Below are 43,286 nucleotides of genomic sequence, written 5' to 3' on the forward strand. Positions count from 1 at the left end.
GAGACCCGCATCGCGCAAATGCCGGGCGCGTGCAGCCGTGCCCGGCGCGAAATTGCGAAAGTAGTTGAACGGCTGATGGTGGTACTGGAAGTCCGGCACAGAACCCGTGTCCCGATGATCGAGCGCGTATTGCCACGCGCCGCTGTACCACGCCCAGTTGACGCCCTTGGCCGAAAGGCGGTCGCCGATGGTCGCGTAAGTCTGCGGCGGCAGCACGAGCGGATTCGAAGGATCGGCGGTGAAGCTATCGCCGCCGGGCGCGGGACGCACGTTGCTCGGCTGGTACGGCGGGAACATCGTGTTGACCGCGTAGCCGTCCGCGGTGAGGGCGCCATCGCGAACGAATTTGGGCGGCCCTTCGAGCGCGGATTTCGGCGAATCCGGCGCCAGTTTCAGGCGCGGCGTGGTCGGATCGTCGCCATCCACGACGGCGAGCAATCGCGCCGCCGGAGTGTTGTGCACATCGGGATAAAAGGGCGCTTGCGCCGAGATCAGGAAGATATGGTTCAGCCACGAGCCGCCGAATGCCGACATGAAGAAGTTGTCGCATAGCGTGTATTGCTGCGCGAGGCCCCAGAGCCTGAGCGTATCGGGCGAATTCTGGTAATGGCCCATGACGAGGCCACCCGAGTCGCCCCACGCGGCGAACTGGTTATTGCGGCCCGCGTTGATCTGCATCTGGTTCTGATAGAAACGATGCACGAGGTCGCGTGTAATGACCGAATTGGGAAGCGGCGCGCCGTTCGCGTCCATGATCCGGAAAGGCGAGTTCTTGAGGCCGGAAATCTGCTGCTCGGTGATGGCGTAGCGCGTGCCATCCACTTCCTGCGCCTGCGGCACGAGCCCGCCCCAGATTTTCGGCAGTGTGGGCATGGGCGTGACGCCATCGCGGTCGAGCTGCGTGAAGCGCGACGCCGACACCGCCGACAGCGGATACTGCACGCCCGGAAAATTCCCGTACAGATTCGTGAAACTGCGGTTTTCCGCGTAGATCACGACGATCTGCCGCACGTTCGCCGTGAGCGTGCGGTCGAGCGCGACATCAGCCGCTGTTTTTGGTGTGGCAGGCTTCTGTTCGAAAAGATTGCAGCCGCCCAGCGATAAACCGGCGAGTCCGACGCCGGCCGCGAGCAAGCGGCGCCGCGCCGGATCGACAGGCGCGTCATTCGCCGATGCTTCAGGAAGGGAAGACAACTCGTGATGCGGATGGTCGTTCTCGTTCATCGCCTGACTCCTCGTGGTCTTGTCGCACGCACCGCGCGCCGTGCATCGACGCCTTTTCACGCCGCACGCACCAAGGGCGCGCACGCTTTTCCGCTCTCCGCTGAAGAATGCGGTGACGCGGGCCCAACTGAGAGCGCATGATGCCGTATCGGCGCGCTTGGCGAAACCCGGCCAAACGGCATAAGGCGGATTGCGAACGGCTGCGTATCCGCCTATGTCACTTGGCCGACTGGAAACCGCCGGGCCGCGTGACTAACATCAACTGAACACGAGTTTGGCTCCGACCAGAATCAGCGTCGCGGCAAGCAGGTAACGCAGCACGGTTTCGGGCGCTTTCGAGGAAAGCATGCTGCCAATGGCAATGCCGGGAATCGAGCCGACCAGGAGCGAGAGCAGAAGCGCCCAGTCCACCGAGCCGAGCATCCAGTGCCCGGCGCCGGCAATGAGCGTGAGCGGCACCGCATGCGCCACATCGGAACCGACGATGCATACCGTCGCGAGACGCGGATAAAGCAGCAGCAGAAACGTCACGCCGATCGCGCCCGCGCCGACCGACGTGATCGAAACGAGCACGCCGAGGATGGCGCCCGTCAGCACGGTCAGAGCGGTTGTGCGGGCAGGGCGTTCCGCTCGTCCCTGGCCTTTGCGGTAGGCCAGTCGCGCGAGCTGCGGCCGAAACACGAGCGACACGGCCGTGATGAGCAGCGCGACGCCGAGAATCAACTGGATCAGGCGGCCCGTGTCGGGTGAAGTCATGCCGTGCCGGTGCAGGAAATACAGCGTGATGGCGGCGGCCGGCACGCTGCCTGCGGCGAGGCGACCAGTGATGCGCCAGTCCACCGAGCCCTTGAGGCCGTGTACGAGCGTGCCGGCGGTCTTGGTCGCGGCGGCGTACAGCAGGTCGGTGCCGACTGCCGTTGCCGGATGAATCCCGAAGAGCAGCACGAGCAGCGGCGTCATCAGTGAACCGCCGCCCACGCCCGTGAGGCCGACCAGAAAGCCGACGCCGAGGCCCGAAGCAGAATAAAGTAAGTCGATATGCGGAAATGCCATGGATGCGGAGAACCCGTCAGGCCCGGTCCGGTCGAAAAACCGTCGATGATATCCGGTGAGCGGCCCGATTGCTGCGCATGAGCGGCGGGCACCCTGCAAAAACATCGGTCTGGTCGAGCTGGCCGGCCGTCGTGATTACACACTACTTTCAGTTCAGGAAGGCGCAATGGACACAAAGGATCAGACGCAGGACCAGACGCAACAGCAGCAGCAACAGGCGCAAGCGACTATGCCCGGCGCGGACGATGCCTTCATTCCGACCGAGAACGTCAACATTCCGAGCGAGCGCCAGTTCGTCCTGAAATCGGGCAACACGTTCGCCGTCTACGACGCCAACGGCGATATCCGCGGCGGCGACGACGGCCTGTTCGTCAACGATACCCGTGTGCTCTCGCAATTGGTGCTCACGTTCGGTGGACGCGCGCCGTCGCTGCTTTCAGGCAGCGTATCGAGCGATAACGCTGTCTTCACCGCGCACTTGACCAACCGGCCGCTGCCGCCCATCGGCGGAGCCCAGACGCCGGAGGGCGTGATCCACGTCGAGCGCAAACGTGTGCTTTCCGGGCACGTTTTGCACGAAAGCATCGTGCTGACGAACTACGGCACCGAGCCATCCACGGTGCCGATCTCCATTTCGTTCGCCGCGGACTTTCTCGATATGTTCGAGGTGCGTGGCTCGAAGCGCCAGAAGCGCGGCACTTTGCGGCCGCCCATTGTCGAGAATGGCGAGGTGGTGTTGCGCTATATCGGCCTGGACGAAGTGGAACGCACCGCGCGCATCCAGTTCACGCCCGCGCCGGACGTGCTCTCGCCGACGCGCGCCGATTACGCGCTGCGTATCGAATCGGAGACGGCGATTTCGGTCTATCTCTCCGTCACGGCCGTGACACACGCGCTCAGCGACGCCAGCGAAGAGAGCAAGCGCAACGCCGCCGAAGCCGCCGAGTGTGCGCCCGAATCGGGCCGTCCGGCTATCCGCGAAGCGCTCGTCGAGGCGCATCGGCGTATGCGAGACCGGCGTCGCGCCAGTGCGCGCGTGCGTTCGAGCAATCCGCTCTTCAGCGAATGGATCGACCGGTCGCTGGCCGACCTCGGGCTTCTCACCACCGATCTCGAAACCGGCCCGTATCCGTATGCGGGCATCCCGTGGTTCTCCACCGCGTTCGGGCGTGACGCGATCATCACGTCGTTGCAAATGCTGTGGCTGCATCCCACGCTCGCGCGCGGCGTGCTGCGCTTTCTCGCGGCTCATCAGGCGCGCGAGGACTCGGCGTTCCGCGACGCGGAAATCGGCAAGATTATGCACGAGACGCGCAAGAGCGAGATGGCCGCGACCGGCGAGGTGCCATTCGCGCTTTATTACGGTGGCGTCGACAGCACGCCGCTTTTCATCGTGCTCGCGGGCGCATATGCGGAACGCACCGGCGATCAGGCGCTCATCGACGAAATCTGGCCCGCGTTGCAACTCGCGGCGGACTGGGTCGCGCGTCATTGCGACAAGAATCCGCACGGCTTGCTCGACTATCAGCGCGCGTCCGAGCATGGACTCGCCAACCAGGGCTGGAAAGATAGTCAGGACTCCGTGTTCCATGCGGACGGTAAATTTCCCATCGGACCGATTGCGCTGGTGGAAGTGCAGGCATACGCATCGACGGCATTCTCGACGATGGCGCGGCTTGGTCGCGAACGCGGCGAACACGAACGTGCGGACGAGTTCGAGCGGCGCGCGCGCCATATCCGCGAGCGCGTGGAAGCAATGTACTGGATGCCGGAGATGGACTTCTACGGCATAGCGCTCGACGGGCGTGGCGACTTGTGCAGGGTGTTGTCATCGAATGCGGGGCATCTGCTCGCGTTCGATCTGGTCGAGCGCGAGCGCGGCGAGAAGGTCGCGCGTCAGCTCGAATCCACCTTGTTCCACACCGGCTGGGGCGTGCGTACGCTCGCCGCCGGGCAGCCGCGTTTCAATCCGATGTCGTACCACAACGGCTCGGTCTGGCCGCACGATACGGCGTTATGCGCGCGTGGCCTTGCGCGTTACGGCGAGCGCGGCGCGGCGGTCGGTCTGCTGCAGGCTTTGTTCGAGGCGGCCGTCACGTTCGACATGCGTTTGCCCGAGTTGTTTTGCGGCTTCACGCGTCAGCGCGGCGAACGGCCGATCGCTTATCCGGTGGCGTGTCTGCCGCAGGCGTGGGCAGCGGGCGCGCCGTTCATGGTCCTCGAAGCGTGTCTCGGCGTGACGATGGACGCGGTCAACGACGAGATACGCATCGACCGGCCGCAGTTGCCGGAGGGCATCGACTGGCTGGAGATCGGCGATCTGCGTCTCGGCGACAAGAACGTGACGATCACGTTCCGGCGCGTGGGCGGCCAAGTGGTGCCATCCGTGGAAGGGGATGCGCGGGTCGTCGCGGTGCTTTGAGTGAAGGAACGCGCAACGCGTGGGAAGCGTTGCGCGCGTGAGCCGAGTTGCCGCGTGCTTGCAAGGTTTCGGGAAATGACCTCGCAAGCTGCGCCGTCCATCCGCTCGAACTTAACGCGCGGAAATCAAACCGCCACGCTGCCCACGTAGTTTTCGGCAAGCGCCGTCGCCGCCGCATGCGAAGTCGTCACATGCTCCAGTTCCGCGACCTGCAGGCGTTGCTCGAAGGGCGACGTATCGTCGAGCTTGTGCAGCATGCGCGTCATCCACCACGAGAAATGCTCCGCGCGCCACACGCGCTTGAGCGCGGTCTCGGTATATTGCGCGAGCTTGTCGCTTTTGCCTTCCTTATAGAAATCGACGAGGGCGGCATTGAGCACCCGCACGTCCGACACCGCGAGATTCAAGCCCTTCGCGCCCGTCGGCGGCACGATATGCGCCGCGTCGCCGGCGAGGAAGAGCTTGCCTGACTGCATCGGCGTGGATACGAAGCTGCGCATGCCGACAATGTTCTTCTGAAAAATCTTCCCTTCCGTGATCTGCCAGCCATCGTGGGTATCGACGCGTGCGTGCAGTTCGGCCCAGATGCGGTCGTCGGACCAGGCATCGACGGACTCTTTCGGATCGCACTGGAAATACATGCGCTGCACGCCGGGCGAGCGCGTGCTGATGAGCGCGAAGCCGCGGTCGTGGCGCGCGTAGATGAGTTCGTCGGACGAAGGCGGCGCTTCGACCAGAATGCCGAACCAGCCGAACGGATACACCCGCTGATAGTCCTGCCGCACCGCTTCCGGAATGCACGGGCGCGAGACGCCCTGCGAGCCATCGCAGCCGATGATGAAATCGCACTCCAGCGTTTCGGCGCGCCCTTCATGCGTGTACTCGATGCGCGGCTTGCCGTCGCTGTTCTTCGCGAAATCGTGCAAGCTCACGTTCGACACGTTGAACTTGAGCGCGCCGTTCGCCGCAAGGCGCGCCGCGACCAAATCCTTGATGACTTCATGCTGCGCGTAGACCGTGATCGAATGGCCCGTCAGTTCTGTCAAGGCGATACGGCGCCGTTGTCCCTCGAACGCCAGTTCGAAACCGTGATGCAACGCGCCTTCGGCCTGCATGCGCGCGCCGACTCCCGCCTGATTGAGCAAATCCATCGTGCCTTGTTCGAGGACGCCCGCACGAATGGTCGATTCGATGTCCTGCTGACCGCGCGCTTCGAGTACGACCGACTCGATGCCGCGCAAATGCAGAAGATGGGAAAGCAGAAGCCCGGCCGGGCCCGCACCGACGATGCCGACTTGAGTACGCATGATGTCTCCGTGATTGCGTCGAAATGTTGTGCGTACAGTCTCGTTGCAGCGTCGGTATGTCGCAACGCGATACGGAGCATAGCGCCTATCCCATTTCGAGATAAAGGCCCGAAAATGCCGCGATCACGGGTCCATCCCTTGCTGACTCAGGGTAAATCCCGAGCACGCAATCGAATGGAGAGAACAGATGAGCGCGAAGAATTACCCCAAGCCGCCGTTTCCTGAACAGCAGCAAGAACGCCGTCCCGGATTAACCAAGCCGCTCGATCCGCAGCCCGACCACGGCGAGGAGAGTTACAAAGGTAGCGGCAAACTTGCCGGCAAGACTGCGCTCATCACAGGCGGCGATAGCGGCATCGGGCGGGCGGTGGCGATTGCATTCGCGCGCGAAGGCGCAGACGTGGCGATCTCTTATCTCGACGAACACGACGACGCCAAGGAGACGGCCCGCTGGGTGGAAGAAGCGGGACAAAAGGCGCTGCTATTGCCCGGCGACATCACCGACCGCGCGCATTGCCGCGAACTCGTCGCGAAGACGGTGGAGGCGTTCGGCCATCTCGAAGTGCTGGTGAACAACGCCGCTTACCAGATGACCTACGACGGCCTCGAAGACATCAGCGACGACGAGTGGGACAAGACCTACTCGACCAACATCGGCGCAATGTTTCGCATTACCAAGGCGGCGCTACCGCATCTGAAGGAGGGCGCGGCGATCATCAACACGACGTCGGTGAATGCGGACGCGCCGAATCCCGGTTTGATTGCGTATGCGAGTACGAAGGGGGCGATCCAGAACTTCACGGGCGGCCTCGCGCAATTGCTGGCCGAGCGCGGTATTCGCGCAAATTGCGTGGCGCCGGGACCGATCTGGACGCCATTGATTCCTTCGACGATGCCCGTCGAGAAGGTCAAGAATTTCGGCTCGCAAGTGCCCTTGAAACGCGCCGGCCAGCCTGCCGAACTGGCCGCCGCTTACGTGCTGCTCGCCTCGGACGAGGCGAGCTACATTTCGGGCGCCACCGTCGCGGTGACGGGCGGCAAGCCGATCATTTGAAGCCGCGCGTCACTCGCTCAACTGCTTGCGACGATACTCGCCCTGCCGCGTCAGCATCCAGCCGGGATATTCGGCGGGAAGCTGGCTCACTTCGTCGAGCGCGGCGAGCTCGTCGGCGTTGAGCGTTACCTTGGTCGCCGCGATGTTGTCATCGAGTTGCTCGATACGTTTCGCCCCGACGATCACGCTCGTCACCACCTTCTGGTGCAACAACCATGCAAGCGCGATCTGCGCCACCGAAACGCCCTTGGCTTCGGCGACACGACGCATAACGTCGATACAGTCATACGCGCGGTCCACGTTCACGGGCGGAAAATCGAACTTCGTGCGGCGGCCGCCTTCTTCCTTGCCGCCTTCGCGCGTGTATTTGCCCGACAAGAGGCCACCCGCGAGCGGACTCCACACCATCAAGCCGACGTTTTCGCTTTGCAGCAACGGGACGAGTTCGCGCTCCAGGTCGCGCCCGGCGATCGTGTAATACGCCTGCAACGACTCGAAACGCGCCAGGCCCAAACGCTCCGAAATGCCAAGCGCCTTGGCAATCTGCCACGCGGCCCAGTTCGACACGCCGATGTAGCGCACGTGGCCGTGCTGCACCAGATTGTCGAGCGCGCGCAGTGTTTCCTCGATTGGCGTGGCGGGATCGAATCCGTGAATCTGATACAGATCGACGTGATCGAGTTGCAGGCGCTTGAGACTCGCCTTCACGCCATCGATGATATGAAAGCGCGACGCGCCGCGCGAATTCACGCTCTTGGTTCCCGCCTCGCCCAGAATCTTGGTCGCGACGACCACGTTCTCGCGCGGCACCTTGAGGTTCTTCAACGCCTGGCCCGTGATGATCTCGGACTGGCCGTCGGCATAGACATCGGCGGTATCGATGAAATTGATGCCCGCGTCGAGCGAGCGGCCGACGAGCTTGTCGGCGTCCGCCTGCTGAAGCTGACCGATGTTGTCCCAGATGCCGCCGCCGCCTCCGCCGAAGGTCATGGTGCCGAGGCACAGTTCGGAGACGAATAGGCCGGTATTGCCGAATTTCCTGTAGCGCATGGAAGGCTCCAGAGTAACGATGCGGTGATCGGAAGGCGCGAAGTGTCGATGTTTCGACCGGTCGACGCGTCGCGCCGGCAATGCAGTATCTTCCCGCGCCTCTTGCGTGTCATAGCCTGATCCTGTCGAATCCTTGCCAATTCCTGCAAAGCGGGCGCGCGACCCTAAGCACAACCGCGCCCGCGCGAGTAAGCTAACGAGACTCCTTCGAACGCTAAATTCCTCGGAAAATCATGGCGCTGAACGACACACCCGGCCTCGCCGACAAAGATCCGCATGAGCATCCCAGAGAGATGCGCAATAACAATCAGATGCTCGATCCCGCGCTGGATCAGGCGCGTCTCGAACTCGTCTCGCTACTCGACCGCTTGACGGCGGGCTGCGAGGGTTCCATCGAAACCTGCGTGCCAGGCGTCTTCGTGCACCGCATCATGAATCCGGGCGGGCCGAAGCCGGGTATTCAAACGCCCGCGCTCGCGCTGATCGCGCAAGGCACGAAGCGCATCATGGTTGGCGACGACGTCTACGTCTACGACCCCATGCATTACCTCGTCTCGTCGGTGGATCTGCCGGTGATCGGGCAAGTGACGGTGGCAAGCGAAACGGAGCCCTATCTCGGCATGCGGCTCGATCTCGATGTCGAAGAGATCACGTCGCTGATTCAGGACCAGCATCTGCCGCCCGTCACACAGTCGGACGCCACGCGCGGCGTGTATGTGAATCGACTCGGCAATTCCATGCTCGACGCGGTGCTGCGCCTCTTGCGCCTCATCGACACGCCGGACGACGTGCCGATTCTCGCGCCGCTGGTGAAGCGCGAGATTCTGTATCGGCTGCTGATGAACGGTTCCGGCGCGCGGCTGCGCCAGATCGCCTTGCAGGACAGCCAGACGCAGCGCATCGCGAAGGCCATTCTTCTGCTGCGTCAGAACTTCGATCAACCTTTGCGCGTCGAAGATATCGCGCGGGACGTGCATATGAGCGTGTCTTCGCTGCATCATCATTTCAAGGCCGTGACGGCGATGAGTCCGCTGCAGTATCAGAAGCAGTTGCGCCTGCAGGAAGCGCGGCGTCTGATGCTGCTCGATATCGCCGATGCCGCGACGGCCGCGCATCGCGTCGGTTACGAAAGCGCGTCGCAGTTCAGCCGCGAGTACAGCCGCCTTTTCGGCGCGCCGCCGCTGCGCGACACGCGGCGCTGGCGCGATGCCGCCGCAACCGGCGCCTGAACGAAGCCAAGCGCGCCGCACGGTCGAACAAAGCTTGCCGCATGGCGATGCGACGGCGCTGCCGCATCGGTTTATTTCATCGTCCGCGGAATAGCGCAGCGCTGCCGAACGTTCTACGGATACTTCTCCAATAAGGAAGATGAAATGAAGAAGCGCATCCTCACGATCGTCACGGCCGCGGTTGCGGCGGCGTGTCTGGCATCGCCCGCGTTCGCCGCGGCGCCGAAAGAATCGAACGGCATGTTCGTCGATGACAACGGCATGACGCTCTACACCTTCGACAAAGACACCAAGGGCGGCGCGAGCGCCTGCTCCGGCGGCTGCGCGCAGGCGTGGCCCGCCGCGATGGCGGGCGCCTCGGATCAGCCGAGCGGCAAGTGGACCACCGAAACCGCCGACGGCGGCAAGCAATGGGCGTACGACGGCAAGCGCGTATACCGCTTTGCCAAGGACACCAAGCCCGGCGATAAAAACGGCGACAACTTCAAGGATGTCTGGCACGTCGTAAAGCCGTAAGCTTTTCTGCGAGCGGGCTCGCGGGAATAAACCGGCGAGCCCGCGAGTCTTCTTTCTGACGGGACACGAACATGAAACGACTGTCCGGAGCAGCGTTGCTCCTGGCTGCGCTCGTCTGCGCGCTGGCGTCGAGCGGCTGCGCGAGCGGCACGGCGGGTGCTTCGGGTAATGCGGGAGCCGGCGCCGCCGATCCGGTCATGAAGGGCAGCTACTGATGCCGAATCGTCCGGATCTACGGCCGTGAGTTTCGAGAGCGATCTCCTCGCGCATCTTCCGCAATTGCGCCGCTATGCGCGCGCGTTGACGGGCGACCGCGCCTGGGCCGACGATCTCGTGCAAGACGCGACCGAGCGTGCGTTGAATCGCATGCGGTCGTTTCGCGCGGGGACCAATCTGCGCGCGTGGCTGTTCACGATCATGCGCAACCTGTATATCGACCAGTTGCGCGGACGGCGCGACATTGCCGTCGACGATGAAACCGCGCCGTGGCGGCAGATGGCCGCGCCGCGTGGCGAAGTGGACGGACTCGTGCTGCGCGACGTGCAACGCGCGCTTTACTGCCTGCCGGTCGAACAGCGCGAAGTCATGTTGCTCGTGTGTGTCGAGGAAATGAGTTACCAGGAGGCCTCCGTGGTCTTGAACGTGCCAGCCGGAACCGTGATGTCGCGCCTCTCGCGGGCGCGAGAACACATGCGCGTTCTGCTTGGCGAGGAACCGGGGCGCCGTGCGTCGTCGCTGAAAGTGGTGAGCCGGACATGACCCACGACGAACGACCGCCGGATCGCGACCTTCAGGCGCTCTCTGCCTGGCTCGACGACGAGCTTCACGGCGATGAGCGCAAGGCCGTCGAAGCGCGCCTGGCCGATGACCCCGCGCTGCAGGCGACTGCGACCGACTATCGCGCGCAGGACAATGCGTTGCGCGCGCTCTTCGCGGCGGAGCAGGCCGAGCCGCAGATCGTCGTCATGCGTGCGCGAAAGCGCGAGCGCTTTCTCCTGGCCGCGTGCTTTCTCGTGGTGGGCGTCGCGTGTGGATTCTTGATGCACATGCTGCTGCCTTCGTTCGGCGAGCCGCGTGCGCGCTTCGCGGAACGCGCGGACATTGCCTATGCGGTGTATGCGCCGGAGCAACGTCACGCGGTGGAAGTGGCGGCGTCGCAGCAGGACCATCTCGTCAATTGGCTGTCGAAGCGGTTGAATCGAACGTTGACGATTCCATCGCTCGTCGAGTATGGCTTTCAGCTCGTGGGGGGCAGGCTCTTGCCCGGTGAAGACGGGCCGGCCGCGCAGTTCATGTATCAGAACGCAGCGGGCGAACGTCTCACGCTTTACATGGCGACGGTACGACGCAACGACGCTCAAATCCGGATGCTGCGCGACGGCCCGCGCAGGACGTATTACTGGGCCGCGGACAGCGTGGGTTATGCGCTCTCGGGGCAGATCGGGGAGGCCAAGCTGCAAGCGATTGCCTACGACACCTGCAAGGAACTGGGCGGCAACCCCAAGGACTGGTGAGGCTCAGGCTCGCCAGGCAAAAAAAGCCGCAGCGCTTCGAGTCGCTGCGGCTTTTTCTTTAAAGCCGATCAATAACGATGCGGCTCTTCGTGATGCGGACGATGGTGACGTTCCCACTCGTTACGCGCCCAGTAGCGATGACCGTCCCAGTAGCGCTCGCCATGCCAGCCGACCTTCACCACATGATGCGGACGATGATCGTCCGCCGATGCAACGTTCATCATGCCCATGCCAAGCGACGCTGCAAGGGACGCGATCAAGAGGCTCTTCTTAGTCTTGTTCAACATGATTTGCTCCTTCGGTATTCGTGGTCTTCCGTTGGCTCGCTTCGTAACTACGAGCGCGGTGGTAGTAGTTATGGATTTTTGTCATGCCGGTGTTCTAGCGGTAGTAATCGTGATGATGGTGGTAACCGCCACCGTCCGGCAGGATGATGCAGCCCGAGAGTGAGCCCGCGAGCGCCACGCCCAGTGCTACAAGTATCGCCAGCTTCTTCATGGATTTCTCCTTGGTGAGTCCATGAGAACAATTTAGCGGTTCGTAAAATGACAAGCCGTGTTCGTTTGTAAGCAAAGGTGAAGCTTGAAATATTTGGAAGCACGCTTATTAATTTGAGATTGCCGCTGTCGGCCTGCGAGCGTGGCACTATCCTGAACTACGATCACGCTTATCGGAGTGACACATGGCGCATATCAGCACGGGCGTGGAGTACGCGCTGCACTGCATGCTCTATCTCGCGGAGCCGCCGCACGGTGTGAGCGGCGCTAGCGTGCGCGATCTGGCGGAACTGCAAGGCGTGCCGGCGGAGTTCGTGGCGAAGCTGTTCACGAAGCTGCACAAGGCGGGGCTCGTCACCGCGACCGAAGGCGCGCGCGGTGGTTTCTCGCTGGCGCGGCCATCGCGAGAGATCAGCGTACTGGATGTCGTGCATGCCATCGATGGCGACAAGCCGCTCTTCGAATGTCGCGAGATTCGCGCGCGTTGCGCGGTGTTTGGCGAAGAAGCGCCGCCGTGGTCGACGAGCGGCGTGTGCGCCGTTCACGCCGTCATGAAGAACGCGGAGAAGCGCATGCGCGAAGCGCTGGCCGCGGACAAGCTGTCCGATCTCGCAGGCCGGGTGAATGCAAAGGCGCCGCGCAGTTTCGGGCCGCAGGTCGTCAAATGGCTGGGCGGAAAGAACGTGGGCAAACGCGCCGCGCGAGGCTAGTCTGCACCGTCGCCAATCAACGCACGATGGTCGGCTTTATGTTCGGCGTAAGCGATACGCCCACGACGTGCCCGTCGCGCACGCCGCATCGGCTGTCCACGCGCGTCCATTTCGTCTTGCCGCGCGCCTTGGCGAACGCGCGCATCACGATGACCTGATCGACTGGAATCGGATTGCCCACGCTAAACACGGGCGTTTCGCTGTCGATTCTGGCGGACAACACGCGGCGGTCGGGCACGATGAGCGCGTCGTACTTCGGCGCGTCCGCAACCCAGCGGTCGAAGGCCGCGACGCATTGCGCGACGCTCTCCGGCACATGCAGCCGCGACAGATACGAATAGTCTTCCGTCACGTTATCGGGCGCCTCTTGGGCCTGCGCGATCTGAACCATCGACGCGGACAAGAGCAATGCGAACAAGGCGGGAACGAAGGCAGTTTTCATGCGATGAGTCATGAGCGGCGAGAGCGAAGAGGCGGACAAAGACGAGCCTGCGCGATGAACGGCAATACGCTGGCGCCTGTCACGTGGGCTCGGGCGACATCGCCAACGTCGGCACGGATCGGGCGCGTCTTTTTGAGATTTCGCGAAGTATACTGTGTGATGTTTCGGCGCGTCGAGCGTGCGGCGCGTGTCGAAGGTGGATCGATGGCGTTTGGGCTGCGTTGTATGCTGCGCTTTCGAACTCACAACGAGGCGCGCGATGAAAACAGTGAGATGGTCGCAAGCGGACGGCACAGGACTGGAACATCTCGTACTGGACGATGAAGCGTCGCCGATCGTGATCGAGAGCGTGGTCGCTGGCGAAAGCGAGGCGGGCGCGTTCGGCCTCGTCTATCGCATAGAGTGCGATGCGCGCTGGCAGGTCACGCGGCTTGCCGCGAAGCTCCCGGGCGGTGCGACGCTCGATCTGCATCGGTCAGATGGAGACGACGGAGACGAACACGCATGGATCGACGCCGACGGCTCCGCACGCGATGAACTCCGCGGTTGTATCGACGTCGACCTGAGCGCGACGCCTTTCACGAACACGCTGCCCATTCGCCGGTTGAAGCTGCAACGCGGTGAGCGGCGCGTGATTCGCGTCGCTTATGTGAATGTGCCGGCGTTGACTGTCAGCGCGGTCGAGCAGGCTTATACGTGCCTGGAAGATGGGCGCCGCTATCGCTACGAAGGGCTCGATACGGGCTTTACGGCCGAGATCGATGTCGATGAGAACGGGCTCGTTACAGCGTATCCGGGGCTATTCAAACGTACTGCCTGAGCGCGCGTTTGTTCCCGAGCGGCGATAATGCCGCATCGATCGCACTTACCGGATGAACCCAAGATGACCGCCCATTCCAGCGCATCACCCCGCCTGACCAGCCTCTCCCACGGCGGCGGCTGCGGCTGCAAAATCGCACCCGGCGTGCTCGCCGACCTGCTCAAGCGCAGCACGCCACTGCCCGCGTTCCCCAATCTCCTCGTCGGCAACGACACCGCCGACGATGCCGCCGTCTACAAGCTCAACGACGAACAGGCTATCGTTGCGACGACCGACTTCTTCATGCCGATCGTCGACGATCCGTTCGACTTCGGCCGCATCGCCGCGACCAATGCGCTCTCGGATGTCTATGCCATGGGCGGCAAGCCAATTCTTGCGCTCGCACTCGTCGGCATGCCGATCAACGTGTTGCCGCATGACGTGATCGCGCAAGTGCTGAAGGGCGGCGAGTCGGTGTGCGCCGAGGCGGGCATTCCCGTCGCGGGCGGGCATTCAATCGATTCCGTCGAGCCTATCTACGGGCTCGCCGCGCTCGGTATCGTGCATCCGTCGCGCGTCAAGCGCAACGCGGCAGCGCGCGCGGGCGACGTGCTCGTGCTCGGCAAGCCGCTCGGCGTCGGCATACTGTCGGCCGCATTGAAGAAAGATCAACTCGATGCCACGGGCTACGCCGCGATGATCGCCGCGACGACCAAGCTCAATCGCCCCGGCGCGGAACTCGCTCTGCTCGATGGCGTGCATGCACTCACCGACGTGACGGGCTTCGGCCTGCTCGGCCACGCGCTCGAACTCGCACGCGGCGCGCAACTTACCGCACGTATCGACTATGCAAGGCTGCCGTGGTTGCCACAGGTGCGCGAGTTCGTGCGCGCGGGCATTTACACCGGCGCGTCGGGACGCAACTGGAACGCGTATGGCGCCGATGTATCGCTTGCCGCATCCCTCGACGCGCCTCAGGACGAGGCTCGCAACTTGCTTACCGATCCGCAGACTTCGGGCGGTCTGCTCGTTTCGTGCGCGCCTGAAGCCGTGAACGACGTGCTCGCGATCTTCCGCGCGGATGGCTTCTCCGACGCCGCCGTGATCGGCGAGATGGTGGACGGCGCGGGCCGTATCGAAGTGGCCTGAGACGCATCCGCGTAACCCAGCTCTTACCATCCACCGGGACATCACTCGCACATGAAGGAAGAATCTCCGAAAGCGATTCTCTATGCGCTCGCCGCCAACTTCGGCATCGCCGTATGCAAGTTCGGCGCGGCTGCTTTCACTGGCTCAGGCTCCATGTTCGCCGAAGCCATCCACTCCACGGCCGATTGCGGCAATCAGCTGCTGCTGCTCCTCGGGCTCAAGCGCGCGCAGGCGCCAGCCAACGCGCTGCATCCGCTCGGCTCGGGGCGCGAGATTTACTTCTATGCGCTGATCGTGGCGCTGTTGCTGTTCTTCGTCGGCGGCGCGTTTTCGGTGTATGAAGGCACGCATCGTTTGATGCATCATGAGCCGCTAACGAACCCGATCGTCGCGCTTGTCATTCTCGGCATCTCGGTCGTGCTCGAAGCGTTTTCACTGGCGGGCGCGGTGCGCGAGATTCGCAAGACGGCGGGCAACAAGACCATGTGGCGCTGGTTCCGCGAGACGCGCGAGTCGGAGTTGCTGGTTGTCGCAGGCGAGGATGTGGCCGCGCTCGCGGGTCTCGCCATCGCGTTCGCTGCCGTGCTCATGACGATGATCACCGGCAACCCCGCATGGGACGCGGCGGGCTCGGTCGGCGTGGGCGTGTTGCTGATGCTGATTGCGTTTCTCGTTGCGCGCGAAGTGAAGTCGATGATCGTCGGTGAATCGGCCAGTCCCGAAGTGCGCAAAGCCATCGAAGCGCATTTGCGCGCGCGGCCCGAGATTACGCGCATCATCAGTTTGATCACACTGCAGTGGGGCAAGGATGTCGTTGTCGCCGTGCAAGCCGAGATGATCGACTATGCCAGCGGCCGCGCGATGATCGATGCAATCAACATCGTCGAGGAAGATTTGCAGCAAGCCTTTCCGCAGGTGCGCTGGGTGTTCTTCGAACCGGACGTGCCGCGCGAAGCCAGCAAGCCCGCCGCCGCGGCTTGAAACCTGTCGTCCGTCGTCCGGCTCACGGCAAGTGAGCCGGCGGTCGCGCGTTGTGCGGCCTCGGTGTGACAGGCGTGTCCGGAACTTGCGTATTGCCGCGCGCGGGCACTTGCGTCACGCCCATTTCCGGCAAGGACGATGCATCGTCCGGCATTTCCGCTGAAGCCGCCGACGCCGCTCGTCCACCCCGCATGAGCGGACTTTGCGCTGCAAACGGCAGGGCAGGCGCGGCAAGTGCTACCCAGAGCACGGTCAATTTCATTGCAGGACGCGTGAGCCAGTTGGAGCGACGGTCCGGATTATCGTCGCGGCGAGCTTGCGGGAGCCTGTCTCCAGAATCATTGAGTCTCGCGTTCATTTCAATTCGCGTCGTTTCAATGTCTGCATATCAGCAGACTTCATTCCGGCCCCGCGTCGAGACCCGGCCATGCCGTTACTGCGTTGGACCGGGGCATCGCGTTAGGATAGGGCGTGCGCGTCGTCCGCATCGAGTCCCAGCAATTTCGTGATTTTCATTCGACCCATGCGCAAACTCATACTCTTAGTCTGTCTGCTCGCCTTCACGAGTCTCGGCTCGCTTCTTTCGGCGTCCGCCATTGCCGCCGGTTCGGCGCAAGGCGCGTCGCAACCCGCGGTCGCGCTCACGCCGCAACAGGCCCGCGATGCCCTTGCGGTGCTCAACGATCCGCAACGCCGCGCACAGGTCGCCGATACCTTGCGCGCAGTGGCGGCGGCCGGCGCGCTTGCCGCACCGACGGCCGCGAGCGCCACGGCGGCGAGCGGCGCGGAAACGGCTGCGCCTGCTTCGGGCGCGTCGGGCGTGCTTGCGAAATCGCTGACGGCGAACGGGCTTGCCTCGCAGCTATCGCATCAGGCGGGCAACTGGGTCGTTCAGTTCGCAACCGAGATGCGGCATACGCTGGCCGAGTTGCTGAACATTCGTTCCGTGGTGCATTGGTGGAGCCAACGCATGGCGACGCCGGAATCGCGCGCGCAGTTCGGTCACGTGCTCTGGATCGTGCTCGTGTGTCTCGTGCCCGCGTTTTTGCTTGAAATCGTCGGCGGCCGTCTGCTGCGTAAATCGCGTGCGAAGATCGCCGCGCGCGGTGTCGCCGATGCCGAGGTCACCGATCCCGAACTCGTGCAGAACGAACATGCGGCGGAACGCGCCGAGCACTTCGCCGAGCGCACCGGCGACGAAGCCGCGCAGCATGCAGCCGAGCGCAAGGTGGAAACGGCGCGCGGCCAGCGGCACGCGGCACGTCACTGGACCCTGTTGCAGCGTCTGCCCAATGCGCTTTTGTATCTGCTCTTCAAGTTCATTCCGCTTGGCGTGTTCATCGGCGTGGCGACGCTTCTGGTGTCCATCTTTATCGACGACAACTCGATCGAATCGCATGTCGCGAGCGAGTTTATCGATGCCTACCTCGTCTGCCGCATCATCATGCTCGTGAGCGGCTTTCTGCTGGCGCCGCATGCCACCGGCTTGCGGCTTTTGCAGATGCGCGATCAGTACGCGCTCTACACGTATCGCAAGCTGCGCAGCATGGTGATCATCGCGGGTATCGGCATCGCGCTGGCCAACGGCGCGGAGCCGCTCGGACTGTCGGAAGCGGCGCGCATCGCCATTCTGAAGATCGTCACGCTCGACATCCATCTGATGCTCGCCTACACCATTTTCGACTGTCGCAAGCCCGTGGCGGAGCGTATCCGCGAACGCATGCGCAGTCATAAATCGACCGCGCTGTTCGGTGGCTGGATCGCCGATATCTGGGCCGCCGTCGCCATCTTCTTCGTGCTCGCGCTGTGGTTCGTCTGGGCGCTGGACGTGCAGAACGGCTATCGCACGCTGTTCCATCTCGGCGGCGTGTCCATTCTCGTGCTGGTCGGCGCGCGCGTCGCGGCAATCGTCGCGTTCGGTGCGCTCGGCCGCGTGTTCCACGAAAACGATGACGACGACTTCGCGGCGAAGTCCATCGCGCATCGTCATGCTTATCGCTATTACCCGCTCTTGCGCCGCGCCGTGCAGACGATCATCGCCGTGGTGACGGTCGTGGCGCTGCTCGAAGTGTGGGGCGTGCATATCGTGCAGTTCTTCACATCGGGCGGCATTGGCAACCGGCTGGCATCCGCGCTCGTGACCATCGCGGTCGCGGCGGTGTTCGCGGTCATCGTGTGGGAGACGGCCAACGTAATGGTCGAGCAGCGTCTCGATCAATGGAACGCGAGTGGCGACCGCGTGCGCGCCGCACGCCTGCGCACGCTTTTACCGATGATGCGCTCCGCGCTTTTCATCGTCATCGCCATGGTCGTCGTGCTCACCGGTCTCTCGGAAATCGGCGTCAACACCGCGCCGCTTCTGGCGAGCGCGAGCATTTTCGGCGTGGCGCTCGGCTTCGGCTCGCAAAAGCTCGTGCAGGATTTCATCACCGGCATCTTCCTTTTGATGGAAAACGCCATGCAAGTGGGCGACTGGGTGACGGTCGCGGGCGTCTCGGGCACGGTCGAATATCTGTCTATTCGCACGGTGCGTTTGCGAGGCGGCGACGGCTCGCTGTTCACGGTGCCGTTCAGTTCGGTATCCACGGTCAACAATACGAATCGCGGCATTGGCAACGCGGCGGTGCGCGTGTCGGTCGCGCTCGGTCAGGACGTGGATCTGGCCATTTCGACGCTCAAGGAAATCGGCACCGCGCTACGTGAAGACGACGCCTTCAAAGACGGCATTCTCTCCGACTTCAGCTTCTGGGGCGTCGATGCCGTCGATGGTTCCACCGTCACGCTCGCCGGTCAGATTCAGTGCCGCGACAGCACGCGCTGGCCGGTGCAACGCGAGTTCAACCGGCGCATTCTCAACGAGTTCACGGCGCGTGGGATCGAGATCGCCAATCCGCAGCGTAACTTCGTGATCGTCAACGGCACGCAGGACGCGGCGCACGATCTGGCGCTTCCAGCCGACGTCGATGGTGACGCCCCCGCCGATCAGCGCGGCGAACCGTCGAAGGCGGCGCAGCATCCGACGGGCGAGGCGGCTGCCGGACAGGGCACGGCGTCCAGTGCGCCGCCGCCGCGGACATCGCAGGCTTGAGCGTTTTAAGGGTTGGCGCGGGGCTTGTTTTGTTATTGACGCTTCTATAATCGGTCGGGCCGGCCGCGCCCCTCAAAACGAATGGCAACAGGGCGCGGCTTTCTTCGAAGTTCGAACCTTATCGAGGAGCACGCCCCCCCATGAACATTGCCGCCCGGTCACGTTCAAAATCCGCTTCACGCTTCCCCTCACGTTCTTCTTCACGCGCGTTAAGCAAGACTGTCCGCAAGGGCCTGTTTGCGTTAGGACTCGCAAGCCTCACGGCCGCAACGGGATGCGCCTTCGCCCAACAATTCGACGATCACGACAGCGATGACCGCTACGGCGGCGGTGGCGGCGGTGGCCGTCAGGTCAAGGTGATGATCGTCAGCATGTTCGGTCCGGAAGGCCAGGTGTGGCTCGACAAGCTCGGGCCATGGCAGGCCATCAAAGTGCCGGGGCTCTCGCCGGACTATCCCGAAGTCCATTGCAACCGCGACGATGTCTGTGTGATGACAACCGGCATGGGACACACGAACGCGGCCGCATCGATGATGGCGCTCGCGTTCTCGGAGCGCTTCGATTTGCGCCGCACGTACTTTCTGGTCGCGGGCATTGCCGGGATCGATCCGGCGCGCGGCACGCTCGGCTCGACCGCGTGGGCGAAATATCTGGTCGATTTCGGCATTCAATGGGAACTCGACGCGCGCGAGAAACCCGCCGACTGGCCGAGCGGTTTTCTCGGTATCAACACGAAGGGGCCCACCGAAAAGCCGCCGCTCGATTACCGCACCGAAGTGTTTGCCCTCAATGCATCGCTGACGGATGCCGCCTATGCCATCTCGCGCAACGTCACGCTCTCCGACAGCGACGACGCCAAGGTCGCGCGCGCCAAGTTCAACTACGCGCCGGCCAACCGTCCGCCGCACGTGATCCAGTGCGACACGCTCGCGGGCGATACTTGGTGGTCGGGTAAATACATCGGCGAAAGGGCACGCTACTGGACGCGCCTGCTGACCGATGGCAAAGGCATCTACTGCACGACGCAGCAGGAAGACAACGCGACATACGAGGCGCTCAAGCGCGCGGCCAGCATCAAGCGGGTCGATCTGTCACGCATTGCGGTTTTGCGCGCCGGTTCGGACTTCGACCGGCCGTACGAAGGACAAACCGCCTCCGACAACCTGTTGAACTATTCCGCGCAAGGCGGTTTCGTACCTGCAATTCAGAATCTGTATCTGACCGGTAACCCATTCGTGCAAGAAGTCGTTACACATTGGGGCGCTTGGCGTAAAGGCGTGCCGCAACACTAGTCGCGAGCGCTGCTCAAACGGCGTCGCAAACCTGTAACTGCATAAAAGTAAATATTGCCACTTATGCCGCAATTCGGTAAAAACCGGGTTCGCGGCATTTTTACTGATTTTTACCGCTTTCTCATCGTCTCAAAAATACTCGTGACCAGTGTCAACCGAACCGCCGGAAGCCCCGTTCTTGCGGGCATCGGCGATAATCCTACAAAAAATCAGCCGTCCGTATTAAGCGCTCAATCCAAAAGAATGACAAAAACAGCGCGGTCAATATTGCCGCTTTTTTAGCCGCGAAAAAGTTACCGATGCAAAGTGTTGTTTGCAACAAAATATTATTGAGATGCTCTTGCGTTCGCTTCAGAGTCTTCTTAGAATCCGTTTCACAGTGTCTGTTACAAGATGTAACGCGCTGAAACAAAATCAGATGGACGTAGCCGGGCAGAGTTGAGTTCGGTGAGGCAAAAAAATATATCGGCACAAAGCCGGCGGGAAATCGGGGATTTACTGGAAGTTGCAACCATGAACGGTCGCGAAACGTTGGAATCGATCCGGGAAATCAACTTGTCGTACATCATGCTCGCGCAGCGTCTGTTGCGCGAGGACCGCGCCATCGGCATGTTCCGGCTCGGTCTTTCGGCGGAACTCGCCGATCTGTTGTCGGGCCTCACGCTCGCTCAGGTCGTCAAGCTCGCCCAGTCGGACAACCTGCTGTGCGCATTTCGCTTCAACGATCACTCGATGCTGTCGGCTTTGACGCAGCCCGCCAAGAACGCGGAAATTGCGCCGACGCACGCGGCAATCCTGCTGGCTGGCCAGCCGGCTGAACAGTTCGCTTAAGTAAAGACGGAGCGAGCCATGCTGAAGAAGAGCCTCACTGAAGATGCCCAGGAAGTGTTCCGCGCCATCGCGCTGATCGAGCTCGGTGCACGCATGCAAGTGCTCGAGAGCGAGCTGACGCTCTCGCGGGATCGCATGATTCGTTTGTATCGCGAAGTGAAGGGCGCGTCGCCGCCCAAGGGCATGCTGCCGTTCTCGGCCGATTGGTATATGACGTGGCTCGCGAACATCCACGCATCGCTGTTCTACAACACCTACACGTTCCTCAAGAACGAGGCCGGCTGCTCGCATCTCGACGCGCTGACCAAGGGGTATCGCCTATATCTCGAGCACTGCAACCATAGCGGCGCCGAAGCGGTACTCGATCTCACCCGGGCCTGGACCCTTGTGCGCTTCTTCGACGCGGGCATGCTGCAGATGACCAAATGCTGCCGCTGCACCGGGAAGTTCGTCGCACACAAGCATGATTTGCAGAACAACGTGGTGTGCGGGGCCTGCCAGCCGCCGTCACGCGCGGGGAAGACCAAGAAAGCGGCGGCCGCTAAACAGGCCATTCAAGAAGCCGCGCTGGAGGCTGTGTCTGTCAAGAACGAAGTGCCAGCCGAGCTTGAAGAACTGGTACTCGACAACGTAGCGGCTTTGCAGCCGCAACGGGCTGGCCTGGTCGCACAGGCCGCTTAGGCGGTAGCGGCGCTGAACTGATCCTCCGGGGGCCGTCCGGAAGGACGGTGGACAATCAGCATGCCGCTACCGCTTTTTACTTTTCTGGTTCTCGTAGCTGATTTTCATCTCGATGCCGGCGCGCTGACTCCATGGTCATCGCGCCGTTCGTTTTTTTAGCTCGCCATTAAAATACTTCGATTGCATGCCTTGCCGCATGCGCTTTTCGAAGGGACGGGCTTTGTCATCCGCACAACAGGGATTTTTGCTGACGCGCCACTGGCGCGATACGCCGGCCGGCACGGAGGTCGAGTTCTGGCTCGCCACCGATGACGGCCCACGCAAAATCCGAATCGGCGCGCAGACGCCTGTTGCATTCATCCGCGCCGAAGATCGAGCGAAAGCGGAGCCGCTCGTCGCGAGCGTGCGCAATGCCGAACTGCGCGATTTGCAGCTCAAGGACTTTCGCCAAAAACCGGTAATCGGGCTGTACTGCCCACAGTATCGGCAATTGCTGGCGCTCGAAAAAACCCTTAAAAACGCGGGCATCGTTGTCTACGAGGCGGATATTCGGCCACCCGAGCGCTATCTCATGGAGCGCTTCATCACCGCGCCCGTGACCTTCGAAGGCGAAGCGCGCGACGGTTACATCTTCAGCGAACTCAAGCCTGCAACTTCGTATCGGCCAAACCTAAAGCTGGTTTCGCTCGATATTGAAACGAGCGTTCGCGGCGAACTCTATTCGATCGCGCTCGAAGGCTGCGGCGAGCGACAGGTCTATATGCTCGGCCCGGCGAATGGCGCCGATGCATCCGTCGACTTCGACCTCGACTACTGCGCAAGCCGCGCCGACATGCTGCGCCGCTTCAACGAGTGGATGGAGCGGCACGATCCGGATGCGATCATCGGCTGGAACGTGGTGCAGTTCGATCTGCGTGTGCTGCAGAAACACGCGGACGATTACGGCGTGCCGTTACGTCTCGGCCGCGATGGCAGCACGGTGGAATGGCGCGAACACGGCATCACGCGCAATCATTTCTTCGTTTCGATTGCGGGGCGGCTCGTGATCGACGGCATCGAGTCCTTGCGTTCGGCGACGTGGAATTTTCCGTCGTTCAGTCTCGAATATGTCGCGCAGTCGCTGCTCGGCGAAGGCAAGGCGATCGACACTCCCTATGCACGCATGGACGAAATCGAGCGTCGCTTTCAGGAAGACAAGCCGGCGCTCGCACGTTACAACCTCGTCGATTGCGAACTCGTGACCAAGGTCTTCGACAAGACCGAACTGCTGCCGTTTCTGCTCGAACGCGCAACCGTTACGGGTTTGGCGGCGGATCGCAGTGGTGGATCGGTGGCGGCGTTCACGCATCTATACATGCCGCGCATGCATCGGCTGGGCTTTGTCGCACCCAATCTCGGCGATGTCCCCGAGGAAGCGAGTCCCGGCGGATTCGTCATGGACTCGCGGCCCGGTCTTTACGATTCCGTTCTTGTGCTCGACTACAAGAGCCTGTATCCGTCGATCATCCGCACGTTTCTGATCGATCCGGTCGGGCTCGCGGAAGGCATGCACGAGACCGATGAAGCCGCCACCGTGCCCGGTTTTCGCGGTGCGCGTTTCGCGCGCGAGAAGCATTGCCTGCCCGCTATCGTCGAGCAAGTGTGGGAAGGTCGCGAGGCGGCGAAGCGTCAACGTAACAAGCCGCTTTCGCAAGCGCTCAAGATCATCATGAATTCGTTCTACGGCGTGCTGGGTTCGAGCGGTTGCCGCTTCTTCGATCCGCGCCTTGCGTCATCCATCACCATGCGCGGACACGAAATCATGCACCGTACACGCGAACTGATCGAAGCGCGCGGGTATGGCGTGATTTACGGCGACACCGATTCCACCTTCGTGTGGCTGCGCCGTGCACGCGACGAAGCAGATGCTGCGCGTATCGGCCGCGCTCTCGTCGAGCATGTCAACGAATACTGGCAATGTCATTTGCGCGAGACCTTCGGACTCGAAAGCGCGCTGGAGCTTCAGTACGAAACGCATTACCGGCGCTTTTTGATGCCGACCATTCGCGGCACGGAAGAAGGCAGCAAGAAGCGTTACGCCGGTCTCACGGCGCGCGCGGACGGCAGCGAGGAGATCGTGTTCAAAGGTCTCGAAACGGTGCGCACGGACTGGACGCCGCTCGCGCAACGTTTCCAGCAAGATCTTTACATGCGTATCTTCAAGGGCGAATCTTATGCGGACTATGTGCGCGATTACGTCGAACGCACCCGACGCGGCGAGCAGGACGAACTGCTCGTCTATCGCAAGCGCCTGCGCCGCAGCCTCGACGATTATCAGCGTAACGTTCCGCCGCATGTACGCGCCGCGCGCAGTGCCGACGAACACAACACGCGCCTCGGACGTCCGCTTCAATATCAGAACGGCGGCTGGATCAGCTATGTGATGACGCTCGCCGGTCCCGAGCCGGTGGAAGCGCGCCATGCGGCCATCGACTATGAACACTACGTGACGAAGCAGCTACAGCCGATTGCCGACGGCATCCTGCCCTTCCTGCGCGAAGACTTCGATACTTTGATGTCGGGGCAAGGCGCGCTGTTTTAGCCGGTTCATGCGGGCGCGTTCCTTGCTGCCGTATCTCCCCGAAGTCCGGCAAGAGAACGACGGACCGCGCCGCGTTTAACCGCTCTCAAGGCGCCTTCCTCCCTCAACTTCCGGGATGGTTGCATATGTCGACTGCATCAAGCGAAATCAGCCGCTCGCAATTGCGTAACCGCATTGCTGGCGATCTCTGGCAGGCAATCTGGAAATTTCGCGTACAGACGCTCGTCGCGGTGACGTTGATGATCGCGTCGCGCCTCGCTGTGGTGTCCGTGCCGCTGATGCTGAAGCACGTCATCGACGAGTTCAGCCAGCCCACGGCGAACCTCGTGTTTCCGGTGTTCGTGATCCTCACTTACGTGCTGATGCGTTATCTCGGCGACGTGCTGAACGAAGCACGCGACGTGGTGTTCAGCATCGTCACGCAACGCACGGTGGCGTCATTCACTGAGCGTACGTTCGCGCATCTGCATAACATGGGTGCGCGTTTTCATGCGCAACGCGAAACCGGTGGCGTGGTGCGCGACGTGCAAAAGGGCGCGGACGGTATCGGCTTCTTGCTGGGCGTGGCGATCTTCACCATCGTGCCGACATTGATCGAAATCGGCACCGTCGTAGCGATCATGGTAAGCCAGTATGCATCGACTTTTTTGCTGGCGATTGGCGTGACCTTCATGTGCTATGCGGTCTATACGTTCATCTTCACGCGCTATCGCATGCGCTTTCAGCGCGCGGTCAATCGGCTCGAAGCAAAGTCCGACAGCCGTCTCGTCGATAGCCTGCTCAACTACGAAACGGTCAAGCTCTTCGCAAGCGAAGAGGTCGAACGCGGCCGGCTTTCGAGCGTGCTCGAACAATGGGTGCATGCACGCACCGCGAATCAACGCGCGTTGACCATTCTGCATGTCGGGCAAAGCACGATCATCGCGGTGGGCATTGCGGCGGTCATGCTGCTTGCCGCGCAACACGTGGTTTCGGGAACGATGAGCGTCGGCGATCTCGTGCTGGTGAACGCGTACATCGTGCAGGTGTGCTCGCCGCTGAACACGCTCGGTTTCGTGTTTCGCGAGACCAACGATGCAATCGTGAACGTCGAACGCATGTTCGAGATTCTGCTTGCGCGCGGACGGCGTGGCGAGGATATCGACGAACAGGACGCGAAACCGCTCGTGGTGAGCGCGGGCGAGATCGAGTTCCAGCACGTGGATTTCGGCTACGATCCGGCGCGGCAGATACTGCGCGATATCGACTTTCGCGCGCACCCGGGCAAGAAACTCGCGGTGGTGGGCGGCAGCGGGTCGGGCAAGTCCACGTTGATGAAACTACTCTTCAGGCTTTATCAGCCGACGGCCGGTGTGATCACCATCGACGGACAGAATCTCAGCGAGATCACGCAGAAGAGTCTGCGTGAAGCCATTGGTATCGTGCCGCAGGATACGGTGCTTTTCAACGATACGATCGCCTACAACATCGCGTATGGCCGCCCTTCGGCGACGCGTGCCGATGTCGTGCGTGCGGCGCGCGCGGCGCAACTCGACGGCTTCATCGAACGCTTGCCCGATCACTACGAGACGCGTGTCGGCGAACGCGGTGTACGGCTGTCGGGCGGCGAGCGGCAGCGTATTGCAATTGCGCGCGCCATTCTGAAGGACCCGCGCATCATCGTATTCGATGAAGCCACTTCTGCGCTCGATACCCGTTCGGAACGCGCAATTCAGAGCGAACTCGACCGGCTCGCGCAAGGGCGCACCTCGATTGTGATCGCGCATCGGCTCTCGACCGTGGTCAATGCAGACTGGATTCTCGTGATGGAGCACGGGCGCATCGTGGAGCAGGGGCAGCATGCTGACTTGATCGAACGCGCGGGCGTCTATGCACGCATGTGGTCGCTGCAATCGCAGCAAGGCGAACTCGCGCACGCGCAACGCAAGGTATCGTCGCAACCGGTGGGACTCGGCTCGCTGATCGCGGGCGTGGTGGATGGACTGCATGAAGAGATCATCGAGCACGGCGTGCATCTCTTCACGGTGATGACAGAGCCGGATCTTCGCGTGACGGGCGATCCCGGCGTGCTGCAGTTCGTGATCGCCGATCTGTGCCGCACGGAAGTTCGTGCGGCAACGCGCGGCGCGCGTGTCGAACTGCGAGTGGAGCGCGAAGACAATCAGGTGCGCTTGTGCGTGCTCGGCCCGGGCAATAAGCCCGCGCCGCTGACCGAGGAACAGGCGGCGCGGCTCGAAGAGGCGCTTACCAGCACGGGCGGCAGTTTCACGGTGAATTACGTCGATGGCCATCTCGCGTATGTCGCCGTCATGCCGTTGCGGCCTGTCGTCGAGGCCGACGAAGCATCGACATTGGCCGAGCCGAAAGCGAACGTTGCCGACGCGCTCAACGGCCTTTCGGTCATGGTGCTCGACGATCAGGAAGATGCGCGCGAAGCGCTCGAAGCCGTTCTGGAAACGGCTGGTGCACAGGTGCGGTTGGCCGCGTCGGGAACGGAAGCGCTCGACTGGCTTGAAGCGACGCCTGCCGAGGCGTGGCCGAATGCGTTTCTATGCGACATCGTGCTTGGCGAGGAAGACGGTTATCAAGTGCTGCGTCAGGTGCGCGAACTCGAAGCGTCGCGGCGGGTGTCGCTGGAGCGGCGCATGCCTGCAATCGCATTGACGGGACATACGCAGACGGATGACCGCTTGCGCGCGCAGCTTGCGGGCTTCCAGTTGCACATGACGAAGCCCGTGCCTGCGGAAAAGCTTATTGAAGCGATTCTGCAAGTCGCCGCGCGGCTGGAGCGCGCGGGGCGTTGAGCGCGTTGGCGCGCGTCAGGCACGCTTCGATGGTGTCGTGAGCCCGAGCGCTTTGACATAGCCTGCGGTGCCTGGGCGATGAGACGCGATTGCACGAGGTCGTCGGCCATGCTGGCCGCGCCGATCGGTTCATGCATCGTCGTCGTCCTTCAAGCTGGCCAGCGCCGCTCTTTCACGGGCGCGTGCGTCGTCGTGCCTCTTTATGTCACGCTGCAAGGCGGACATGGCGGAACGGACGTTCGCCTCGGCGCGCAGCAACAAGGCTTGCGCTTGCAAGACCGACGCGTTCAGCGCCGCTGCCTGAAGCCGATGCGTGTGCAAAGCGCCTCGCCATGTCGCAGCGCCGCCATGCTCGTGCGAGCACAAGGCGAGTAGGCGCGGCAGTTGTGCGGCATGGTTGCGCAGCAGTTCCGTGCGACGGGCTACTTCGTCTCGTGCCTCGCGTGCGGCCTGTCGCGCCTGCGCGAGCGTTGCCTCGCCGCGCCGCACCCGCAGCCTGCGTACGCGCGCAAGCACCGCCCAGCGACGCAGATCTCCGGCGCGGCCCGTCACGTGGATGTATCGGCGCCTTCGCCGAGCGCCTGCAATGCCGCGATTGTCTTATCGAAAGCGACGTGGCTGTCATGACGCTGCCGAAGGAAGGCCGTAATGGCCGGATGACGGTCGATGGCCCGGTCGCTCGCGGCATCGCTGCCGCGCCGGTATTCGCCAATTTGCAGCAGCAACTCGACGTCCCGATACCGCGCGAGCCACTCACGCACGCGCTGGGCGCATGCGCGATGCGACTCCCCGGCGACCCGCGTCATGAGCCGGCTCTTGCTCTGCAAGATATCGATGGCGGGATAGTGTCCCGCGGCGCCTAAACGCGACGAGAGCTGGATATGACCGTCGAGCAGCGATCGCGCTTCTTCCACGATGGGATCGGCGAGATCTTCGTCCTCGGCAAGCACGGTAAAAAACGCAGTGACGCTGCCGCGACCGAGCAGGCCGCCCATTTCGACGATTCTCGGCAGTTCCGCGAACACGCGTGGCGGATAGCCCCGCCGCACGGGCGGTTCGCCCACGGCGAGGCCGACTTCGCGCAGGGCGCGCGCGTAGCGCGTCAGCGAGTCGAAGAGCAGCAGGACGTGGCGACCTTGGGAACGCAGCGCGGCCGCGATCTCGCAGGCTAGACGCGACGCGCGGATACGTTCGGCCGCTGGACGATCCGATGTCGACGCGACGACGACAATCCGCTCGCGTTCATGCAGATGGTCATGCACGAACTCATTGACCTCACGCCCACGCTCCCCGACGAGCGCGATCACGATGGCATCGGCTTGTGCGCCGTTCGCGATCATGCCGAGCAGCGTGCTCTTTCCGCCGCCCGCGGTTGCGAAAATGCCGACACGCTGTCCAACCCCGCAAGTGAGCAATCCGTCTATCGCCCTGACACCGGTAACGAAGGGTTGCGCGATCAACGGGCGGTCGAGCGGATTGATCGCGGTCGTTGCGTCGAAGCGCGCGCTCGCATGGGCAAGCGGCGCGGGCGGCCCGCCATCGAGCGGCTTGCCGAGGCCATCGAGAATGCGCCCTTGCAAGCGAGTTGCATCTAGCCGATTCCAGTCGAGCCCGCATCCCTCCACGCGCGTGATGTCGGAGAGTCCCGCGAGTCCGGATAACGGCATGACGAGTGCGCCGTCCGGAGCAAAACCGACTACTTCGCCTGTTTGCTCCTCGAGTGTGTCGGGCCGCACGAGTCGCACACGTTCGCCGATTCGCAGCGACGCGCCCACCACGCGGACGATCACGCCACGCGCCTCCACCACGCGGCCGTGAAGCGTCGGTCCGGCCATCAAGCTGCCGACCGGCTTTGCGTCTTCATCAGTCGTCTTGCGCATTATGGCCTCGTGAAGGTAACCGAAGCGTTGATGCGGTAGACGTCGCGCGGAATCTCGTCTATGGCGAGCACATCCATGCGGATGCCGATCGCTCCCAGCACCTGCGATAAATGCGGCCGCAGAATCGCCGATGTGAGCAGCAGCCTCACGGGCGTGGCCGCACCGCTCAAAACGCGGCGCAACGTATCCAGTTGCATGAAATCGAGCGGGCAATATGGCTCGCCGTCCGAGCCGTGGCGAATGCTGGCTTCGAGCTCGTTCTCCCACTCGGCTTCGAGCACGCCGCCGCGAATCTCCCAGGTATCGAGGTTCGCATGGGTACGCGCGATTTGATGGCCGAGTTCGATACGGCTTTCGCGCACCATGCGTTCGAGCGTTTGTTCGTTTGCGGACACGCGCAGAATGGCTTCGAGGATGCCACGCAGATTGCGGATCGACACGCGTTGCTGCAGCAACTGCCGCAGCACGGCCGCGAGCCGGGCTGTCGTGATCCGTTGTTCGATCTGCGCGACGAGTTCGCGAAACTCGGGGCTCAGACGATTGAGCAGAAAGCGCACCTCTTGCGTGCCGATCAGGCGCGGTGCGCACCGCTCGAATATCTCGATGAGGTGTTGAGCAAGGACGTCGTCGGGCGTGGCGGTATTCAGAACGGAGGCATCGAGCGACGCGGCGGTGCCGGCCGCGATCCACACTGACTTCTCGAAGCCCGGTCGATACCCCGACGGGCCTTCGGCCGGCACATCCGCCGGGCGTCCGCTCGCCAGGACGTGCTGGGGCATGAGCGTGCCGCTCGCGAACGGTACATCGTCGACATCGATGATGTAGCGCTCGGCGGCGAGCCGCTCGTCGATCACGACGGCAAGGCCGGGAAAGGGCAGGCCGAAGCGCGTGTTGAGATGATGGCGCAGCGTGCCGAGCACGCGGTTGAACGCATCGCGCGGCACGGCTTTGAAGGCATCGTTGCCAAGTCGAAGGCGCAGCACGGTGCTCGTTCCAACCTCGGCCTCGTCGAGCAAATGAGGCATGTACCGGCTGCCGTCGCGCGCAAGCGCGGGCATGGGAGCGCGTGCCTCGTCGCGCGCCCGTTGCGCCGCGCGCATGAGCACGAAGCCAAGTCCTCCGAGCAGCGCGGCCAGCAGCGCAAACTGCGCATGCGGAAAGCCGGGAATGAGCGCCAGTGCCGCGCAGCACGCGCCCGCCATGACGAGTGCGTGAGGCCGAAGCGTCAACTGCTCGTAAAGGTCCGTGCCGAGATTGGTGGCGCCGCTCGCGGGCGATACTCTCGTGACGAGCAGGCCGGCCGCGATCGACACGACGAGCGATGGTATCTGCGAAACGAGGCCATCCCCGATAGTCAGGATCGTATAGACCTGCAAGGCGTCGCCGAACGGCATGCCGCGCTGCCCGATGCCAACCGCGAGTCCGCCCACGATATTCACGAGCGCGATCACGAAACTTGCAATGGTGTCGCCCTTGACGAACTTCATGGCGCCGTCGAGCGATCCGTAGAAATAGGTCTCGCGTTCGAGTCCGGCACGCAGCAGCGCTGCCTGCTCGGCGGTGATGAGCCCACTTCGCGAATCGGCGTCGATACTCATCTGGCGTCCTGGAATGCCATCCAGCGTGAAGCGCGCCGCGACTTCCGCGATGCGGTCCGCACCCTTCGCGACCACGATGAACTGAATCGCACAGAGCACCAGGAAGACGACGATGCCGACTGCGACGTTGCCGCCCGCGACCAGCTCGCCGAAAGCCTGGATGATTCGCCCGGCGTGCGCCTGGAGCAGGATCATCTTGGTGGATGCGATGGCCAGCGCGAGACGCAGCAGCGTGGTCATGAGCAGAAGCGCGGGAAAGCCCGGAAGATCCGCCGCGCGCGACACGTAGATCGTGGAGAACAGCATGACGAAACCCGCGCAAAAGCTCATGCCGATGAACAGATCGAGCAGGAACGGCGGGATGGGCAGAATCAGCAACGCCAGCACGCTGATGAAACCCGCGGCTGCCGCGATGTGTGCGTGGCGCGCGATCTGTCGGGGCAAGCTGGCGAAGAGGGGAACGGATGGGCGGTTCATGATTCCGGATTCGGGTTTAACGGTTCAGATCGCGATGAAGCGCGCGTCGCCGGCCTTTGACGTAGGGGTCGCCGTGTTCGTCGCGGTATTCGCGTTTGAGTTCTTCCTTGTCCATGCGCAAACGGCGCTTCCTCAGCACGTGCTGCATGGCATAGTCGGCTACCGCGGGCGCGGCCTGCGAGAGCGCAACCAGCGCGAGCAGACGGGAATGGCTGAGAGACGCGAGCGCAAGCTGGGATAGCGGATCGAGCGAATACGCCGGCTCGATCTGCACGAGCCATTCTGCCGTCACACGCCAGGCCACGAAGATGAGCACGGCGAACTGGAACAGCATCAGTACGGTCTCGAACGCGACCTTCAGGCCGAACAGATTCTTCAGCCCTTCCACCGGGTTCAGACGCTTGAGATCGGGCGCGATCCGCCTGAACGACACGAGTCCACGCGTTTGAACGAGTTCAGGTATGACGTTGGCAAGCATGCCGGCACTGAGCATGATCAGCGCTCCCTTGCCCGGTTCGAGCAGCGCATTCAATACGGCCTTGAACTGCCACGCGAACGAACGGCTGGCGTCCAGTCCCGACACGGCGTCGATCATGTGGATGAAACCGGAGAACGTGTGTGGCGCTTCGAACGCCAGCAGCAGCCACCACAGCGCGGCGCTCATCGCGGTGCTTAAATGGGCGCTTTTCGCAATGTCGCCGTCGGTTTGGGCGCGCAGCAGTCGGCGAGGCGTGGGCTTCTCGGTTTTGTCGCTCATGTCGACCGGTGCCTCCTATTCGAGATTCAGCGAGACGGCGAAGATGCGCGCGAGTCGATCGAGGATCGCTGGAACGCACGCCATCAGCGCGAAGGAGAGCACCATTGCCTTGAACGTACGCGCAGTGGAAAACGGATTGAGACGCTTTGCATGCCGCGACGCGAGTCCGAGCGAAACGTCGGCGAGCAGCATCAAGGCGAGTAACGGGGCCGAAATCTGCAAGCCCTGCGCTAAAGACTGCGGCAAACGCGTTTCCGAGAACATGGCGAGAAGGCGCGCGAGTCCACCGGGATACGGACCGCCCGGTGGCCAGATCGACCACGCGTCGGCGAAGACTCCGCACAGTGCGACAAGACCGTGGCCCGTAAAGAGCGTGAACGCCGCGAATTGAGTGAAAAGCGTTTGAAACGCGGCGGATTCCTGCTCAAAGTTCGGGTCATAGACCGCGCCCACGCTATAGCCGCCTTGTTGATCGAGGATGGCGCCCGCCGTGGAGGCCGCATGAAAGACGACGCCGAAACCGAGTCCCAGCAAAAGACCGATGCCAGCTTCCATGACGCTTGCCGCAAGCGGTTCGTGCGGCAATCCCGCTTGCGCGGGCAGCACCGCGAAGATCAGCACGAGCGGAGCACGCAGTGTCACACCGAGCGCTCCGTCGTTACCAAACGGAATCAGGGCGAGCGCCACGGCTGGACGAATCATGCAGAAGGCGAAGCCGCTCAATTGATCGAGGATGTTCATGGTCAATGCGTGCGGCCCAAGGCGATCATCGTGAAGATATGGCTCAAAAGACGCGCGACTTCCCGGTTTGCCCACGGCGCCGTCACGATCAGCACGAGTCCGACGCACACGATCTTTGCACCGTACGGCAGACTCTGATCTTGGATCTGCGTGACCGATTGCAACAGACCGAGCAAAAGACCGACCGCGGTCGCGACGGCGAGCATTGGCAACGAAAGCCAGAACACGAGCAACAGCGCGTCGGTTGCGAGCGAGGTAAGGGAAGGAAGCGAATTCACTTGGCGTAACCGAGAATGAGTGCATGCATGAGTCTGGGAATGCCGGAGGCGGCCACCAGCACGAAGAGCTTGAGTGGAATGGAGACGGTGCTCGGCGAGAGCATCATCATGCCCATGGCGGTCAGCACGTTCGCGACCACCAGATCGATGACGAGAAAGGCGATATAGAGCAGGAAGCCCGCTTCGAAGCCGCTCGAAATCTCGCTGATCAGAAACGCCGGAACGAGCAGCGTGAAGTCGCTTTCTTGCGCGTCGCGAGCGGGATCGGTGCGCTTTGCCGCGTCGAGCAGGAACGCACGTTCTGCCGGGCGCGAGTGCGCCAGCATGAATTCCCCGAGCGGTCCACGAACGGCGTCGATCATCTGCGGGAGGGGCGGCAATTGCCCGCTTTCGACGCGCTCGTCGAGGGAGAGCGCGTCGCCGATAGCGTGCAGGGTAGGCGCCATCACGACCAGCGTTGCCGCGAGCGCGAGACCGGATATCGCCAGATTGCCGGGCGCTTGCTGCACTCCGAGCGCGGAGCGCAACAGCGTAAGGACGATGCTGAACTTCGTGAACGAGGTGCACATGATGACGACGAGCGGCGCCACGCTCAGTAGAAAGAAGACGCCGACGAGCTGCAGTTGCCCGGTTTGCGCTCCGATCATGACGCGACATCCGGATGGGCGGATTGCAGCACGCTCGTGATCCGCACGGCCAGCACATCGTCTATGTTCACCAGTTCTCCCTTGGCGAAGGGCAATCCCTGGCACAACAGCGTGACCGAGCGCTCGCGCACCGAAAGCTGCAGCGACACCAGCGAACCCTGTCGCAAGCGGCTGAGTTCGTATAAGGACAGGCGCATCGAGCCGATCACGGCGTCGAACGGAAAAGTGAGGGCTTCGACCGGAATGAATTCGCTGGTCAGTTCGGATGGCTGATTGTCTTCGTTGAGAATGGGGCGATCTAGCACGATCTGATCTCCAAGAGTTTTCAAGAGAATGCGCTGCGTGCCGTTGCGAAGGGGCAAGCGCAGGTATTGAACCGATTTGTCGAGCACCAGCGCATCACCGGCGCGAATGCGCCGCAAACGCAAGAGCGTGAGCGTTGGCCCGGCGACGCAGACCGGAATGCTGACGACGATCTGGCGCGCAAGCGCTCTCGAATTGCACTGCGGATCAGGCTGGCGCCGCAGCCAGCGATCCACCGCCTCGCAGTGAAATGACAGGCTCGCCGTGCGTCCGCTTTGGACGTGCGTAAGCGCGAGGCCATAGGCGCCCGGCGCGGGCGACGCGTCATAGGAAACGCCGGTTACATCGAGCGCGAAGCCGAATGCGCCTTCCAGCGCGCAAAGCCAGTCCTCGCACGCGTCGGCAATCAGCTTGTGTGCGAGCTTCCCGGTCTTTTCCAGACTCTGACGCGAAAGTTCGGGGATAAGCGCCCGCGCATCCAGATCGAGTACCAGCGGCTGACCGCAGGCCATGCCGTGAAGACGCAGCGGATAGTGCGCGCGACATGGCTCGAACGCGAGCGTGTAGCGCCGATGGCCGACGCTCACTGGCACGTCGGCGCCGAAATGCAAGGCAGCGATGTTCTGCCGCTCCGCCTGTTCACGTGTGAGCCGTTCGAGGCCGGCGAACGGATTCATATCGCGGCGCCCCCGTTCGTGGCATTGCACGCGATCCAGCCGGCCGGCGTGGCATCGCGGGAGAGGACGTCGAGCGTGTCGCGCAGTCCTTGCTCGATGACCTCGAATTGCCTGAGAAGACGGTCGTCCAGGCGCGTGTATACGTCGAGCACGGCGGCGATCGCATCGCGGATGCCGCGTTCGAGTGCGGCGAGCTGCTGCCGCAAGCTGCCATCGATTACGCCGATATCGGTTTCGACCACGCACGAACGCGGCGGCAGATCGGCGTCGCCAAGAACGGTGATGAGCGTCAGGCCCAGCTCGTCTTCCATCGCGCTGACTGCTTGCCTGGCTTCCTCGTAATCACATGCCGAGACGCGCACGGAGAGCGGCCGTTGCCCAGGCGCCGCTTGCAAACTGCGGCGAAGTTGATTCGGAAAGATCGCGCCGGCAGGCATGTCGCCGACGACGTCGCGTACGGCCTCGACGACGATCTTCACGAGGCGATCGTTCAAGCCACGAAGCGCAAAGGCGGCCGCGGCGGCCGGCATGGCGAGGTCATGCACCGCCGCTGCGCGGCCCGCGATGAAACCGCGTGCGAGCGCCTGCCGTCTGACACGCCGGGCGCGTTGCGCGAGGTCGGCTGCCTCTTGCCTCGCGCGTTGGGCATTCAAGCGCTGCAGCGCGGGCAGGTCTTGCAGCAAGGCGAGATCGTTGGCGCAAATATAGCCGTCCGATTCGACCCGCCAGTCGGAAACTCGCCAGATCAGCATGGCCGCCTCTCTGTGTCGAGGAGTTGCAGTGCATCGCCGATCAATTCCAGCGCCGCTCGCGCCGACACGAAAGGCAGGCGCCATTGCGCCGCGGCCGTGGCGTACTCGCAGGGCAGACGCACTTTCATCCACAGCCGTTGTGCGTGGCCGCTCGTCGCGCGCAGTGCGAGCGCGATCCCGGCTATGCACAGGCTGCGCCGGTTGAAGAAGTCGACAGGGGAGTCGAGCCTCAGGTCGGGCTGCTCTCCGCGCCGATGGCACTGGAGCCGCGCGAGCGGCGGCAAGCCCACCGCGCCCGAGAACTGCGTGTGCGCGGCGGCGCTCACGAGAAGGCGCAGCGAGCGCGCGCACGCCAGCGCGGCGCACAGGCGCAAGAGTCGTCCGCATGCCGGGCGCGCGAGCGGCGCGGCGAACCACGGCAATTGCTTGGCGCCGGCCTCGGCGAGCGTCGGGAAGCGCGCGAAAAGATGCAAGGCGGCTGCGGCGCGGGCGCGCTCGCTGCGTGCGGGCGTGGCTCGTCCGCACCAGCTGTGATGCGCCCAGCCTGCGACGTCGAGAATGGGTAGGGATTTCATGTGCGGTCTTCGCGAGAATGGGAGGAGTCGTTGGCGGCTGCGCCCGGCTTCGGCTTCGCCGGCACGGCCTGGCGGGTCCGCCGCCTGAAAAACGTCACACCGGGTATGCGTATCCGCGGCAATGCGCGAATGCCCGAATCCCACACCCAGACGGCCAGGATCAACAGCAGCGCCATGACGGTCAGAACGATGAGGACACGCTCGACCTTGCGCTGATCGGCAAGCGGTGGCGGACAGTGGCCCGTCTGCGCGCACAGATCGATTTGCGTGACGACCGGCATGACGGGAACGAGCGTCACGTAGACCTTGTCTTGCGTGAGCCCCTGCACCGCGCCGGCGACGAGCGCGCGGATCTTCTCGCGCATGGGCTCGAGATTCGCGTCGCTGCGATATCGCACCATGACAGACGCGCTCGGCAGCATCGGGGGGCCGAGTAGCGGATCTCGCTGCGGATCGACGATATGCACCCGCGCCACCAGCACGCCGTCGATCGTTTCGAGCGTGGCGGCCAATTCTTCGGTGAGACCATAGACGTAGCGCACGTGGTCTTCTTCGGGGCTCGAGATCAATCCCTGGCGGCTGAAGAGTTCACCGAGATTGGCATGACTGGCGTGGGGCAAGGCATACGCGCCGGTCAGCTCGGTCGCGGTGACGGCTTCGTCTTCATCGACGGATACGGTCCACGTCTTGTCGGCGTTGCGCTCCTTCGAGCTCTCGACACCGTGTTGACTGAGGACCGCGACGATGCGGTTGGCCTGGTCCTCGTCCAGCCCCTCGTATAACGAGGTCTTGCATGCGCCGAGCAGGACGAGCGGCAGAAGAATGAGCGCGCGACGCATTACGTTCTCTGAGTGATGGATTGGATGGCGCTGCCTACGCTCTGGGCAAGATGCGACAGCGTAATCAGCGTGACCGAGTAATCGCTGACGGCGGCTTGCAGCGTGAGCATCTCGCCTGTCGTAAGCGGCCGTCGGCGGGTGGGATCGAGCAACGCGCCGAGGGGCGCGGCCGCTCCTTGCAAGGCGAACTGAGCTTGCTCGGCAAGGCGCGTGATCCCTTCGCCTCCCGTGCCGGCATCCAGTTGCGCCGGTGTGGCGGCGATCGCTGGCGGCGTCGCGTCGACCTGAAAAGATTGGATGGCAACTGCTTGCGAAAGCATCATCGTGAATATTCTTGGTTGGACAGGAAAATCCGGCGCGCGGGAGCCCCCGCATTGGAGGCCCCGCCGGTGTGTGCGTTGGCTTACTTCGTGTTCTGCGCGACGGATTTGTGTGTTTCCGCCAGGCTGCTCAAGATGGACGTCCCTTGTTGCAATGAAGACGTGTACTCGCCGACCTTCTTCTGCATGTCGAGCATGCTGGCGCTGCCCACGCCTCCGGCTCCGCCTTGCCCTCCTTGACCGTTTTGGCCGCCTTGCGCGCTCTGCGCGCTAGCGTCTTGCTCCGATTGATTGATCGACTGGGCCTGCTGTTGCAGGTTTCGCTTGACGGCGTCCGCCACGCTTCCGAGCGACAGCGTGCCGTCGGGTGCGATCATGCTGCCGCCCTGGGCGCCGCCCATGCCATAACCGAACATGGCAGGGGTGTAACCGATATTTGCCGCTTGCATCGACATATTCTGCTTTCCTATATAAGTGATGGCGCGCTAAAAGGATCGTGCAGACTCCATGAACCTTCGTGCGGCGCGCCGACGCGCGAAGGGCAGCGCACCGGTAAGGGGCTGTCGGGTGCGGGTCCGGCGGCGTGAGCCGCTAGCAGGACTTGCCGAAACTCGTGCGTTGTGCAATCAGGACATAGATGCTTCCGTCATCGCGAATCACCGATGCGCCGCATGGGTCGATTCGCTCGATCCGTCCTATCGACAGATGCGCTCCCGCGAAATATCGGGCTCCTTGCTGGTCGGCGAGCCACGCGGCGTGCGGAGAATTCAGCAGATTCAATCCGAGCGCTTCGAGCGGAACACGCACGGGGCCGCTGTTGTTCTCGTGACCGTCGAAGCGCAACGCCTCTAATCCATCCACCTGTCCTTGCGCGAGCCGGTCGACCCGCGCGTAGTCCCATGACTCGGGTTGCAGATAGGCGTCCGCTGCGGGAAGTGTCGCGACGAACACGCCGGGCCGTTCGCCTGCACGCAAACGGACGCCGCGGTAGTACTTGTCGAGAAAATCGCTCAGTTGCTCCAGCATGCTGTTGATCACGGCGACGCGCACACGCACCGCGCCGCCGCGTGCGCGCGCGACGAGGGAAACGGCGCCAAGGTCGGCGGCGGTCTGTACGTAACCCTCGTAAACACGTGCGCCCGTTGTCTGATCCGTGCGCTGGCGAACGTTGCGAAAGGCGGGCTCGTCCAGAGGCGACGACCGTTTTTCTGAAGGTCTCGGAACAAGGTTATTCAGGCTGTACAGCAACGCGAATCCGAGCGGCACGACCGCTATCGCAAGCCATTGATAGCGAGGTATGCGCGCACACTTCCTTCGCAGCCACGTAAATGGCGCGTGAGCAAGGAGCCATGCAGATTCCGCGCTTTTCATGGCCTGGTCGGTCGTCGGGGCGCCGTTACTGAACTGCAAGGCCGTCTCGCCCAGCCGGAATGTGGCACCGTGGCGCAACTGCGTTCGGGCGCCCACTTTGAGCGCTTGCCCGAATATCGCGATGTCGGCGTGAGCGGCATGCAGTTCGAGCCTGTTGCCGTGCAGTCGGACGCTCGCGTGATGTGGCGCGATGCCGGTATCCAAAAGGATCAGGTCGGCGTCGGCCGCGCTGCCGATTTGCAAGTCGCGGTCCGCCGTCAGGGCGATGCTCGCGCCCGCATGCAGCCCGGAGGCGACGAAGAGTCGTGCGTCGGTCATTGCTTGCTCCCTTGCGATGCATGCGCGGCATTGCGTGGAGTGGCAAGCTGACTGGCCGGCAGTGGCGGCAACGGAGGAAACTCCGCATCGGGCAAGGGCGGCCGCGGATAGTCCTTTCCGGTGATCGCCGAGAGAGCGGGCACATCGTCGACGGAGAGTTCGGCCGGCGCCGCGGCGTCCGCTTTCAGCCGCTTCAATCGCGGCGTGATGAGGACGAGCCGCTCGGTGCGATCGAAAGATGTCTGCTCATCGCCGAACAGCGTCCCGATGATCGGAATGTCGCCCAGGATAGGGACTTTCGATCCGCTCGTTTGCGTATGCTCGTATTCGTAGCCGCCGATCAGCAGGCTCTCGCCATCGCCCACTATGGCCTGAGTGATGATCGAGTTACTGTTGACGCGCGGTATGCCGTCAACCGACGCGTCGCCGTCGAAGGAGCCATCCTCGATCTGCACGCTGAGAAGAATCCTGCTGTGCTCGCCGCCGCCTTGCTCGACAGTGGGCGTGACCTTGAGCGTAAGTCCCGTGTCTACATTGAATAGATTGGCATCCTGATTACCTGCCACGCGAACATAAATGGAATTGTGCGACGACAGGACTGCCTCGGCGTTATTGAGCGTTAGCACGCGAGGACGAGACAGGATGCGCGCGCGACCGGTTTTCTCAAGCGCGTGGATCTGCTCGTAGAGGAAGTGCGCGGAATTGCCGATCAACGTCGTCAGCGTGAGTCCCGCATCCACGCCGAGGGCGACGGACGACGCTCCCGGCAGGGCAGGCGCTACGGAACCACGCGTGTTTGACTGGCGGCTGGATGAAGCCCCAGCGCCCCAGCGGACGCCGAGTTCCCTGGCGGCATCGCTCGACACATCCATCACGAGAGCCGAGATTTCCACGAGATCCTGCGGCCGGTCGAGCATGGAGATGGCCTTCTCGTAGGCGGGCATCATCGCCGGTACGTCGTACACCACGACCGAGTTCGTGCGCGGGTCCGCGACGATGTTGCGCCTTGCCGGCGTCACGGCGGATTGGGGAAGTTCCGCCGGACTGTCATCCACCGAGGCATCTTGTGCGGTTTCCGTGAACCCGGGCACGCTCGGTAAAGGCGGAATCCCCCTGGCCGTGCCGTGCAGGCTATCCGGGCGTCCGCGAGTGTTCGTCGCCGCCGGTCTCGCCACGCTCGTGTTTCCCATCAGCGTCCGGAGCAATGAAGCCACGCCCGCGATGGTCTGCTGACGATTCCCCGAGGTATAGGTGATGTCCTGTGCCTGGGTATAACGCAGCGGAAACACGCGTATCTGTGTCTGTTCGAGCGTCTGCTGCGGCGGCGGCAATTGCTCCTGGGCTTTGACGATCGCATTGGCCACGGCATCGACGTATCGGGACGGGCCGGTGACTTTCACGCTGTCGCCCGAGAAATGCAGAGGAAGATGCGGATCATCGAGATCGAGGTTGCGCAGCAGGGCGCTCACCGCGTCCCCCGACAGCGGCGCGAACCCGATCGTGCGGCTTTGCACGTCTTCGGTGGTGGTGATGTGGATCGTCTGGCCGTCGAAATACCAGACGAGCCCCCACGCTTCGACCAGCGTGCGAAACACCGAGGAAGGCGCTTGCTCGAACACGCCGTTCACGTTGCCGCGCACCGTGCGTGCAATCTCCAGACGCAGGCCGCCCGCGCGCCCCACGTCGTTGAGCACATCCGCAAGCCTGGAATTGCGCGCGACGTAGCGCATCGGCGCGCCTTGCCATGCAGGCTGTGCCGCATTCGCGAGCGGGTTTTGCAACACAAGACATAAATAAACGAGATGACGTGCGGCCTTGCCCGTCCGGTTGCCGCAAGTCATCGGCCGGTTTTGCGTCTTGCGCCAGTTCGTGGTCATTCAAAGTCCTATGCCGGAATATCGGGTTGCGTTATGACGAGACTTTAAATGCGCGACGAACGATTAAGGTCCTATAGATGTACTACATATTGGCTTCGGAAAAGAGGCAGTATTCCCATCGCAGGTGTGTGCTTTGCGTTTCTCAGGAAATTAAAAAGAGGTTGGGAATACATGAACTACGAAAAATATGAATATCGAGATAGAAGATCGAAGCCTTTGTTAAATGCCAAGTGCACATCATCTTGCAGCAGATCGTGGCATGTGCCCGGGTAAGCGCCGCCCATGGTTACAAACCGGTATTGCGATTTCAGTATGAAGCTTGTCACGCCGCGTCAGCGGTCTATTCGGATCAACGGTTTCGCGACCTGCATACGCCTTGAGGAGGTCTATTGGGCAATCATCGAACTGCTGGCGCGTCAGGAATGCGTGACGGTGGGAAGACTACTTTCGAGATGGGCGATGGAAATGGATCTCGGGTTCGACACGGTTAAGAATTTCACCGGCTATGTCCGAGTGGTTTGTGTTGTTCAACTCGTAAGGCAGGCGGGCACGCTTGATCCGGGAGTTAAGAAAGATCTGTCCAATGCCATTCAGGCAACGCTGTGTCCATGAATAAATCCGAGGCACATGGGAGGTGATATGTAATTCGAAGGAAACTCGATATCTAAATTGCATACCAAACGCGCGCTTTACGCGCAATTGGTTTTAACTCTATTTATGGGATTCGATGATGCTCGTGAACAATAATGGTTCTGCTTTGGCGATGACGCCAATTTTCGATGATGGAGTCGTCGCGGGAGCGGCGAATAACGCGGCTATCGGAGGCGCCGCGAATACCATCGACGCAGCGACTCCGCTAGGCGGAGGCTACGCTCTGATCCACATTCCGGATGGAGCGCAGGCGAACGATCTTGGTGCTCAGGGTATCGCGCCGTTCGGCATGGGCAACGCCGAGTCTGCAGCCGGTCCGTATCCGGACGCGGATAGCGGGCCTTCCGTCGTTGCCGATGCGGCCGACGCGGCCGCGCCATATTCCCCTTCGGCGGCCAACGGCACGATGCCTTTGGGACAGCAGGCGGACGGCGCAGACGCGGGCAGTGCGGCCGAGGCCACTCAGGCGGCTCAGGCAGCGCAAGCGGCGGCGGCTCAGGCAACTCAGGCGGCCGAGGCGGTGCAGGCAGCGCAGGCAAACTCCGCGACTCAGGCAGCCCCGACAACCCAGGCCGCACCGACGACCCAGGCCGCACCGACGACTCCGCAACCGGACACGCAAGGAGCACAAGCCGCGCTCGGTGGTTTGAGTTCGCTGCTCGGCGGCCTCGCGCAGCCATTGAGTAGCTTGCTTGGCGGCCTCATGAAGAACCTGGGCGCAGGCGGTGGTGCTGGTGCAGGCGGTGGCGCAGGCGCAGGCGGTGGTGCAGGTACAGGTGCAGGTACGGGCGGCGGTGGCGCAGGTGGCGGCGGCGCGACGCCTGCACTCGCTGGCAATACTCCATCCGCGCCTGCGCAGGCCGATAATGCATCCCTGGCAACGGCCGATACGGGTGGCGATGCCGCGGCTGGCGATGCGGCATCTGGCGACAGTTAAAGGTAAGGGCTGGTAACACTAATCGACGTAGGCGCACTGCATCGCGATGCAGTGCGCCTTAAGCACCACATTGCCACAGCCCTACCGTTGCGACTTTCGCCGACAGCTCGACTCGTACGCAATGCTCCTGTTGTACGAAGATCGACGCGTTAATCGCATTTGCTTTAGGCAAGCGCGACCTTGATCAATTCGAGCGGCGCCAAGCTCCATTTTGCCTCGATAGCCTAAGAGCTCAATCCTCTCACGGATAAATTCCGTCATCCTAACAATTAGAGTAAGAGACGCTTCGTGCTCGGCGCGTGTCCATCGCTTTCAATACCCAGTCATTTCCCACGGCGATGCCGGCGATTCATATTGGAGTCACCGTGCGCCAACGCGGTCATGCCACGAATTCACCGCCGCGAAGTAGGGCGTTGCAACGCGAGGCGGCATATCCTTGGTCAACGAAAAATGGAGGTCATCATGGATACGAACACACAACCCATCACCGGTAAGGAATCGCTTTGGGGCGACTATCAGCCTTCGCAGAGTCAGCTCAAGCTGGTCAACGCGAGTCCGACTTTCATCTCGGACATACATACAGCGAGTGATCGGATCGATAGCGGAGCCTATAAGCCCATTGCGATCAAAAGCGACTCAAGAGTGCAATTCGACCTGGTCGATAAGCGCGTCGTTCTCACGCCTGACTTTCTTAATTGGGAAGACACTGAGCAGATGGGAACCTTGTCTCACGAACTGGGCCATTTCCTCGACGATCCCGCCGAGAGGGCATTTGCGAAGGACTATGGAGTCAATCCGCGTGATCCGGACGCACACAATCAGGCGGCGACGCTCTTCATAAGAGCCCAAACGGTGGCGGAGGCCAATCAATGGAAAATCGCCCGGGAAGTCGAGCAGAACACAGCGACGCCCGGCAATCCAGGGACCAAGCTCAGTGGCAGCGCATCGGCTTGGACTGGCCCGGAGTTCGATGCGTTGTATGCAAAGTATCGCGACACTGGGCTCACGGATTCGCAACTTCAGCATCGGCTCACGACGAGCGTCATGGGTACTTACGCAGGCAC

The 43,286-nt window shown here is 62.6% G+C and carries 42 protein-coding genes (1 of these 42 cut by a window edge); 20 read left to right on the top strand and 22 right to left on the bottom strand.

The features are described from left to right. Window positions 1-1,224, bottom strand: partial view of an acid phosphatase gene (locus tag NCR98_RS16240; protein WP_250493314.1) — the 5' portion only. 474 nt of this gene lie to the left of the window's left edge; only the first 1,224 of its 1,698 coding nucleotides appear in the window; the start codon lies at window positions 1,222-1,224; its stop codon lies beyond the left edge, outside the window. A 258-nt stretch (window positions 1,225-1,482) separates the two neighbouring features. Next, window positions 1,483-2,277: a sulfite exporter TauE/SafE family protein gene (locus NCR98_RS16245; RefSeq protein ID WP_250526664.1), complete on the bottom strand. Its 795-nt coding sequence runs from the start codon at window positions 2,275-2,277 to the stop codon at window positions 1,483-1,485. Window positions 2,278-2,506: 229 nt separating this feature from the next. Here NCR98_RS16245 and NCR98_RS16250 point away from each other — a divergent pair, with 229 nt between their 5' ends. Further along, on the top strand, window positions 2,507-4,699 hold the full coding sequence (locus NCR98_RS16250) for an amylo-alpha-1,6-glucosidase (protein ID WP_244829703.1): 2,193 nt from the start codon (window positions 2,507-2,509) through the stop codon (window positions 4,697-4,699). Between the two features lie 125 nt (window positions 4,700-4,824). Here the strand turns inward: NCR98_RS16250 and NCR98_RS16255 are convergent, their stop codons facing one another. Next, window positions 4,825-6,006 (bottom strand): 4-hydroxybenzoate 3-monooxygenase, encoded by a 1,182-nt coding sequence (locus NCR98_RS16255; RefSeq protein WP_250466883.1) that lies wholly within the window; start codon window positions 6,004-6,006, stop codon window positions 4,825-4,827. Window positions 6,007-6,193: 187 nt separating this feature from the next. Between NCR98_RS16255 and NCR98_RS16260 the strand changes: the two genes are divergently transcribed. Beyond that, window positions 6,194-7,060, top strand: coding sequence for a glucose 1-dehydrogenase (locus NCR98_RS16260; RefSeq protein WP_250466884.1), 867 nt, complete (start codon window positions 6,194-6,196; stop codon window positions 7,058-7,060). A gap of 9 nt (window positions 7,061-7,069) precedes the next feature. Here the strand turns inward: NCR98_RS16260 and NCR98_RS16265 are convergent, their stop codons facing one another. Beyond that, entirely contained in the window at window positions 7,070-8,110 is a 1,041-nt protein-coding gene (locus NCR98_RS16265; RefSeq protein ID WP_250466886.1) for an aldo/keto reductase, read from the bottom strand. A gap of 233 nt (window positions 8,111-8,343) precedes the next feature. On the opposite strand from NCR98_RS16265, the gene NCR98_RS16270 reads away from it, so the two are divergent. The 5 genes from NCR98_RS16270 (at window position 8,344) to NCR98_RS16290 (ending at window position 11,369) form a co-directional block, all read left to right on the top strand. Further along, the gene (locus NCR98_RS16270) at window positions 8,344-9,339 is read left to right on the top strand and encodes an AraC family transcriptional regulator (RefSeq protein WP_250493318.1); all 996 of its coding nucleotides are present in this window, start codon (window positions 8,344-8,346) and stop codon (window positions 9,337-9,339) included. Between the two features lie 144 nt (window positions 9,340-9,483). Then, complete coding sequence (locus NCR98_RS16275) at window positions 9,484-9,855, top strand: COG4315 family predicted lipoprotein (RefSeq protein ID WP_244828283.1); 372 nt, start codon at window positions 9,484-9,486, stop codon at window positions 9,853-9,855. Between the two features lie 71 nt (window positions 9,856-9,926). After that, the gene (locus tag NCR98_RS16280) at window positions 9,927-10,070 is read left to right on the top strand and encodes a hypothetical protein (protein WP_244828281.1); all 144 of its coding nucleotides are present in this window, start codon (window positions 9,927-9,929) and stop codon (window positions 10,068-10,070) included. A gap of 25 nt (window positions 10,071-10,095) precedes the next feature. Then, window positions 10,096-10,614, top strand: coding sequence for a sigma-70 family RNA polymerase sigma factor (locus NCR98_RS16285; RefSeq protein ID WP_250466889.1), 519 nt, complete (start codon window positions 10,096-10,098; stop codon window positions 10,612-10,614). After that, window positions 10,611-11,369 (top strand): anti-sigma factor family protein, encoded by a 759-nt coding sequence (locus NCR98_RS16290; protein WP_250466890.1) that lies wholly within the window; start codon window positions 10,611-10,613, stop codon window positions 11,367-11,369. The genes NCR98_RS16285 and NCR98_RS16290 overlap by 4 nt, the downstream gene beginning before the upstream one ends. Window positions 11,370-11,437: 68 nt before the next feature. Here the strand turns inward: NCR98_RS16290 and NCR98_RS16295 are convergent, their stop codons facing one another. Next, window positions 11,438-11,653, bottom strand: coding sequence for a hypothetical protein (locus tag NCR98_RS16295; protein ID WP_404989445.1), 216 nt, complete (start codon window positions 11,651-11,653; stop codon window positions 11,438-11,440). Between the two features lie 398 nt (window positions 11,654-12,051). Between NCR98_RS16295 and NCR98_RS16300 the strand changes: the two genes are divergently transcribed. After that, window positions 12,052-12,576 (top strand): RrF2 family transcriptional regulator, encoded by a 525-nt coding sequence (locus tag NCR98_RS16300; protein WP_244828276.1) that lies wholly within the window; start codon window positions 12,052-12,054, stop codon window positions 12,574-12,576. A 16-nt stretch (window positions 12,577-12,592) separates the two neighbouring features. Here NCR98_RS16300 and NCR98_RS16305 read toward each other — a convergent pair whose 3' ends face one another. After that, entirely contained in the window at window positions 12,593-13,018 is a 426-nt protein-coding gene (locus NCR98_RS16305) for a BspC domain-containing protein (RefSeq protein ID WP_244828275.1), read from the bottom strand. Window positions 13,019-13,277: 259 nt separating this feature from the next. Between NCR98_RS16305 and NCR98_RS16310 the strand changes: the two genes are divergently transcribed. From NCR98_RS16310 to NCR98_RS16320, 3 genes are all read left to right on the top strand, one after another. After that, on the top strand, window positions 13,278-13,838 hold the full coding sequence (locus NCR98_RS16310) for a putative glycolipid-binding domain-containing protein (RefSeq protein ID WP_250526665.1): 561 nt from the start codon (window positions 13,278-13,280) through the stop codon (window positions 13,836-13,838). Window positions 13,839-13,901: 63 nt separating this feature from the next. After that, window positions 13,902-14,966: a selenide, water dikinase SelD gene (gene selD, locus NCR98_RS16315; protein ID WP_250493325.1), complete on the top strand. Its 1,065-nt coding sequence runs from the start codon at window positions 13,902-13,904 to the stop codon at window positions 14,964-14,966. Between the two features lie 51 nt (window positions 14,967-15,017). Continuing rightward, window positions 15,018-15,947, top strand: coding sequence for a cation diffusion facilitator family transporter (locus NCR98_RS16320; RefSeq protein ID WP_250526666.1), 930 nt, complete (start codon window positions 15,018-15,020; stop codon window positions 15,945-15,947). 22 nt (window positions 15,948-15,969) lie between these two features. Here NCR98_RS16320 and NCR98_RS16325 read toward each other — a convergent pair whose 3' ends face one another. After that, window positions 15,970-16,209, bottom strand: a complete 240-nt coding sequence (locus NCR98_RS16325) for a hypothetical protein (protein ID WP_250526667.1) — start codon at window positions 16,207-16,209, stop codon at window positions 15,970-15,972. 261 nt (window positions 16,210-16,470) lie between these two features. Between NCR98_RS16325 and NCR98_RS16330 the strand changes: the two genes are divergently transcribed. From NCR98_RS16330 to NCR98_RS16355, 6 genes are all read left to right on the top strand, one after another. Then, entirely contained in the window at window positions 16,471-19,035 is a 2,565-nt protein-coding gene (locus NCR98_RS16330; protein WP_250526668.1) for a mechanosensitive ion channel domain-containing protein, read from the top strand. Between the two features lie 140 nt (window positions 19,036-19,175). Continuing rightward, entirely contained in the window at window positions 19,176-20,327 is a 1,152-nt protein-coding gene (locus NCR98_RS16335; protein ID WP_244828266.1) for a purine-nucleoside phosphorylase, read from the top strand. A 513-nt stretch (window positions 20,328-20,840) separates the two neighbouring features. Further along, window positions 20,841-21,158: a flagellar transcriptional regulator FlhD gene (gene flhD / locus NCR98_RS16340; RefSeq protein WP_244828265.1), complete on the top strand. Its 318-nt coding sequence runs from the start codon at window positions 20,841-20,843 to the stop codon at window positions 21,156-21,158. 18 nt (window positions 21,159-21,176) lie between these two features. Next, the gene (gene flhC, locus NCR98_RS16345) at window positions 21,177-21,839 is read left to right on the top strand and encodes a flagellar transcriptional regulator FlhC (protein WP_244828264.1); all 663 of its coding nucleotides are present in this window, start codon (window positions 21,177-21,179) and stop codon (window positions 21,837-21,839) included. A gap of 196 nt (window positions 21,840-22,035) precedes the next feature. Then, on the top strand, window positions 22,036-24,420 hold the full coding sequence (locus NCR98_RS16350; RefSeq protein ID WP_502799756.1) for a DNA polymerase II: 2,385 nt from the start codon (window positions 22,036-22,038) through the stop codon (window positions 24,418-24,420). Window positions 24,421-24,545: 125 nt separating this feature from the next. Continuing rightward, window positions 24,546-27,224: an ATP-binding cassette domain-containing protein gene (locus NCR98_RS16355; RefSeq protein ID WP_250526670.1), complete on the top strand. Its 2,679-nt coding sequence runs from the start codon at window positions 24,546-24,548 to the stop codon at window positions 27,222-27,224. Window positions 27,225-27,353: 129 nt separating this feature from the next. Here the strand turns inward: NCR98_RS16355 and NCR98_RS16360 are convergent, their stop codons facing one another. The 15 genes from NCR98_RS16360 to sctC form a co-directional block, all read right to left on the bottom strand. Next, complete coding sequence (locus NCR98_RS16360) at window positions 27,354-27,776, bottom strand: hypothetical protein (RefSeq protein WP_250526671.1); 423 nt, start codon at window positions 27,774-27,776, stop codon at window positions 27,354-27,356. Further along, window positions 27,773-29,104: a FliI/YscN family ATPase gene (locus NCR98_RS16365; protein WP_250526672.1), complete on the bottom strand. Its 1,332-nt coding sequence runs from the start codon at window positions 29,102-29,104 to the stop codon at window positions 27,773-27,775. The genes NCR98_RS16360 and NCR98_RS16365 overlap by 4 nt, the downstream gene beginning before the upstream one ends. Further along, complete coding sequence (locus tag NCR98_RS16370; protein ID WP_250526673.1) at window positions 29,104-31,179, bottom strand: flagellar biosynthesis protein FlhA; 2,076 nt, start codon at window positions 31,177-31,179, stop codon at window positions 29,104-29,106. The genes NCR98_RS16365 and NCR98_RS16370 overlap by 1 nt, the downstream gene beginning before the upstream one ends. A gap of 16 nt (window positions 31,180-31,195) precedes the next feature. Further along, window positions 31,196-31,936, bottom strand: a complete 741-nt coding sequence (locus NCR98_RS16375) for an EscU/YscU/HrcU family type III secretion system export apparatus switch protein (protein ID WP_250526674.1) — start codon at window positions 31,934-31,936, stop codon at window positions 31,196-31,198. 15 nt (window positions 31,937-31,951) lie between these two features. Continuing rightward, window positions 31,952-32,677, bottom strand: coding sequence for a flagellar biosynthetic protein FliR (locus NCR98_RS16380; protein ID WP_250526675.1), 726 nt, complete (start codon window positions 32,675-32,677; stop codon window positions 31,952-31,954). 2 nt (window positions 32,678-32,679) lie between these two features. Then, window positions 32,680-32,955, bottom strand: coding sequence for a type III secretion system export apparatus subunit SctS (gene sctS, locus NCR98_RS16385; RefSeq protein ID WP_250526676.1), 276 nt, complete (start codon window positions 32,953-32,955; stop codon window positions 32,680-32,682). Next, window positions 32,952-33,602: an EscR/YscR/HrcR family type III secretion system export apparatus protein gene (locus tag NCR98_RS16390; protein WP_244828249.1), complete on the bottom strand. Its 651-nt coding sequence runs from the start codon at window positions 33,600-33,602 to the stop codon at window positions 32,952-32,954. The genes sctS and NCR98_RS16390 overlap by 4 nt, the downstream gene beginning before the upstream one ends. Then, window positions 33,599-34,582 (bottom strand): FliM/FliN family flagellar motor switch protein, encoded by a 984-nt coding sequence (locus NCR98_RS16395; protein ID WP_250526677.1) that lies wholly within the window; start codon window positions 34,580-34,582, stop codon window positions 33,599-33,601. Before NCR98_RS16395 ends, NCR98_RS16390 begins: the two co-directional genes overlap by 4 nt. After that, window positions 34,579-35,334, bottom strand: a complete 756-nt coding sequence (locus NCR98_RS16400) for a FliH/SctL family protein (RefSeq protein ID WP_250526678.1) — start codon at window positions 35,332-35,334, stop codon at window positions 34,579-34,581. Before NCR98_RS16400 ends, NCR98_RS16395 begins: the two co-directional genes overlap by 4 nt. Further along, a complete protein-coding gene (locus NCR98_RS16405; RefSeq protein ID WP_250466919.1) occupies window positions 35,328-35,909 on the bottom strand; it encodes a hypothetical protein in 582 nt (193 codons plus the stop codon). The genes NCR98_RS16400 and NCR98_RS16405 overlap by 7 nt, the downstream gene beginning before the upstream one ends. Continuing rightward, window positions 35,906-36,748, bottom strand: coding sequence for a type III secretion system inner membrane ring lipoprotein SctJ (gene sctJ, locus NCR98_RS16410; RefSeq protein ID WP_250493340.1), 843 nt, complete (start codon window positions 36,746-36,748; stop codon window positions 35,906-35,908). Before sctJ ends, NCR98_RS16405 begins: the two co-directional genes overlap by 4 nt. Further along, window positions 36,748-37,071, bottom strand: a complete 324-nt coding sequence (locus NCR98_RS16415) for a hypothetical protein (RefSeq protein WP_250466923.1) — start codon at window positions 37,069-37,071, stop codon at window positions 36,748-36,750. Before NCR98_RS16415 ends, sctJ begins: the two co-directional genes overlap by 1 nt. A gap of 80 nt (window positions 37,072-37,151) precedes the next feature. Next, entirely contained in the window at window positions 37,152-37,523 is a 372-nt protein-coding gene (locus NCR98_RS16420; RefSeq protein ID WP_244828241.1) for a hypothetical protein, read from the bottom strand. 136 nt (window positions 37,524-37,659) lie between these two features. After that, on the bottom strand, window positions 37,660-38,757 hold the full coding sequence (locus NCR98_RS16425) for an FHA domain-containing protein (RefSeq protein ID WP_250526679.1): 1,098 nt from the start codon (window positions 38,755-38,757) through the stop codon (window positions 37,660-37,662). Then, window positions 38,754-40,634: a type III secretion system outer membrane ring subunit SctC gene (gene sctC, locus NCR98_RS16430; protein ID WP_250526680.1), complete on the bottom strand. Its 1,881-nt coding sequence runs from the start codon at window positions 40,632-40,634 to the stop codon at window positions 38,754-38,756. The genes NCR98_RS16425 and sctC overlap by 4 nt, the downstream gene beginning before the upstream one ends. 312 nt (window positions 40,635-40,946) lie before the next feature. Between sctC and NCR98_RS16435 the strand changes: the two genes are divergently transcribed. The 3 genes from NCR98_RS16435 to NCR98_RS16445 form a co-directional block, all read left to right on the top strand. Next, window positions 40,947-41,246: a ribbon-helix-helix domain-containing protein gene (locus NCR98_RS16435; protein ID WP_250493343.1), complete on the top strand. Its 300-nt coding sequence runs from the start codon at window positions 40,947-40,949 to the stop codon at window positions 41,244-41,246. A gap of 151 nt (window positions 41,247-41,397) precedes the next feature. Then, a complete protein-coding gene (locus NCR98_RS16440; RefSeq protein ID WP_250526681.1) occupies window positions 41,398-42,222 on the top strand; it encodes a hypothetical protein in 825 nt (274 codons plus the stop codon). A gap of 462 nt (window positions 42,223-42,684) precedes the next feature. After that, a partial coding sequence (locus NCR98_RS16445) for a hypothetical protein (protein WP_250526682.1) occupies window positions 42,685-43,286 on the top strand: 602 nt, incomplete at its 3' end.

Origin of the sequence: Caballeronia sp. GAWG2-1 (assembly GCF_023631405.1) — a bacterium.
Taxonomy (GTDB): domain Bacteria; phylum Pseudomonadota; class Gammaproteobacteria; order Burkholderiales; family Burkholderiaceae; genus Caballeronia.

Excerpts from the sequence above, each read along its gene's own strand:
- NCR98_RS16245 (WP_250526664.1), bottom strand. The coding sequence starts at position 2,277 with ATGGCATTTCCGCATATCGACTTACTTTATTCTGCTTCGGGCCTCGGC.
- NCR98_RS16250 (WP_244829703.1), top strand. The coding sequence starts at position 2,507 with ATGCCCGGCGCGGACGATGCCTTCATTCCGACCGAGAACGTCAACATT.
- NCR98_RS16255 (WP_250466883.1), bottom strand. The coding sequence starts at position 6,006 with ATGCGTACTCAAGTCGGCATCGTCGGTGCGGGCCCGGCCGGGCTTCTG.
- NCR98_RS16260 (WP_250466884.1), top strand. The coding sequence starts at position 6,194 with ATGAGCGCGAAGAATTACCCCAAGCCGCCGTTTCCTGAACAGCAGCAA.
- NCR98_RS16265 (WP_250466886.1), bottom strand. The coding sequence starts at position 8,110 with ATGCGCTACAGGAAATTCGGCAATACCGGCCTATTCGTCTCCGAACTG.
- NCR98_RS16270 (WP_250493318.1), top strand. The coding sequence starts at position 8,344 with ATGGCGCTGAACGACACACCCGGCCTCGCCGACAAAGATCCGCATGAG.
- NCR98_RS16275 (WP_244828283.1), top strand. The coding sequence starts at position 9,484 with ATGAAGAAGCGCATCCTCACGATCGTCACGGCCGCGGTTGCGGCGGCG.
- NCR98_RS16280 (WP_244828281.1), top strand. The coding sequence starts at position 9,927 with ATGAAACGACTGTCCGGAGCAGCGTTGCTCCTGGCTGCGCTCGTCTGC.
- NCR98_RS16290 (WP_250466890.1), top strand. The coding sequence starts at position 10,611 with ATGACCCACGACGAACGACCGCCGGATCGCGACCTTCAGGCGCTCTCT.
- NCR98_RS16300 (WP_244828276.1), top strand. The coding sequence starts at position 12,052 with ATGGCGCATATCAGCACGGGCGTGGAGTACGCGCTGCACTGCATGCTC.
- NCR98_RS16305 (WP_244828275.1), bottom strand. The coding sequence starts at position 13,018 with ATGAAAACTGCCTTCGTTCCCGCCTTGTTCGCATTGCTCTTGTCCGCG.
- NCR98_RS16310 (WP_250526665.1), top strand. The coding sequence starts at position 13,278 with ATGAAAACAGTGAGATGGTCGCAAGCGGACGGCACAGGACTGGAACAT.
- selD (WP_250493325.1), top strand. The coding sequence starts at position 13,902 with ATGACCGCCCATTCCAGCGCATCACCCCGCCTGACCAGCCTCTCCCAC.
- NCR98_RS16320 (WP_250526666.1), top strand. The coding sequence starts at position 15,018 with ATGAAGGAAGAATCTCCGAAAGCGATTCTCTATGCGCTCGCCGCCAAC.
- NCR98_RS16325 (WP_250526667.1), bottom strand. The coding sequence starts at position 16,209 with ATGAAATTGACCGTGCTCTGGGTAGCACTTGCCGCGCCTGCCCTGCCG.
- NCR98_RS16330 (WP_250526668.1), top strand. The coding sequence starts at position 16,471 with ATGCGCAAACTCATACTCTTAGTCTGTCTGCTCGCCTTCACGAGTCTC.
- NCR98_RS16335 (WP_244828266.1), top strand. The coding sequence starts at position 19,176 with ATGAACATTGCCGCCCGGTCACGTTCAAAATCCGCTTCACGCTTCCCC.
- flhD (WP_244828265.1), top strand. The coding sequence starts at position 20,841 with ATGAACGGTCGCGAAACGTTGGAATCGATCCGGGAAATCAACTTGTCG.
- flhC (WP_244828264.1), top strand. The coding sequence starts at position 21,177 with ATGCTGAAGAAGAGCCTCACTGAAGATGCCCAGGAAGTGTTCCGCGCC.
- NCR98_RS16350 (WP_502799756.1), top strand. The coding sequence starts at position 22,036 with ATGCGCTTTTCGAAGGGACGGGCTTTGTCATCCGCACAACAGGGATTT.
- NCR98_RS16355 (WP_250526670.1), top strand. The coding sequence starts at position 24,546 with ATGTCGACTGCATCAAGCGAAATCAGCCGCTCGCAATTGCGTAACCGC.
- NCR98_RS16365 (WP_250526672.1), bottom strand. The coding sequence starts at position 29,104 with ATGCGCAAGACGACTGATGAAGACGCAAAGCCGGTCGGCAGCTTGATG.
- NCR98_RS16370 (WP_250526673.1), bottom strand. The coding sequence starts at position 31,179 with ATGAACCGCCCATCCGTTCCCCTCTTCGCCAGCTTGCCCCGACAGATC.
- NCR98_RS16375 (WP_250526674.1), bottom strand. The coding sequence starts at position 31,936 with ATGAGCGACAAAACCGAGAAGCCCACGCCTCGCCGACTGCTGCGCGCC.
- NCR98_RS16380 (WP_250526675.1), bottom strand. The coding sequence starts at position 32,677 with ATGAACATCCTCGATCAATTGAGCGGCTTCGCCTTCTGCATGATTCGT.
- NCR98_RS16390 (WP_244828249.1), bottom strand. The coding sequence starts at position 33,602 with ATGATCGGAGCGCAAACCGGGCAACTGCAGCTCGTCGGCGTCTTCTTT.
- NCR98_RS16395 (WP_250526677.1), bottom strand. The coding sequence starts at position 34,582 with ATGAATCCGTTCGCCGGCCTCGAACGGCTCACACGTGAACAGGCGGAG.
- NCR98_RS16400 (WP_250526678.1), bottom strand. The coding sequence starts at position 35,334 with ATGCTGATCTGGCGAGTTTCCGACTGGCGGGTCGAATCGGACGGCTAT.
- NCR98_RS16405 (WP_250466919.1), bottom strand. The coding sequence starts at position 35,909 with ATGAAATCCCTACCCATTCTCGACGTCGCAGGCTGGGCGCATCACAGC.
- sctJ (WP_250493340.1), bottom strand. The coding sequence starts at position 36,748 with ATGCGTCGCGCGCTCATTCTTCTGCCGCTCGTCCTGCTCGGCGCATGC.
- NCR98_RS16415 (WP_250466923.1), bottom strand. The coding sequence starts at position 37,071 with ATGATGCTTTCGCAAGCAGTTGCCATCCAATCTTTTCAGGTCGACGCG.
- NCR98_RS16420 (WP_244828241.1), bottom strand. The coding sequence starts at position 37,523 with ATGTCGATGCAAGCGGCAAATATCGGTTACACCCCTGCCATGTTCGGT.
- NCR98_RS16425 (WP_250526679.1), bottom strand. The coding sequence starts at position 38,757 with ATGACCGACGCACGACTCTTCGTCGCCTCCGGGCTGCATGCGGGCGCG.
- sctC (WP_250526680.1), bottom strand. The coding sequence starts at position 40,634 with ATGACCACGAACTGGCGCAAGACGCAAAACCGGCCGATGACTTGCGGC.
- NCR98_RS16435 (WP_250493343.1), top strand. The coding sequence starts at position 40,947 with ATGAAGCTTGTCACGCCGCGTCAGCGGTCTATTCGGATCAACGGTTTC.
- NCR98_RS16440 (WP_250526681.1), top strand. The coding sequence starts at position 41,398 with ATGACGCCAATTTTCGATGATGGAGTCGTCGCGGGAGCGGCGAATAAC.